The following is a 57,671-nucleotide window of genomic DNA, read 5'->3' on the forward strand; positions in this document are numbered from 1 at the left end:
TCATAGGTGTTGCCGGAGTGACGGGAGTAACCGGAAGCACCGGAAGTACGGGTGTCACAGGTGTTACAGGAGCGACCGGAGTAACAGGAAGCACCGGAGATACGGGTGTCACTGGTGTTACGGGAGCGACGGGAGTAACCGGAAGTACGGGTATCACAGGTGTTACAGGAGCGACGGGAGTAACAGGAAGTACCGGAGATACGGGTGTCACTGGTGTCACAGGAGTAACGGGAGCCACAGGCTTAAATGGAGTTACTGGTGCTACGGGAGCAACCGGAATCGGAGTTACCGGAGCTACAGGTATCACTGGTGCTACCGGGTTAACAGGTATAACTGGCGTCACTGGAGCAACGGGTACAGGTGCCATCATTCCTTTTGCATCGGGATTACCAATGGCATTAACCACGATCGTCGGAGGACTCGCTGGTACGGTAGGACTCGCTGGATTTGGCAATTCATCTACAACAGTTCTAGTCGGAGGCACAACGATTGATCTAACTGGAGCGGCAGGTACACTTCTAAATTTTGCATTCTCTGCTCCTCGTGCAGGTACTATTAATTCAGTTGCGGCATACTTCAGTACTACTGCGGCATTGAGCCTCGTGGGAACTACAGTCACGGTTACAGCACAATTGTATAGCTCAACTACTCCAAATAATATTTTTACAGCGATTCCAGGGACTGCAGTTACATTGGCACCTCCCCTAACAGGAGTCATTTCTCTTGGATCGGTTTCGAATGGAATCATTACTGGATTAAACATTCCGATTACTGCTCAGACCCGAATTTTACTCGTATTTACTGCAACGGCTACAGGCTTAACGCTTGTAAATACAGTTGCAGGGTACGGTAGTGGGGGCATATCCATTTCGTAATTGAGAAGAACAGTTTAAAAATGATGTTCAGGGAATGGCTTGTCAAACGACAAGCTGTTCTTTTTTTGTTCTCAATGACAACTTTTTACTGTATTCTTACGTCAGATAGATAAGAGGAAAATTTTTCTTCATTAGGTAAAATAAGAGGAGGACAGTAACGTGCGCAAATTAGGGTTAATGCTAGTAGCTATCGTATTTTTCATTTCATTATCAATACAAACTCAGGTTCAGGCTGCTGCAAAACCAATCAGTATTTACATTGACGGGGAGAAATTGTATCCGTCTCAGGCTCCAATTTTGGTAAAGGGTAGTACGATGCTGCCCTTACGAGCTATATTTGAAGCCCTAGATGCCGAGGTTCTGTGGAATCAAAAGACAAAAACTGTGACCGCAACCCGAGACAACACCACAGTCATTCTTAAAATCGGTGCTAAAACAGCAACTGTAAACAATAAAATTGTTAGTTTACAAGTCCCTGCTCAGGTTTTAAAAGGATCCACCATGGTTCCAGTTCGATTCGTTAGCGAGGCATTGGGCGAAACGGTGAAATGGAATCAAGTGACTCAAACCGTTAACATTATTACGGTAGCAGCTTCGACTCCAGTAACTCCAGTTTCATATGTAACAGCGCGTGTCACTGGTAAAAATGGCGATGGTCGAGATGTAGAAATCAGTTTCCAGAAATCGCAACAAGAATCGGCTGTAAAAGAATACCGCGTACTTATGGTGAAATCAGCAAATTCCAACAGCTTTAATTTGTCACATGCACTTTCTACAGGTAATTACACTTCGATTCCGCCTAGTGGAGAGGATGCATCTATTACGTTGTCCTCACAAACGATGGATGTAAATGGCGAACTGCTTCGTTCAAATCAATCGTATGTTGCTTATATATTGATGGTTGGCAAAAGCGGTGTAAATGTACTTTCAGGCGCTTCATCCACAATTACATTAACCGTTACGAGTTCTGTTGGCAGCGTTACTAGCGTAACAGCTTCGGATGTGAGCGACTATGGTGACGGTCGTGATTTGTCGGTTAACTTCGTCCGACCACAAAATGATACCAATACTTCCAGCTACCGTATTATGGTGGTTAAGACTAAAGATATCTCCAATTTTAATTTAAGTGCTGCTAATGCACTTTCAAGTTCCAACTATACATTGGTTAACAAAGGCACAAGTACCTCGGTAATTACAGTATTATCCTCTTCAAGTAGGGATACATCAGGTGAATTAATTAAAAATGGTGTTCCATATACGATTTATGTATTAGCTGTGAGTAATAACAGTACCATATCATCACAGTTATCTTTAGGCTCCTCTTCTATTACATTGAATACGAATGCAGCGACAACGCCAGTCATTACTAGAGTTGACGATGTAAGTAATTATGGAGATGGCCGAGACTTGTTAGTTAACTTTAATAAGATAACGAATGAATCCTCCATTGGTTCATATCGTATTTTTGTAGTGAAGGCTAGCAATGCTAACAACTTTACATTGTCATCAGCTAATGCAGTTTCCAGTTCATACTATACATCCGTTAGCAAAACAGGCTATAACATTAGCCAAGTATTGTCTTCAGGAGCACGTGATGTAGACGGTTCACTTATTGCTAACGGAATCAGCTACCGCGTATTCGTAATGGCAGTGAGTAATAATAGTTCGAGCAACACGCTCTCTGCAGCATCTTCAACGGTTGTCTTATCGGGTAACGGCAAAGTAACTGCTGCGACAAATGTGAGTGTTAATGACGTGGCGGATAACAACGATGGACGTGATCTTCAAGTTTCCTTTACACGCGCAAGTGACGAAAGCAATCTGAACCAATACCGCATCATGGTAGTTAAAGCCTCTAACGCTAGCTATTTTACACTTTCAACTGCTAATGCGGTTTCTAGCTATAACTACACTTCAGTGTATCGAACAGGCTACAATATTAATCAGGTGTTATCCAGTTCTGCAAGGGATGTGGATGGCGATCTAATTCGAAACGGTACTAGTTACCGAGTGTTCATCCTATCTGTAGCGAATGGAAACACAAGTGATAATGTATTATCTTCATATTCTTCATCTATCACGTTATCGAATAATTCCACTGTTGGTAAAGCAACTAATGTTCAAGTAAGTGATGTAAGTGATAAAGGTAATGGTAGTGACCTTAGAGTTTCATTTACGCGAGCGAGCGATGAAACCAATATTAATCACTATCGAATTTTTGTAGTCAAGAGTGGCAATGCAGATTACTTTACATTATCTAATGCCAATTCAACAAGCTATTACACAACAGTAACTAAATCAGGAATAAGTTCATACATTAATTTACTACCGTATGATGCACGAGACGTAAATGGAGAATTGATTAGAAACGATGTTAGTTACAAAGTTTTTGTTCTATCTGTATCTAATTCAAGTTCCAGTAATAATGTACTTTCCACATATTCTTCCGCAATTGTGCTCAGTAATAATACTACGACTGAGGTAGTTACAGGAGTTAAGGCTGAAGATATTGCGGATAATGGCAACGGTAGTGATCTTAAAGTGAGTTTTAACAAGCCAAGTAATGAGACGATTATAAAAGAATACCGTATATTAGTTTCGCTTCCTAGTGTCAAATTAGACGAGAAAGCCGCAAGCAAAATTGAGAATTATACTTTCGTAGCTAAGGGGTCTAGTTCAAAGGTATTGCCTGAAACTGCTACGGATATATATGGGTCACCAATCAAAAACGGCAATTATAATGTGTATGTACTGTCGGTTGGTACAAATGAATCAAATGCACTTTCAACAGGTAGCTTAGTTACACTTGCAAATAATAGTAAAGTGAATGCAGTTACGAATATCGCAGCAAAAGATGTTGCTGATTCTCATAATGCTGGTGATATTGAAGTTTCATTCAAAGTACCATCAGATGAGAAAAATATTATTGGGTACCGTATCTTTGTTGTAAAATACACCAGTGTACCGAATTTTGATCTTGCAAAAGCAAGTTCTAGTCAGTCTGGAAGGTTCTACCCCGTTGGAAAGGGAGACTTTAATTCCACATTAGATCCAACGCTCCTTGATTCTGATGGTGAAAAAATAATTGAAAAGTTTGATTACTATATTAAAGTTCTCTCGGTATCCAACGAAGCATCGGGGAATAACTTATCAGCTGGAGCATATCTAATTAATTTAGAGGATAAATCGGTTACAACGCCCGTTGAAATGGTAACTAATGTAATAGCTATGCTCAATACAGATGGAGACAAACCATCAGTTAATGTTAGTTTTTCAGCAAATGATAATAGTGTGACCATGTGGTCTTTGTACTTTCAGGCAAGAATGCTTTATTAAATTTATCTGAAGCAAATAATCTTATTAGTAATGGAAAAGGAAAGCGTGAATCTCATGGAGTTGATTTTTCTAGGGTCAGCCAAGATATTGATGGGGCCTCTGTGGTGATTACAAAGGATTATACGGTGTATATTCTATCCGTAGCTTCTAAATCTCAGTACACTAATTCCCTATCTCAACCTGCAATAGCTGCAATCAACAATTCCAATGCGTCTGCTGAAGATTCCAACGGATTGGGTACTAATCTTTAGCCAAAAAATAATTAACAGGCATCATTCAACCAGCCACGGCATATACGATGGCTGGTTTTTTCATTCCCATGTGGTATAAGATGCTATTCTACGGCTCATCCTTAGAATAAAGTCTAAGGAGTGTGACGACATGATTAATTTGGAATCAAGACTTGAGAACATCGAAGATCAGTTCATTAACATTGACGAATATTTGTGCAAGCACAATTTCACATTGGCTGGAAACTGGGATTATAAGCATGGTTATATGGATAAACGTTTGGATGAGGAGAGAATGGTCTGGTTACGAATTCCATTCCATGTCACTAAAGGGAGTTTAGATGGGGAATGCGGAGGATGTAAAGCTACGGTAAAATTAGGACGTCCTTTCGTATTTAAATACATTTATAATACGGGAACTGACAAGCATGCAGCTCCGCATTTACTTGGGGCATTGTTTGATCAATTCCAGCCTCCATTGGATGATGATGCTCCATTGGATGATATGTGGGTACAGCATGCACGTGGTGTATTGCGCGAAGTTGAAATGGGCTATATGGATTAGATGTAATGAAACATACACTCACCCAAGAGCATTCCGTTATGACGGAATGCTCTTTTTTGTTGCCCGCCCTGCGACTATTTTAGCTACAATGGAAGAACGAGTAGCAAAGAGAACGCAAAGAAGGGAGGCTTGCTCACATGGAGCAACCAGAAATTTCGGAACAGCTCTTTAAGCTATTGAACGGCGAGCAGCTTGAGAATAAGCAGCATGAAGCGATGATGTTACTTAGCGTTACAGAGGATCACTGGCCCCATACGGCGATGATTAGTGTGGGTGAGATTATAGCCCTAAGTAGAACAAAGCTGCGTCTGGCGATGTGGCCGAATACAACGACGACAGGTAATCTGATTCGTACGGAAAAGGCTACACTTGTACTTTTTTATGAAGGAATAGCTCATTATGTGCGTTTGTCTTTACGAAGATTACCTTTACTTGCAGATTCCTTGCATACAAGGGAACGTTTTGAGGCAGAGGTAGTGTCTGCTAGGGAAGACGTGGCTAAGTACGCCGATATCACATCGGGTGTGCAGGTACAGTTGAAGGACAACGAGGCGGTCATACAGCGATGGAATGAGACACTTGCGGAACTAAAGATGTAAGAAGTATATGATTCGCAGTCTAGCGAGGGAATGGTTAACGCGCATTCATCCAGTATTTTTTGATGGCCTTGGAGCAAATAGATGTGTTAATGTTTTTTTAGAGAGAGATAAGAGACATGGTGTATTTAGGTTACGTGGAGGGGAAGGTCTGTAACAACAATGAATAGAAAAAAACAAGAGAATCAACAACTGCAAGCTTCGCAGTCTACGATTGGCGATAAGCCAAGCACAAGCCGCTTATGGATGATTATTATTTTAGGAGCGCTGTCCGCGTTTGGGCCATTGTCGCTCGATATGTATTTGCCAGCACTACCGGATATGACGACAACGTTCCTTACGACAACGTCGCTCACCCAGCTCAGCTTGACGTCCTGCTTAATTGGTCTTGCTGTGGGTCAGTTATTTGCAGGTCCTCTTAGTGATGTAAAAGGGCGGCGGATACCACTCTTAATCGGGATGCTATTGTATGGTGTAGCTCAATGATATGTGCATTCAGTCCATCCATTGAAATGCTAATCGTGATGCGTTTCATCCAAGGGCTTGCCGGATCGGCAGGCATTGTTATTTCCAGAGCGATTGTTCGGGATATGTATTCAGGCACGCAGCTAACTCAATTTTTCTCCATGCTCATGCTGGTGAATGGAGCAGCTCCTATTCTGTCGCCACTTTTTGGAGGGCAGCTCCTACGATTTACATCGTGGCGCGGGGTATTTGTTGTTCTTACGGTTATTGGAGTGCTGATGCTTCTAGCTGTTTTGTATGGTTTAAAAGAAACACTTCCAGTGAACCGCCGCTCCAAAGGCGGCATTGTAAACACACTCTCCACCTTTGGTGAATTGCTGCGTGATCGTAAATTTATGGGAATCGCCTTATGCCAAGGCTTCGTGTCAGCAGGTATGTTCGCATATATATCCGGTTCACCCTTTGTGTTGCAGGATATCTTCAAAGTTTCACCACAGGCATTTAGTTTAATTTTTGCAGTGAATGGTATCGGGATCATTATCGCAGGCCAGGTCACAGGGCAATTAGCGCCGCGGCTAGGTGAGAGAAAGCTATTTATTTCAGGTATTCTGCTTGCTACCCTGGGAGGTCTGTCATTGCTAGCTATGATTATGACTGGAGCAGGGCTATATGCAACGCTGATTCCTTTATTCTTTGTTGTGTCTAGTGTAGGTATCGTGGGTGCGAGCGGATCATCGCTTGCGTTGCAAGATTATGGCCACTCGGCTGGTAGTGCCTCAGCACTTCTAGGCTTGATGTCTTACATCTTTGGAGGCATTGTAAGCCCGTTAGTAGGGCTTCAAGGTAGTGGTACGGCTCTCCCAATGGGTATTATTATTGCGGGTGCAGAAGTATGTGCAGTACTGTGCTACATGTTACTCGTTCGAGGAACAAAGAGTACACTGAAAACGCGCGTTTCAGTAAAGCTGTAGGATGTAACGAAAGAAGATTGGTAAATGACGTTGGTCATCTCCTATAAAGCCTTATTTAAAAGTCTGCAAAGAACCCCTAACCATTAATTTGGTTAGGGGTTCTTTGCATCATTATAATATAAGATTAGTTCACTTCGTTAGCAGGTGATTTTTCGAAAAATTGCGGTAAGTATTCTTTATTTGCTTCCAGCATATCGTCCAGCATTTGGATGGCTACTTCCACAGAAGGAACGAGCGGGTGATGTGCCATAGCTTGGATAGCAAGACCGCGGTCGCCCGTTACAGCAGCGTCGATAGCAAGTTGCTCGTAAGTCTTCACAGCATGCATAAGTCCTACAGCTGAGCGTGGAATTTTAGTCAAAGGGAGCGGCAATGGGCCGTTCTTAGTAACCACGCAGTTTACTTCAATACTGGCGTCATCTGGTAAGAAATCAATCGTCCCCTTGTTTGCGACATTCAACGTTTGGATATCGTTCGTGCCGTTATGAAGGGAGCGCATGAGATTAATAGCAGCTTCTGAATAAAAAGCTCCACCGCGTTGCTCTAATTGTTTTGGTTTGTCTTTCAATTCTGGGTCATTATAGAGTTCGAATAACTCCGCTTCTACACGTTTTACGACTTCGGCACGATTGCCCCCTGTTTTAACAGAATCAAGCTGCTCTTCCAGCATGGCATCTGTCATATAGAAGTACTTCAAGTAATAAGAAGGGATTGCACCAAGGGATTTCAAGAATTCCGGATCCCATTCACGGGCAGGTACATTTGTGGCACTATAGCCTGTTGTATCTGCGAGCATTTCATCCAGTTTATCTTCGCCTTCAACATCAACGCGTGTAATCCAGTGCAGATGGTTCAAACCAACGAATTCTGCATAAATACGGTCCGGTTCTACGTTATATTTAGCAGATGTTTGTTTAATCAAGCCGATAGGTGCGTTGCACAGCCCAATGCTGCGAACATTGGAATATTTCAATATAGCTTCTGTCACCATGCCGGCAGGGTTGGTGAAGTTTAGCAGCCAAGCATTCGGAGCAAGCTCTTCAATGTCACGGCACACGTCGAGAAGCACAGGAATGGTACGTAATGCCTTCATCATGCCGCCAGGTCCAGTTGTTTCTTGACCAATAACGCCATATTTCAGTGGAATAGATTCATCACGGCCACGAGCATCTAGCATACCTACGCGCATCTGTGTGCTAACAAAATCGGCCCCGGCAATCGCTTTGCGGCGATCCGTCGTTAAATGTACTTCAATCGGAAGGCCAGACTTTTCAACCATACGTTTAGCAAGGTTACCCACAATATTCAGCTTGTGCAGACCAGCATCAATATCAACTAGCCAAAGCTCGCGAACGGGAAGCTCATTATAGTAACGAATAAATCCTTCAACCAATTCAGGAGTATAAGAAGATCCTCCACCAATTACAGCAATTTTCAATCCTTGTGCGTTTGCCATGGTTTCCACATCCTATCGTGTAGTTTGTTTAATTTGGTCGTATTCTTGATACGACCGCATTCTTTCATATGTTTCTGTCGATATGGTTAAGCCGTCTTCTTCCATTGCGGACCAGACTGCACCAACAACCGGTTCAGTTGAGAGAGTCACAATAGAGGCGAGCGGAGCCGCTACCTTAACAGCTTGCTCAATCGGGCCGCGAATCCAGCCACGGTCTCCTCGGGTTAGTAGACTTCCTGCGAGTACAACGTCAAACGTATCGTTCTCCATACCAACCTATGCACGACGGCAGAAGCTGATTTACCTAGTTCTTCGCCTTGGTGACGTAAAATTTCCAATGCTACAGCATCATTTAACGCTGCAGCTTCAAATAATAGCTTAGCAGCATGAACGGGCACACTGCGGCCATGATCCTGGAAATCGTTAAACAGAGTCTCCACATCCTTATAACCAAGCATATCGAGCAGTAGACCCGTTAGAAGGGTTGGCTGTTCTCGTCCGTCCCAAGCACGGATCACCGAGCGGAATACTTCAATGTTCAGTGCACCGCCACCCCCAAAGTCGCCATACATATAATCAAAGCCACCGCATTGATAATGTACACCTTGAGGGTTACGTCCTGCAGAATTGGTACCTGTACCACAGATAAGGGCAACCCCGTAAGAATGATTAGTTCCTGCTCGCAGACCAATGATGGTATCGCAATTAATGCTGTAATGATTAAATCCAAGTGCACGAATCATGGGATGCAAAATTTGATAATCTGCTTCCCGGTCAGCCCCAGCAAGTCCGAAGTAAGCATGGTTTACGTCTTCCTGCCGCAAACCAGCCTGGGCAAGTGCGTCCGCTGCTGCACTGCGGATGTTATTGGCGGCTTGCGCGGCGTTAATCTGATGATTGCCATTGCCGCTTTTGCCTTTACCAAGCACGTGACCGGACTCATTAGTCAACAGCGCATATGTCTTGCTTCCTCCTCCATCAATTCCCAAGTAATAAGCCAATGGTCGTCACTCCTATAATCGTCAGATATCTGTCTATCATTACTTAATGATGGCTTGGTTGTTCTTTAACTGTAGACTCCCGAATAATGAGCTCTGGATCAAGCCGGAGGCTAGAACCTCGCTTCATTGTTCCATCAATGCGTTTTAGGAGCATATCTACAGCCGCCAAGCCGATTCGATCCGCGGGTTGGCGAATCGTTGTTAAATAGGGATGAAGCTGAGAAGAAATATCCTGACCGTCATAACCAACAACAGCTACCTGTTCTGGAACACGAATCCCTTCTTCAAGCAGTGCATTTACGACACCTAATGCGATGTAGTCGTCACCAGCAAAAACAGCTGTTGGAAGTGAGCCAGAGCTTAACCATTTTCGGCAGGATTCATAGCCAAAACTGATCTCGAACTCACCTTGTATCGTTTCAAAAGGGATAAGACCATGTTCATTTAATGCTTGCTCGAATCCACTTCGGCGCTCACGAGTACTGCGGAACATTTCATTACCGCTTAGGTGAGCAATGGAGCTATGACCCAATGCGATTAAATGCTTTGCAGCGGAGTAGCCGCCTCTATAATTATCTACAGTAACTGAAAAGGCATCATTCTCAGGTTTCTGGTTGTCAATGAGTACATAAGGAATGTTGCGCCGTTTCAACTCTACGATGTAGTTATCCTCTTCCATAGGAGAGAGTAGAATGAGCCCATCCACACGGTCCTCTTGAATTAGATAATGACTTTCATCCGAAGCGATACCGGTTGAAACGGAAACGGCCAAAAAGTACCCATGTAGTGCCAGAACATCATTGACCTCTTTCACAACGGCATCAAAGAAAGAATCTTGCAGTGTAGTTACAATTAAACCGATAATACCTGTTTTTCCCCGGGCTAGACTGCGAGCTGCTGCGTTGGGACGATAATCGAGCTCTTTTATAGCATTGAGTACCTTTTGTCTATTTTTCTCACGTACGGACTCAGCTCCGTTCAAGACGCGGGAGACCGTTACTACGGACAATCCTGATTTTTTGGCTACATCAAATATACTTACTTTCATCTTCCAATCCCCTCGCTTTCCATTTTCCGTACATGCTTCTAACCTTAGTATACATGTAGGATGGAAAAGCTGCTAAAGCGTATTTCATGCAAGGTACCGCCCCTCGCGGGGCGGTATTTTGGAGGGCTAGCGTTTGATGATCTCCGTGACTTTCTTTTGTATTGTTGGCATGACTTCTTCGACTGTTTTGGTGCCATTCTCGATCGGCTGCATTTCATTTATAAACATGTCATTGATTTGCGAGTAGTTTGTAATCAGATGGTTGTAAGATTCAAATCCATACTTTACGCCGCCTTCATACACTTTACGTATATCTTCAGGATCAATGCCTTGAAAATGTTTATAGTAAGCTTCAGCAGCAACAGAGTTTACTGGTGGATTACCACCACTTAGCTCAATAGATTTCTCTTGGACATCTGTCGTTACAAGATATTTAATCCATTCAAAAGCTTCTTTAGGATGCTTAGAGTCTTTTAGAATGAGCAGTGGATCAACAAACAGTGTACTGCGTACTTTATCATTACCGCCTGATGGTACAGCGGCTACACCAATTTTGAATGGGAAATCATTTGAGCCAGCAAGGCCCCATGATCCGCCGACATACATACCAATTTTGCCTGATACAAACGGATCTCCATTCTGACCAGCTACGCTTTTACTCCATTCTGTAGTTGGGGCAACTTTATCCTTCAGAATCAGTCCGAATTGCTTGTTGTAAGCAGCCATCACTTCTGGTGAGTCAAAGTGTGTTGCGGATGGAACGCCGCCGTTCGTCCAAGTATCTTCGGAATAAGGCTCAGCGCCGAAGTATAGAGGTCGCATGTCGCGCTCAGACCAAGTGAAGTCTACACCGTACTGAGTTTTAGCGATATCGTCAGAAACGATCGTCATTTTCTTAGCATCTGCAACCATTTTGTCAAAAGTCCAGCTCTTATCTTCGTAATCACTTGGTGGATAAGGAATCTTCGCCTCATCAAACATATCTTTGTTGTACAGCATGAGCGTGACGTACATGTTTACTGGAATACCATACGTGCGGTCTTTTACTTTATAAATATTCATTAAATTATCAGGAATGTTATAATCCGCTGCTTTGAAGCCAGCTTCTTTAATGAGATCCGTCATGTCTAGGAGCATGCCTTTATTATAGTATTCTGCAAACCCGCCGTAGCCGTAGTGGCTCGTGATATCGGGAGACTTATTACCAGCGATCAGCGTTTGCAGTTTACTGTCAAACTGTTCATAAGGTGCTGTTTCAACTTTTACCTTGATATTAGGATGCTTGGCTTCAAAATCAGGAATGAGCTTCGTAATAAAGGTTTTATCTTCAGAATCGATAGTGTAGTGAGTGATGGTAACTTTGTCACCTTTGGTAGAATCATTATCATTACCTGGGGCTGACGTCTGCCGCTGACTTACCTCCGCTACAGCCTGATAACGTGAGTACGATAAACATTGCAGTGGCTAATAATAACGAACCCGTTTGCCTGTTTCTGTTCTTCATGTGTTTTCATTCCTCCATATCATCTCAAGTGATTGTAATACGGAATTACTTAATGCCTGTTAGGACTATACCTTCTACGAAACGCCGCTGGGCTACGGCGAACAGGGTGACTATAGGTACCATGGCCAGTACGGAAGCGACCATAAGCAAGTGCCAAGGTGGAATTCTAAACCTCGAAGAGGTTAGGGATGACATTCCGACTGGTAGTGTAAACTTATCTGCTGAACTTAAGTAAAGTACTGGTGTCAGAAGGTCATTCCAGCTGTAAATAAAAGCGAAAATGGCGACCGTTGAAAGAGCGGGCCCAGATAATGGTAGGGCGATTTGGCGCCACATCCTAAACTCTGTACATCCATCAATACGACCAGCATCGAACAATTCATCTGGCAGAGTAGAGAAGAACTGACGCAGAAGGAAGATGTTATACGCTGATCCAAAGAATGCAGGTACAATCAGTGGAAGGAATGTATCAATCCAGTTCATTTTAGAGAATAAAATAAACTGAGGAATCATAATTGCCGGATAAGGCAGCATCATCGTACTTAGTAGAAGCATGAACCATAGGTTACTCCCTTTACCGCGGTATCTTGCGAATCCATATGCAGCAAGAGCAGATGAGAGCAATGTACCGATGACGGTAAGCACACCAATAATTAAGCTGTTCATATACATGGTGCCGAAGTTCAGTGTTTTGAAAATATCTACGTAGTTGCTCCACTGCCATGTCTCAGGTAAAAAGGTTGGTGGAAACTTCAGCAGTTCGCGTTTCGACTTTAACGACGTGGACACCATGAAGAATAAAGGTAGCAGCATCAGGGCTGTCGATACAATTAAAGCGATGAAGCTTGCTATACGTACCGGATCAATATTACGTTTACGATGTGAAGGTGAAGAAGAAGATTCTGGCTATTTATGGCCGGAAATGTACTCATCGGCGTCCGCCCCCTTCATAATGAACATAACGGTTAGAGAATTTCATAATGAGCGCAGTGAACAGCATAACGACAACGAGTAGTACCCAAGCGAGTGCGGATGAGTAACCTGCACGGTATTCTTTAAATGCGCTGGTATACAAGTTGTATACGTAGAACCAAGTGGAGTAGTTCGGTCCACCTTGTGTCATTACAAATGCTTGTGTGAACACTTGGAAGGAATCGATTACACCCATGATGAATTGGAATAATAATATTGGTGATATCATTGGGAGCGTTACGTTTAAGAAAATTCTGAAACGACCGGCTCCATCCAGTTTGGCAGCTTCGACCAAGCTTGAGGGCACACCTTGCAACCCGGCAAGGAATAGAATCATACCTGTGCCTGCAGTCCATAGGGACATGATGATTAGTGCATAAAGAGCTGAACCTGGATTCATGAGCCATGCTGGACCGGCGATGCCGAACCAAGATAGCATGTAATTGAACAATCCGATTTGTGGATTGAAGATCCAGTACCATAGCAGGGACATCGCTACGCCTGAAACCATACTTGGGAAGTACATGGCTGTACGGAAGAAACCGCGAAAGGGTATTTTTTGATTAAGCAGCATCGCGAATCCTAATGAAAGTAACAGCATAATAGGTACGCTAATGAAGGTATATCTGAGCGTTACCGTTACCGATTTCCAAAACAGCTCACTGTGGAACATTTCTTGATAATTCGCCAGCCCCACGTATTTAGGCGGATGAATGATGTCGTAGTCTGTGAAGCTGTAATAAAGCGATGATAGAATAGGGTATAAAGCAAAGATAATGAAGCCGATTAACCATGGTGAAATGAATAGATACATATAAAGCGTTTGTCGCCGGCTTTCGCTAAGTTTCACTGAAACACCAACCTTTCAACGTGTAGTATAAGTTAAAGCGCTTAAACTTTTGGGTGCAAGACTGCTTGAAAATATAATCTTTAGGGTGGGTATTAAATTGAAAGTTAAAGTGCTTTAATTTCGCCTTTGACCTAATGACAATATCATAGTGGATGCTTTATAAATAATCAACCCTTTTTTTATTTATGCAAACGCTTACTGTAAGGTAATATAACATTATTATTTTTAGTGGGAAAGTTGTTGTACTGATATGCTATATATAATCCACCTAATAAATAAAATTATGTTCTTAGGTAATTATTTGTGTAAATTTATATTACATAAAAACATCTCTGAACGGTTATTTTAAATAAATACATTACATATACTTCACATTTAATTGGGGATTATTTTAAGATAGAAGCCAAATAATAACGGTTAGATACGCATGTAATGGTTATCGAATATTTGCACTTCAAGCAACTGAATAGTATAATGTAAATAATATAGTTACAGTTTCAATGTGTTCCATATAGTTTGATGTTTTAAGACTTTTTACTGTATACCTTAAGTTGAGTTCACGTGAGGAGGATTTTACGTATGATGAATATAGAGATTTGGTCCGATTTTGCTTGTCCGTTCTGTTATATTGGGAAGCGGCGTTTTGAAGAGGGTCTTCAGCAGTTTGCACACCGAGATCAGGTAGAGATTACATTCCGTAGCTTCGAGCTAGCTCCTGACGCACCTGTAGACAATGACCAAAATATGCACAGCATCCTAGCATCGAAATATGGCATGAGTCTAGAGCAAGCGAAAGCGGCGAACGATAATCTGACAGAACAAGCAAAGGCTGTTGGACTTACCTACCATTTTGACACCATGATACCAACGAATACTTTTGATGCTCACCGCATGACACATTGGGCGGCAGAGGCGGGTAAGCGTTATGATATGACCGAACGACTCTTCAAAGCTTACTTCACAGATTCGGCTCATATTGGTGATCGAGAGACTTTGATTCGTTTAGCTGGAGAAATAGGGCTTGATGCGCAGGCAGCAGCTACGATGTTAGAAAGTGATGCTTACAAGGATGATGTACGCAGAGATGAGCAGGAAGGTAGTCAACTTGGAGTTACAGGTGTTCCTTTCTTCGTTATCAATCGCAAATATGGCATTTCCGGAGCTCAGCCTCCAGAGGCATTCGTAGAAACGCTCAATAAAGTGTGGCAGGAGGATCATCCGCTAACACTTTTAAATGAGGAAGGAACGGAATCTGACGCGGCTTGTAGTGATGGTGCATGTCATGTACCTGGTGCGCAAAAGACGACAGAGTAATTCATTAGAATAGCTTAAAGGCAGTCCTTAGAGATTCATATCTCAGGGACTGTCTTTTTTATTAAGGTACTTTTTCTCTATTAAATAAATTTCTTAATATGACAATTTTCTTCACATATTAGTAGGAGTTTTCTACTAAATTTACGTAAAAAATGCCGAAAAACCTAACATTATATACCCATCTGTCCGATATGTGAGATATGATGTTTATATTCAAATATAGGAATTGGAGGGAAATTACATTGTATATGAGATTCAAAAAGGCTTTGGTTATGTCACTGGTATTGGTGTTGTGCGTGGCCTACTCAGGAACAAGTTGGGCTGCAACGGCGGATTTGACGAAGCTGGTTCTGTCCAAGAACCAAGCGACTCTTGAAATCGGGGATACCGCTGATATCACGGCGACGGGTGTATATTCCGACAGTACGACAGCAAATGTAACCATTAAAACGAGCTGGAGTAGCGGAGACACTTCAGTGGCGACAGTATATAACGGTACCATTACGGCAAAAAGTGAAGGAACTACAACCATCACGGCATCTTATAGTACGGCTGCTCCACAATCTGTGGTCGTAAACGTGACCAAGAAGGTAAAAGCGCTGACGAAGGATGTTCAGAGTCTAGATCTGAAAATGAATTCAGAAGCAGACATTCAATTGACTGCTACTTATACTGATAATACAACAGAGAATGTGTCTACTAAAGCAGAATGGTCAACGGACAACAGTAATGTTGTAACGGTTGTTAACGGTAAGGCGAAGACGTTTCGTTCTGGTACGGCGACAATTACAGCCACTTACGGTAAACAAACGGTGACAATACCTGTTAGCGTTGAACTAGTAAAGCGGCTTGAGGCAAAGGAAACCCAAATCAGTATGCTTTTGAAGGAAAAGAAAACGGTCTTATTGACTGCAACTTATCCAGATGGCACGCCTAAGGATGTTACAAAGGATGCTGAATGGTCATCTAGTAATGAGGCAGTAGCCGACGTTATCAATGGTGAGATTAATGCATATATGTCGGGTTCAGCTGTAATTACAGCTAAATACGGTTCCAAAAGTGTAAATATTCAAGTGGATGTCGATAAGACACGCAAGCTTGTAGCAAATAAAACAGATATTTTTATGCGAGTTGGTGGCACGCCAGAGAAAATTGCTCTAACCGCAGTATATCCAGATAAGACGCCAGCGAATGTAGATGTAACAAAAGATGCTGTCTGGACATCCAGTAACGAGAAGATTGCTTATGTGAATAAGGGTGTCATTACAGCGGAATCAGCGGGTGCTGCGATTATCTCGGCTAAATACGGGGATAAAACAGTTACGATTAATGTTGATGTCGAAATTCCACGCCACTTAGAGCTGGTAGAAGAAGTATCTATGAGTGTGAATGAGAGCAAGACTTTAACGCTGAAAGCTAAATATGCTGGCGTTACGGGTGATGGCGAAGATGTAGCAGCTAAAGCTGAGTGGAAGTCAAATAAAGAAGATATAATCTATGTAACTGGCGGCAAAATTACAGCTTATAAAAAGGGTCAAGCCCAAATTAGCGCTACGTATGGCGGAGTTACGGTAACAACGAATGTATCAGTCGACATGCCTTCCAAAATCGATATTTCTGCCAAGAAAGTATCACTTAAAGTTGGTGGGGTATACCCGGCAAGTGTCGTATTGAACTACGGTAAGGATAAAGTAGAGAACGTAACAAGCAAGGCTGAATGGAGCTCTAGTAAAAGTGATGTCGCTACCGTTGATGAGAATGGTGTTGTAACGGGTGTGGCTATGGGATCTTCGACGATTACTGCCAAATATGATAATAAATCCTATACCATGAGCGTAGAGGTTGGATTGGTGACGAAGTTGAATGCCGATGTGCAAATCATTGTGCTGTCATCTGGGGAGAAGAAGCAAGTCACCCTAAGCGCTACAGATTCATCAGGGAAAAATGTTGAATTACCTGAAGTCATTTGGAAATCTAGCAACGCTTCCATCGCAGCGGTTAGTAACAGTGGTATTGTTACAGGTAACAAGTACGGTAAGGCGAATATCACAGCAGAGTCTGGTGGCCAAAAAGTAACCATTCCCGTTGAGATCGATGTGGTGCAGAAGATTGATGCTACCGTAGGTAAAGATAGCAATAAGGTCTCGATTGATTTCCTTAGCTTGCAATCTCAATCCAAGGATAATAAAGTCGCGCAAGTGAATGTAACCATTACGCTTAGTGATGGATCGACAAGAGATATAACTAAACAAGCAGACTGGACTACGTCTAGTTATAAGGTTGCTAGTGTTGACGCGGGTAAAGTCACGGCTATGGCATACGGTAAAACAAGTATAACAGCTAAATATGCGGGTAAATCCCTACGTATTCCTGTTGACGTCGATACTCTTAAATATTTAGAAACAGATAAGGTCGCAATTAAAATGAGCGTAGGCCAGGATGTAAACATTGTTGCTACTGCAACGTATGCAGACGGAACTGAAGGTAATGTGTCCAAGCCTGCACTATGGACTACATCCAAGCTGTTAACTGCGAGTGTTAAGGATGGAAGAATTTTAGCCACAGGTAAAGGTAAAGCGACGATTACGGTAAGCTTTGGTGGTAAGAGAGCTAAGGTTATCGTGACGGTTGAATAGTCTAAATTGTAGCCATATAATCATCTGAATGTTTAGCAAGCACCAAGATGGACAGTTTGGCGGTTAACTTGTAAAAGTTTAACCTTAGTTCGACCTTAGTTTGAGCGAGAGTTGTAGTTAAATTTAGTTAGAGAAAGCTAGACGAAAAGAGCCTCCTACGATACCCATTGGGTACAGTAGGAGGCTCTTTTTATAGAATGGAATGTTCTTATCAAACGAACTCATACTTATTCGAGTTTCTCTACTTCAAATACAGGTACGCTTACGGGCTCTGTGGTTTGATCCCCGTTTAAATAGATTTCCTCAAAGGTAGTGAATATACCTGTGACCGTATTCATACCCTCGGTGAATACAACATTCCCTCTCAATAACACGTACGAATCGCCCATCTCTGCTAATGCAGTTCCTTCTGACATGCCTACCACTGTTGCATAGCAGCTGAATCTTACTTTCTCATTGGCATGTCCCAAGAGGTCTTTGACTAATATCTCTGTATAGTCTTTTGGATATCCTGTGAATTCATAATGATCTGCTGTACGCGTATATATGGCCTGCTGCTGGGTGTTCACGTCTCCTTCGGGATTCGTGACAAGCAGTGTCTTGTCCGGCTGAACCTGATAGCTATCAGCAGCAAACTGGAAGATCTGTACCATACGGTCCTGTTGTACCTCATAGGCTGTAAACAGGCTCTTACGTACCGTAGATGCTGCTTTAATGAGAATGACGGGTGTAAGATTAGTACTTAGTGATTTCTCAAGCGATATCTGCTGGATGGCAATATCCTTCGGATAGTCCTGACTGGACATTATTTGTGTTTGGTCGTCATTGTTCATTTTTGCAAAATAAATAATATTCTGCTCATCCGCACCCAAGGCATAGGCTTTGCCGCCGAAATCCCCACTTCCGCCACTTACTTGGCTGTAGGTACGCGAGCTGTCACTGCTTTGCAGCAGCCTGATTGGATCATGGATCGTCCAAGCTAAATTAGCAGCCTTGATATCCTCTGTCGTGTCTCGGTAGCTTGCTAACGCTTCGTAGATTTGGATAGCGGCTGGAAAGTCAGCTTTTTTAATCTTACGTTTTGCTGTTTTCATCCAGGTGCTGATTTGACGTTCAATCCAAGGCTGTACTTTCGATGTATAACCAGCTGCAGCTACGAATGTGGAATAGGCTCTCGCATGAGCTGCAAAGTTTGCTGGACTTTCTCCGTCGATGTCTTTCTCAAGCAAGGTACGAGTGAGTTTCTCATCTTGAGCGGCTACCCAATTAGCCTTTATATTCTGTGACTTATAGCTGTTCAGCATGACAGCGGACTGCTCAAGCATTGCCGAGAATTTCCCCTCAGCTGCAAGACGAGCTAGAACGGCCTCATCATACGACTGAAACTTGGCCTCCAGTTGCTTAGACTTCTGCTCCGCACTTCCATAGAATACATCCGGAATGCGAAGTAGATTCCACTTGAATGTATCGTCTGTGTACGTTCCTTTGCTCAGAGCATCTTGCATTTGATTATAGTAAAAGGCCTTGAATTGCTGAAAATATTGAGTGATATCTTTGGATAAGTCATATGCAGCCGATATCTTTGGATAGTAGGTAGCATATAATCCTCCTGAACTCATATAGCGGAGCTGAACCGCCTGTAAGTCGGAATAGACCTCCATAAAAGAAGTGAAGTTGCTTTGTCTACCCGCTCGTTCAATACGCTTATCCAGCTCCCCTAGTGATTGCTTCATGAGCGTAATAGGCTGCAGTTCCCGAAGTTTTGCTGCAATAGCAGCCTCATGATAACGAATCGCTTTATTACTTTTCGCTTGCTGATACAGTTCCTCCGCACGGAGGAGGTCTTTCTTAGCGTACATACGCTCGGCTTCATCTAAAGTATGAATCTTACGATTAATCTCATATCCCTTCACACCAATAAGGATAAATACCGCCGCACACAATAAAATTAATAAATTACGCAGGGTTAGTGCTCTAATTATCGTCATATCTCTATAGCCTCTTCAATCCCAGTTTTGAAAATCGGGGTCCCAGCGATATTTTTCATGATATATCGAGGATACTTCGTCTCTAAGTCCGTTCCAGTTGCTACTGGGATTACGGCGCACCAACTGATACAGGCGTAAGAAGCGATCTTTTGGCAATAAAATTGCATATCGATGGATGAAATCAGGATAGGTATCTACATATTTCTTTAATCGAACACATGCGCCGACAACGGAGGCTAAGATTTGCTTGCCCTGAGGCATCATGAGAATATGAGATTCATAGTTCAGTACATACTGGATGGTTTTGGTTTTGATCATGTCCCGTTTAATTTTAGCGATTTCACCAATATAAGCTGCAAGCTCTTGGTCAAAATCTTTGAGTAAAAGTGGCTCCAGCTCTAGATCCATATCTTTGCGTAGAACAAAGGTCTGCAAGAGAACAACTTGCTGTAGGCGAATCCGGTCATTATGTACAACCGTTGCCATTTCACGCAATATTTCATATGTGAGCTTCTCGTCTTCTTTGAGTGCAGCTGAGGCCGTGCCACGGTTCAGTTCGATGCCAGCTCGTATGTTCTGCGCCGTTGAGTTCATCAATTGGTTAAGCTTACGGAATGTCTCTGATGGCAACATCTTCTGTTGTACTTTCCATAGCAAACCAGTCAGAACGATCCCAACGACCAAGCTAATAATCATTTGCATCACAGTCGGACTGAGCAATATGGCAATGAGCGTCATTAACAGCGATATCAATTTTACATTTAGCATCGAACGACGGGTGCGGGCCTGAGCATAATCCATGATTGGAACCAAGGAGTGCTTTCCGCAGGAAGCACATGTATCCTCCCAAAGAATCGTATATTGGTGGCAGTTTTTACAAACCCTTAACTTTTCATAGGCATATCGCGTCTTAGTATACGGTTTTAGCTGTACGGGTCTTTTTTTAACCATGATGTTCCCCCGTTTGGTTGATGATAGAAATCAATGTTTGGTCTAAATCTTCAGAAGACGGCGTATTTTTTCTGTGACTGAAATAAGCTATACATTTGATTCCAATAAAAAGAAACAAAACGCCAAGACATCCGTATGCAATCATATCAAATGTTCCTTTCGGTAAAAATGTTTAGTCCATTTATGATATAAGGCTTTATACCCAAGTATGCAATGCGGGCTTGAAACATTGAATTATGCTGGGTTTAATTATATCATAATGGCATAGTAATGGCAGATTTTACATCGTTCTGGAAGCTGGTAGCGAAAGATGGAAAAGATTCGCACACTTTTTTTGTTATTTTTAAAATAATCTTAAGTATTTCTTAAGACTTTTTGCCTAGAGTTAATAAAGTTATACATTACATTAAGGTACAAGTGAAGGAGCTACAATATGCCTCGAATAAATAGATTCGCACTCTCTCTTCTCATTGCTGTATTACTTATGGTGCCACTAGTAGGCCAATTGCCACAAGCGGACGCTGCTGCGCAGTCATCTCAAATTGATGCGGTGCTCGTGGTGGATGCCAGTAATTCCATGAAAGCGAGTGACCCCAATCAAGTCGGCAATGAAGCGATGAAAATGTTTATCGATATGCTATCGACCAAGGGGGACAAGGTTGGCATTGTCTCCTATACGGATAAAATTCAAAGGGAAAAAGCGCTGCTTGAAATACAATCCGATGCGGACAAAACGGATTTGAAGCAGTTTATTGATCAGATTGATCGTGGAGCTTATACCGATATCGCAGTTGGCGTGAAGGAAGCAGTGAAGGTACTCAAACAAGGTACTGATCCTAGCCACGAACCGATGATTGTGGTGCTAGCAGATGGTAACAATGCGCTGAACCCTAAATCAAGTAAGACTCAGGCAGAGTCTGATCAAGAGCTCAGTCAGGCTGTGAAGGATGCGAAACAAGATGGAATTCCAGTCTATACGATTGGCCTCAATGCCGATGGTAAGCTGAACAAAGCTGCACTTGCAGACTTATCCAATCAAACAGGCGGTAAATCTTTTTCGACCAGTTCGGCGGATGATCTGCCTCAAATTTTGAGTGAGATATTTGCTAGCCACTTGAAGCTGAAAATTGTACCGATTCAGTCGATTACAGCTAACGGTAACTATCAAGAAGTCATCGTTAATGTACCTAACGCAAGTGTGCTGGAAGCCAATATTTCCATTATGTCCGCAAGTCCGGTCGATGTAAAATTAACGGATCCATCCGGAAATTCACAGAAAATCCCGTCATCAAATGTGCTGCTCTCGAAATCAAAAAGCTATTCATTGATTAAGATGTTAAAGCCCATCCAAGGGGATTGGAAGCTGCAAGTGAAGGGTGTACCTAGAGACAAAATCGATATCAATCTCGTATTTAACTATGATTTGGAACTAAACCTAGACTTAAAGCCAGGGGCAACTTATAAAAAGGGTGATAAAATAGATATCAACTCGTATCTGGTTAGCAATAACCAGAAGCTTTCGAATAACGCGCTCTATCAGAATATGAATGCTAAATTGAAGGTTAAAGATTTGGATTCCGGAGATACGCAGGAAGTGAAGCTGAATAATGCCGGAGATCATTTCGAAGGTGTGTTCCAAGTGCCGGATAAACATCGCTATGAATTAACAGTACGGGCGGAAGAAAAGAGCTTTTATCGCGAAACAAAGCCTGTGATCATTAATGCAGCAGGTGTATCAGGGAAAGCTCCCGTGACAACGCCTGATGATAAGGATACCGAGAAGCCTTTTCCGATCTGGTTAGTCGTGGGCGGGATTGTGGCTCTATTAGTTCTTGCGGCAGCGGCCTATTATATTCTAGGTGCAGTGAAGAAGGCTAATCGTGGATTCGTCGGACAAATGGTTATCGAGATTCGCGATGAGAATACAGGCGAGAAGACATATCCGCAGTATAAGAAGCTAGGCGCCTTCAGAGGGAAATTCAATCTTCACCAACTGCTCCAGCTAGCGCCAGAGCTTAAAGATACCGAGAAGGTTATTTTCAACCCAGGTAAGAATGACCGAATTGTCTTGAAAAACACTTCCGCATGCACCATCGAGAAGTCAGGCCGTGTGATCGAGCATCAGGCGGCATTGAACTGAAAAGCGGAGATCGCCTAAGCGTATCTCTACAACAGACAGATAAGACGATACTCCTTGAATATCTCGTATAGATGAAGTAATTAACGCATACAAAAGTAATTATGCTTGTTAGATAGCTAGGAAAGAATGAATTTGCTTACAAAGTGAGTTTTGCATACGCAAAACTTTAGCCACGCTTACGATGTTAAGTTTTACCTTCGGTAAAACTCTTAGCCCATGCTTACGATGTTAAGTTTTGCATACGCACTTTTAGGAGGAGAAAAAATGAAACCAATTGTCAGAGAACATATCCAACAACTCGATGTATCGCTAGGCGGAGGGATTGTCAGCGATAAAATTCGTGTAGATACCATTGATAATCCAATTCTTATTATCGGTCTAGGGGGTACAGGTATCGATGCGCTATTGCGCCTCAAATACCAAATTAACCGCCGCTTTAAGCTGCCTGAAGATCCGCTATCCAAGAAGAAGATGGATAAGCCCGATAATGTAGAGTTTTTGGCTTTTGAAACGAATGAACAGGATAAGAACAAGAAATATAAAGGGGTTGGACTTGACCCTATAAACGAATTTGTATTGCTGTCAAATGCCGAAATCGGCGGTCTATTGCAAAACCGCAGCGTGCTTGAGCCATACATCACAGACTGGCTTTCGCCAGAAATGAGTATTACTGACGGTATGAATGGCGCCGCAGGTGTGCGTCAAGCGGGACGCTTGCTCTTGTTCACGAAGATTAACCAAGTTGTGCAAGCGATCGACAAGAAGATCAAAACCTTGTCCGTAGGCACCAACAAGAAACTGATGGTGTTCTTACTTACAGGTCTGTCTGGTGGTACAGGAAGTGGATGCTTCCTCGATATCGCTTATATCGTGCGGGGAATTATTGAGCGCGACCACGGTTCAGCGGGTATTGACCGCGTGAATACACTGGGGTACCTGTTTACACCAGATATCAATTTGGCAAACAAGAGCCTTAGCGAGCATACACGCGAGTACATCAAGAAGAATGGTTATGCGGCGCTGAAAGAGCTGGACTACTGGATGAACGTGGACAGTCGTGGAGAGCGGTTCAAGCAGCAATACGGTAATATTTTGACTGTAAATTCGCCGTTACCTCCATTTAATCTGTGTCACTTAATCTCGGCAACGAATACAGAAGGTAAGCTGCTGGAGAATGCGTATGATTACTGCATGAACGTAACCGCAGAGAATATTACGAACTTCATGGCTAGTGAAGAGAAGCAATCCGGCGAAGAATTCGCCATTCATGACTATATTAGTAACATTCGTACGAACATTGCTCAGATGAATAAGACCTATCCTGCTAACTATGAATACAACATTATTGGTGCTTCGTCTGCGGTTCTTCCGATTGAGGAGATGACGACGTATCTGGCGTACCGTTTGTTCGGCAAGATGGAGAAGATGTTTGAGAAAGCTCCGTCACAGGATGATGTGGAGAAGTTTGCGCGCAAGCTAGGCATTGATATGGAAACGATGATGAAGACATTTGAATCTCGGGTTCCTGAACCTCTTCCAGGCTATCAACATAGCGAACGTCTTAGCTACAGCAATGTGGTGAAGACGCAGGTCATCAACATGGATACTGAGCTAGAGCAGAATTTTCTTGCGCGTGCGCGTGAGGAGTACATCAAGGCGAAGAAACAATTGCCTGGTGAAGTCGTGGAGCAGTTCAGCGAGCAGATTCGCCGGATCTTCCTGCATCCTGAACAAGGTCCATTCTATGTATCGCGTATGATTTATACAGAGAAAGGCTTTAGCCTTTTGAAAATGATTCAGTCATACATCGAGGCGCTGCGCGAGAATCTACACCGCATTCCGCGTGATATTGAGGCCGCTAGTGAGCAGGCGACGGATCGTCTGGGCGACGCGAAGAGTGCCTTTGTATCGAAGGATAAGAAGAAGAACGTATACATTGAAGCCAAAATCAATGAGTTCTGGCTGATGGCTGACGTGGAGCGTACAGAGCAGATGATTGAGTTCTACGAGGATCTCTATGAGCTCTTGAATAATGAAAACAACCGCATTTATAACGTGTATACCGAAATATTGAATGCACTGAACTCTATTTTCTCCAAAAACGGAGATATTCTTATTAATGGTGAAGAGCAGGCAGATCATAAAGGCAACAAAACGTACTACTGGAACATTGTCAGCGTACCTGACATTTCTAAAGTGATTGGCCGCATGATGGAGCAAAAAGATGTAGATGATCTGATTCGTGACTTCTCACTTGAGCTTCTCAATCATTCTAATAAGTGGGTACGTGAGTCAGAAATTGATATTATCAGTTCGATCTCTGACTTCCTATCAGATAAATTTGGAGACTTAATCACGAAATCTATGGAAGATTTCTTGGTCATGAAATTTGGTCAAGATGAAGCCATTGATAAATTCGTAGAGCGCAATATCGCTAGTAAATTGGATGAAGAGGCCGTGCCTGTATTCCATTTGAGCAATAGTGCAGGTAATTTGTACTTCCCATCTTGGGGATTTGTATCGGTACCCGTGCAGGCGCCTAGCATTTTGAAGGGAATTCGTAATTATCAGAATAACTCGGTAGGAAAATCTCACTTTACGGTGAAAGAAAGCCAAGTGAAGAACCGGATCTTCTGGTTGAATACGAAGAACGGGGTGCCACTCTTTGTATATACGCCGCTTAAAGTGTATGAAGAAAGCTATGAACGGACGATTCTGGATAAAGAGGGCGTTGGTCGCCACCTCGTGCAAACTGATCGTGCAAACTGGACGTATCTACCTTCGCCAATTCCAGAAAAATCATGGGGCGATACGTACGTCAATCCGCGTGTTCAGGGCTACAACGCTCGTGTGCGTGCTGAATTTGAACAGGCAGTTGCTCACAAAGTGATTCTTGCTAAGGATATCGATCAGAATACGAGCACTCGATATGCTGTGGTCTTTACTAAGCCTTTTGAATTAAGTGATGTGCTTGGAGCGTATGATATGCAGCTTAACGCTACTAAACCAAATCTAGGTGAAGTGAAGCGTGCGGTTATTGAACTGAAACGTCTCCTTAGCGAGGGACTTGCTCAAGAGAAGGTCAAAGATATTTTCGGTAGCATCAACGAGGATCTAGCGAAGGAGAATCTAATCCGTTCACCAGAACTGATTACTCGCGTGCGTCAAGAACTAGCCAAGTATAATGCGATTGCTGCTAGAGCATCTGAGCTAGAGCTCTTAATCGGCCAGTATCAGGATGATGAGAAGTGGTTAGATCAATTTATCGAGGCTCTGTATACAGGTACAATTACGAAAAAAGGCGCGCTATATGTCTATGACCGGGATGCGGAAGAGGAGGCATGGGAGCCTTTCGCTAACGTGATGAAGAGTGTTCATTACGTGGAATATGAAGTGTTCAAGCATTTCCGTCAACTGGATGAGAAGAGCCGTAGTACGCTTCTTCGTAAGGCTTCAAGACGCGACAACGAACTGACAGCCTCAGAAGATATTGTTCCGCTGCTCTCGAAGCTGGAAGAGCTATCTCAGAACTTCCTTGAAGCACGTGATCGTCTCGAATATGAGAAGGTTGAGTTAGCGGATGGTGAGGAGACTCACCAATTCTATAAAGCGATGTCTTCTAAATTTAACGATATTCGTAGAAAGTTGAAATAAACCATGAACGAACAATTGGAACGATTTGCCGCGAGCTATGCTGCTGCCGAAGAGAAGCTGACAGGTGAAGGGGATGATCAGAGCAGTATCCACTACCCAGCGGTGTTTATATTCATTGGCGACAAGGCTGCGGATGCAATCGAGCCTATGATGCAAATCAATGAACGTAAATGGGAAAACAGTGCGGGTGTAATGTATTTCCATGTGGGAAGCGATACTGGTAAAAGCAGGGGTGGTTACAGAAGCAATACTGCTTCTGTAACGGATAATTCTGCTCCTACTTATGCAGCGAAGGATTATCCCCAGTCGCGTGTGAATCAGGTTATTCTCAATATGGAGCCTCAGTCCTCTCAAGGTGATCAAAAGGCTGCTAAAAGCGCTCGTAAGGATCTATACCGATCCTTCAATCAAGACGGGCGCCACTTAGCAGAGCTGAATAGATCACTACGTCAGCTGAGTCACAGCATTGCTGATTACGGTAGAATGTATTCTTCATTCGATCGCATCTATATTTCTGTCATTACGCGGGTCGATGACCCGCTTAATGTGTTCATACCGGAAATTTCTCTACTGGCCGAGTCCATCCTCAGCCAGTCTTTTAAATCAGTGCAGATGGATTTGTATGTACTCATCAGTGAAAAAGAGCAGGCGGATTCGTATGGATACAGCAGCTCCGCTGGGGTAGCTTTTTTACGTGAGTTAGATCAGATGCAAAGCGCAGACTACAGCTTCTCAGCACCTCTGCATGTGACTGAGGATGGTATTTCTATCCCTGTAACGCATACGGCTTCGCCACTGTTTGATCTGGTTTATGTGCTGTCTGATAAGAATGAACGGGGGATCTCTGTAACAGGCGGAATGCAGGAAAATTATGAGGCCATATGTCATCTTACGCTACTTAAGAATCGCAAACAGAAAGAGCTGCATTATGACGCTAATGTTGGCAGCTACAACAATACATCGTTCAAGAACAACATGATGACAGAATCGGGTCGTCAGGGCTATGTATCTGCAGGATTTTCTCGAGTGAAGAGACCTAATGAATCGATCGCGCTAACCGTGCTGTACCACTTCTACAAACAACTTGTGATGCGCATGAAGAGCGGTGGGGAAGAGTGGGATTTAAAAGAAAAACTATTGTTTTTCGGTATGGATCCGTCATCAACATCCTTACGGCTGGAACAACTTGTTCCAAGTGCTGACAAAATTACAGATATGACGGGCATGATGACCCATCCCGTAAGTTATAGTCACCTGAGAAGGATGTCGATTCGTGAAGCGGAGAATGCCTTATTTGGGGATGGTTGTGACCTCTATTTCCGCGAACATTATGTTCGTGAAGCTCGAAGCCGCATGGAGCAAATGGATATCACGGAGGAACTACATGCAAGCGTGCGTAAACATTTGGAGTCGCATTCGGAAATCGGATTTTTCCAAGTAAATGAATGGACAGACGAGAAGGCCGGCCCGGGTCATGTGTTAGAACCGTTGCGTGCACACTTACGTGATCTGGCAGGGCAATTGGACATCGCTCGGGGTGAATTAGATCGTATCTATGAAGGGTTGGTTGACGACCAAACCTTTAAACGCCTGCCTATGATGGATAAGCATAATGTACGTCAATTTGTGCATTATTTCTTTAATACGGTGTATCAGCACAAACTGGATGTGCTTGCACTTGAAATGGAGCTTGGCCTCCATCGTCGTTACGAGGCAGAGCTTGAGCATCTACATTCCTTTTATAAGGCACAGTCTGGAAAGCTTGAGAGCTTGCTGAAGGAGCTGCACGAAGCAGCATTAGCTAGTATACGCGATGCCGATGATTATATCGGCCAGAACATCATGGATTATTACGGACGTGTCACAGAAGATGTGATGCTTGAATTGGAAGCGAAGCGGGGCGTAAATGTATTTTTCGAGGAGCGGTATATGGGCAGTATCAGTGGTTTACTGGATGCTGGCATGGAAGCTTTGAAACAGCGCTTAATCGATGTTTGCCGTAGGGAAGTGCTGACGGCAGAGCCGTTCGTACAAACCTTTGAAGAAGAACTCATGCGACGGGCCAATGTAACAATTGAGTTCAGTAATAAGCAGGTGCTATCGAAGGAAGAATTATTCAAGAAGCTGTATCGTACTTTGGAAGAACATGCGGTCATCAATGTGAGGCTGTTTGATTATACGCAGGAACATCGCTATGAGGAGAAATACTTTTTTGGCGATGGAGAGAGTGAATTTATCCGTTACGCCTTAGGCGCGGATGAAACGTCTCGGATTTATAGACTGGGTGTCGTGCATGAGAAACGAACGAGTGGCGTTGAGAAGCTGAATGTGATGGGAGGCTTCCACTTGGAGGATCTGATGTATTACCGCAATGGTAAGGTCTACTATGAAACGTACTTGCAGAACGGATATGAATTTCATGGGGTTGATACAGAACAGCTTCCGATGCTCAGGTAGAGCTTAATCCCCATTTGGAAAGGATGCAATATGTGATGATGCAGCGAAAAGTTAATTTGCTCCTGCTCTTGTTCAGTTTAATCGGAGGCGCATTTGGATTTGCTATTGGTGAGATTGTACTCGGCAGGGGCTTGGGAGAACTTCCGGGATTTGTTGTGATCGGAATTTATTTTGGAGTTGTGGCTTTATTTATTGGGCTCGCCTGTTTGATCGCGGAAATGATTGCTCCGCAATTAAATGGACCTTCTTGGAGGCAGCGGTACATCGGTACTTCGTTGAAGCTTCTAGTTCCCTCATCACTGGTGCTATTGTTTCTAGTGGGAATGCTGATGGAGTTTGTGTATGAGCTCAACCCGGGTAGCGTTAAGCAGGTCAAGGATGTGGCATTGGTCATTGATAATTCAGGCAGCATGCAGCAAACCGATCCCGATGATGCCAGATATACGGCAGCTAAAAATATGATTGATAAGATGGATAGCGGCAAACGGGTGGCCGTGATGGTTTTTAATGAAAGAACAGACTTATTGCAGCCATTCATTCGTGTCAAAGATCAGTCGATTAAAGATCAAGTAGCAGCTGAGATCGATGGACTACAGCCAACCGATGGTGGAACAGACATTAATTTGGCCTTATCCGATACAATGGATCACATTAAGCAAAATAATTCGAAGAGCGGTACGATGGTTATTTTGCTGTCGGACGGATTTAGTGATGTGGATTTGAATCAGGCGCTTGCCGAATACAAAGCGAAAAAGATTGTAGTGAATACAGTGGGTCTAAACTTGGTGCAGTCCGATGGTTCAAGCTTACTTCAGAATATTGCCCATGAGACGGGTGGGGAGTATTACGGAGTTGCCAATGCGGGAGATCTTTCATTTGTTTTTCAAAAGATCTACGATAATGTTAACGATCGAACACTCGTCACGGAACGCACAGGCTCCCAGCAAGGTCAGAGTTATTACATGATTCTGCGCATTGTGGCGCTTGCTATCCTAGGAACTGCGATCGGACTTGGACTGGGGCTTATCTTCGATAACCGTTATCTAGCTCGAAGCTTTGGAGTTGGAGGAGCAGTATCGGGTATTGCCGCAGGACTGATTCTGGAATTTGGATTATCTGGAAGCGATTATGGAGACACCATCATCCGGCTACTTGCATGTTTGATTCTCGCCGGTATTCTAGCGCTATTCACGGGTATTATTCCTGTGAAAGAGAATGGCAAGCTACAGTCTGGACCACAGCGTCCTGGTCAGTCTGGGAGAGCTCGGGGCGGTTTTGGTGGTCATACGAAGGATAATCGAAGTAGCGGATTTTAAAGGATTTAAGCCCTTAGGAGGCGAACACCATATGCAGTTTACTGATGCGGATGCAGAGACCCCTGTGATACGTGACCTAACTCATCAATTGGATGAGGATCGCTGTACGCTTCGCTGGAGATGGCCTGATGGCATACAAGCCGTCTACATCCATCGGACAGCTGTCGATACGGCGGGGGAAGAAATAGGGGCGAGGGGCGTAGCGGCGGAAGAACTGCCTTCTGCTCGTAATCTACGTCTCTATACACGTAATGAATATAAAGCGAACAATGGTTATCATGATCGGATCGAGAGTGTGGGCCGGATCGCATATACGATATATGTTAACTTAACTGAAGACGGCGAGCCGATACTGATCCGTCAGCCCGATTTAATGAATCGGAAAGAGTTCAGTACTGGCAAAGCGCGGATTACATATGAAATCCGGCATAAAGGCGGACTGCTCAGTAAATATAAGACGGTTCAGATGAAAGTGAAAGCTGAAATACCAGTGCCCAAAGAAGTGCTTTGCTATGTTAAGAAGCAGGGAGGCTACCCAGCCAATAAAGATGACGGTACGATGTATCCGTTTTTAAGCGATTTTGTTGCAGGTCAAAACGTACTTCCATCCATTGAAGTCGGGAAGCAGGATTACGTAAGACTTTTTTTCACGGATGGCAAAAGGTACGGTTCATTATACGAACTGGTCCAAATGAAGTAGGGTAGTATTTATGTTGTATATGTTCAAGCGTAATGTTCTGACGCAAGACTTCAGCGGAGAGGCTGGAATCGTTCTGAAGAAGCGAAGCGTTCGCCTTTGCCCCCGAATTTTCACCATAGGTGAATAGGATTAAAAAAATTTGGGGGCAACAGCATCGTAAGAATGATCCGGCAGCGAAGCGGGTTTTACACAAACCTATTCATGAAAAGTGCTAATGCTTACGAAGTCAGTTTTGTCTACGGCAAAACTTTGCTAATGCTTACGAAGTGAGTTTTACCTTCGGTAAAACTCAGCTAATGCTTACGAAGTCAGTTTTACCTTCGGTAAAACTTTGCTAATGCTTACGAAGTCAGTTTTACCTTCGGTAAAACTTTGCTAATGCTTACGAAGTCAGTTTTGCCTACGGCAAAACTTTTAGGAGGAATCCAATTGGGTATTTTTGATATGTTCAAAAAGAAACCAGAACCCGAGGCACGTCCGTTGTTCTACGACATCGTGTGCCCATACTGTTTTAGTAAATTCACACCGGAAGAAGTGGTGTTCCGCGCCGCGCATCACCGCGAGGATGATGAGGACTACGCGCTTGGTGAGGACGACCTGCTGAACCGTTACCGTGAGCGTTTTGGTCTGGATACCGTACATGACATGGAGGCGATTCTCCATCCGCAAGATGTTCCTGAAGAATATCGGATGTACTCGGATCATGTATTGGTCGGACTGAACGACCGCTACGGTGTGCTGACACGCAGAAGACTCTGTCCGAAATGCCACAATGAGCTTCCGGTTACATCTGGTAAGGTACCAAGCAATATCATTTCGATTATCGGTGCTTCTCAGGTCGGTAAATCCGTTTATATGACCTCCCTTATTCATACGTTGCAGAATACGACGGCAGACCATTTTAATGCAGCGTGTATGCCTTTGAATGCTGAAATTAGTCGTAAATTCCGTACGGGGTATGAAGAGCCGCTTTTCGAGCGCGGGGATCTCCTTGCGTCGACACAAAAGGAGAAAATGCAAGAACCTTTCATTTTCCAATTTGTATTCAAAGATGAATCGAAACCGCCGCTAACGCTCGTATTCTTCGATGTCGCTGGCGAGGGTATGGTTGATGAGGACTATCTCGGCCTTCACGGTCAGCATATTAAGAATTCAGCCGGTATTCTCTTCATGGTTGACCCACTGCAGATTCGCTCGATTCGTGACAAAATCCGAATTCAATTCGGCGATAAGCAAGGACAATGGGTGTCGCAATATGATGAGCCGCGCGATGTGGTGCTGACGATGTTTGGCGATTTCATCGCATATGAGGAGAAGGGTAAAACTGATATTCCGACGGCTATCGTGTTGACCAAAAGTGACATGCTACATTCGCTGAAGGATGAAGAAGGCGAGTATGTGAAGCCGAACAGTAATATCTTCAACAACATGGTGCATCGTAAATATCTGAATCTGACCGAATTTGAGAATATTGATGGCGAAATTCGCCGTTTTATTGAAAAGGTCGATCGTCCCTTCAAGGGAACGATGGATGTATATTTTTCCGATACAGCCTACTTTGCGGTATCTGCGCTGGGCAGTAATCCAGTCGATCAAAAGCTACAGGGTGTGGTCAGTCCCATTCGGGTTGATGAGCCTTTGTATGGCTACTTTATAAGCTGAAGTATATTGAGGGGAGAGAGGAATAGTGAACGATTCAACTCAACCCAAGATTCAGCAGCAGATGTATACGCGTGAGCGACACGGTATTTTTCGTTCAACCGAAGGCTTCGATACGATAGCGAAATCGGCAGGACTAGACCATTCTTTTGTCAAAAAGGTGCTCCATCCGTTCTGCCAATATGATGCTCCGGCCGAGCTTACCGCACGAGGGGAGAAAGAGGCCAGTCTTTATCCAGAAGCGCTGCTTCTGTTTCATGCCGAGAATGGCGAGACGATCCTTGGACGAAGTACCTATCAGCCGGCAGATTTTACGGGCCTACGCAGTGCTTTTTTTACTCATAATTATGTTGTGCCAGCACAGTATGCGGATGAGCCTGCAACCGACTATAAGCACTGGCTGAATGCTGTGTTTGAAGATCATTATGATATCGAGCATGGGACGGAGATTCCGGAGATTACAGCTATTCCTGTTCGGGAAAATGCCGCTACACCCGTTCATGCTCAGGCATTGCTTGCCGAATTACATATTTCCGAGCAAATATTCAAGCAGCTCTTGTACGCAGCGATGACGTCAGTTGCTGGCAAGAAAAAGGTTTATATTGTGCTTGATGTGCTAGTAGAGCAGTCTGCAGAGAAGGCAAAACAATTGCTAGAGGTATTATTCGCTAGCCTACCTTATGAATTACGTCGCCAGCTAGGGTTTCTAACCTATGCCAAAGAGCCGCACAGTAAGAAGGGCGTTCATCTCATGTTTGTGGAGAAGGGAAGCTACGTTTAAATGATCGAAGTATTGAGAAGGACTATTTATTTGAGTTAGCGGCGCAGCGCGTCATTAACGTCGATTTGGACTGGTCTAAGCAGCCATATCTTGATTTTGCATGGAATAATCTTAGCAACCCTCAGCGTGCAGGGCGTTTTTTCGAATTTGCAGATCAACTGCTGTATGACATGGAGCCTCTCCGTAAAATGTCGATTACCTCCTACCATGAGCTATGCGTTCTTTTTCAGATTGAGGAGGGAAATGAACAGCTTTATGAGGCACATGCAAGCGCAGTATTGCGAGCAATGCTCGAATATCTATCAACTCCGGGTGCAATTGCTTCCAAAGTACGCTTAAATGAACTGTTCCTCGCCCATTTCGATCGTGAATTCGATAAGGTCAAGCAGGGGGAACTACCTGAAGCTGACATTGTGGAATGCATGAAAGATTATTACACCATTGATGGTCGTAATCATGGACGTAAAATTGTGGAATATCTAATTCGTGTATTGAATAATGCCTATTCTCATAAGAACAAATCGTTAGTACCCGCCGTATACGGCATGATAGAGAGTAGTGCTGCACTGAGTCGTACCTTCTTCGCAACTGTCCTCAGTAGTCCAGGACTTCCAGCGATGTTATTTGATCCTTATTTCGAACTTCAGCTCAAAAAAGCTGCAAAAGCACGTGACGTCATTGATATCGTAAGTGTGTGGGCACGCAATCATCCGATTGTGCTTGAGAGTGACCTGTTTAGTAAGCTTGCCGAAAGTCAGATGGTGGAGAAGCTTCGTAAAGAATCTGATCCGGTGCGCTCAGTCAATGTCATATTGGATCAGTTAGATCATATCGAACAGAATCCGCAAAGCGGTATCAGCTCAACTCCTGGCGGGACGAAGCTTATGGACAGGTTGATCTATGCGGCTAACTTATTTTTACTTATGGAAATCAATCTAGACAGATTGACGAAAGAGCAATTGCTACAAATTGACTTTCTGCGGGTACCGAAGGAATTCATGTCATGGGTAACTCGTTTTGATAAGCGAATTCAGTCGAAAGCCGCCGTAATGTTGGCAGCCTATCAGTGGATGAATAGTGATACAGACGGGAAGATTTTTAATGGACTTGATTCGGCGGAGCGAGAACAAGTGCAGCAGTTAGGCCGTAGATGGCTTCAAAATGAGGTTGAGCCCTCACGCTTTGGCGCAATTACGCTCGCATTCTGCGCAGATATTGATACAGGAGCGGTAGATTACACGGGGCTCCTGGAGTTTTTGCATCATTATGGTCCGAAACCGGATATGGTCTATAAATATATTCAATGGTCTGTCAAAGAACCTTTATTCGTGCGGCCTAGAGGGCTTGTTCCTGCTTATGCGAATGCGATCGTGAATTATATGAAGAGACATGATTCAACAGCATTCAAGAATAAAGAGTATGTTAAAGCGTATTTTGACAGAGCTCCAGCAGTGCTGAAACCGGTATATGCAAAAGCGAAAACAGAACTTGCGTCACCTATGGTGAAGTTATTTAGGCGTAACCGTAAGCCGATCATGTTAAGTTCGATCGTATTACTTATTATCCTTGTAGCAGGTAGCACATATCTAATTTTACAGGCAAATGGTGTGTTTGAAGATCGTAAGACAGCCTCTGACGAAATAACGCCGCCACCGGTAATCACGCCGATAACACCGAAGCCAGATGTTGCAGAGGTGCCACTTATTACAGCGGCGCAAGAAAAGGTAGGAACGAACAAGAGTAAGACAACACAGTTATCATTTCATTTTAGAGAATCGGAAACTTGTAGTTCTTACAAGATAAAACAAGTTAAGCTGTTGGCTGCAGATGGTACGGCATTGGTTGAAGTGCTATATCCTAAGCTTGACCATAAGTGCGCCATTTCAGCGGATTTAGGTACAGAGCCTGGGTCAGGGACAGAGGCAGATATGGATGGCACCACAAACGGGGATGGCACGGGTTCTGAAAATCCAGATACCGAAACTGCAGGCCAGACAGGACAAGCGAGCCAAGCCGTAACGAATGGTACAGAAATCGGAGTTGGATCTAGCACAACTGATGATGAGAAGGATAAGGCTGAAGCAGGAACAACTAAGGATTTGAATGCAGTAGATCCTGCGAAGAAAGATGAAGTAGGAAACGATGTGAAGCCGCCTACAGAAACGAATGATCCTACCAATGATTCAATTGCTCCAAGTCAGCAACCTTACAGCAGTTTGGTTAAGATAGACCTCGGAAAACGGATAGACATGACTAAAATTAGCAAAGTCGTTGTAGATAATAAAGAGTTCCCATTAACGACAGATCAGAAGACGCTCGATATGCTAAAGAAAAATGATACTAGCGCAAAATAATACGAATGAATACAAGGACGGCTATCCTAATGGATAGCCGTTCATTCTATATACAGACATTACTGAATTATAAATGGGAAGGTTTAAGCACTGTGAGTTTCATTTTCAACTAGTGGTTTTTCTTGTTCTTTCTGCGACCTGAACCTCCAAGGTGTACCTAATTTAGAGATGACCCAAAAGTCAAGCCCATAGAATCCAGCTACCTTCCAAGCAAGGACAAGCCATGTGGCTAATATGAATAAGAGTGGGTTGGAACTCAAAGATCCAGCAAATAGATAACTGACATTCATAAGTCCACCAAAGAAAGCGGCGAGACCAGTTAGTAGACCGAGAATTAATCCTAATCCAACAAGAAATTCTCCATATGCAACAATCCATGAAAATACTTTTGCATTCGGGAGAATCGTATTCTCAAGAAAAGAGGCGTACCAGCCGGTAACATCCGGATGCTCCCCACCTGTTTTAGCTAGTGCACCTTTGATGAATCCCTGTAAAGCCGCTCCAGAATGTTCTCCAGTCCATGCATCTGCTCCAATTTTACCCCACCCGGCCGTTAACCATTCGTATCCGACATAAAGTCGTATAATAAGCCAAATCCATGCAGAACGGGTACTAACAAAAAGAAATCGGGATACAGCATTCTCTGGGACAATAATTTCACTGCGATGTGGTTGACGTTGATTAACATCCATTTTGAATCGCTCCTTTAAAATTATAAATTCAATACATTTATGCGATTCGTTGGAGTCATTAGCTCAGCACGGCCAGCGTCGTCTTTGCCCAGCATGGGCTCAACATCAATCCCGATTCCTTTAAGTTTGTTAATTCCATTCCTCCCTTTAAATCAAATAAATGAATGCGCTTTCTAGTTGGTGACGATTTTCATTTTAAACAATAAATGTTAAATTTTCAATAAGAATTACATATTAATATATTAAATTTTAATTATTTTTAAATAATCCATAAAAAAATCCCAATAAAAATAATGTTCGGATTCTATTTGGGATAACTATAAATGGACATTTATATTAATTATTATTTCTAATAAATAAGAACAATAATATAATAATAATTCTAAATGTTCGCTTATTTTTATTAACAATAAAACTCCTTGTTCATTGAATTTGTGGATTATTCGTAGGTTTTACTTTAATAGATTTTGAGGTGTTTATACATGAGTGCGATAAATATTTGGCCATGAATAGGGTGCTTTCCGCATCCCTATTTGAGTGTTCATAGACCCACTCCGCCTATTTTCCAATAGGAATCATGATGGGGCTTTCAGCAGTAAACCGTCCTTGAATTCATGCTTTATATTTACAAATCTATAAATATAGATATAATGATTCCTATGGAACCTTTATTGATTTATAAGGCATTGTCTAATGAGACAAGGCGTCAAATTGTAGAATGGCTAAAAAATCCAGCAGATCATTTTGATGATACTAAGCATCTGGAAGAAGGTCTTACGCTGCAAATCGGGGTATGCGTTGCCGATATCCAAACTAAATCAGGGCTCGCCCAGTCTGTTATTTCTAGTTATTTATCCACATTGGAAAAATCAGGGTTACTTGAATCCGAGCGTGTGGGGAAATGGACATTCTATCGTCGGAACGAGGAGACCATTCAAGAATTCTCCGAGTATATTCAGAAGCAACTATAAAACAGGAAGGGAGGTCTTTTTTTTAATTATATAAATCTACATATATAGATATATAGAATTATGTGAACAAATTTATAATTGGGAATGGGAAGTGAATGAGCGTGAAGAAAATGAATCCGCTACTTATTATTATTTTAGCTATTGGTGTGTTTGGTATTATCACCACTGAAATGGGGATCGTGGGGGTACTGCCTCAAGTAACCGAGAAATTTGAAATATCTGCTACGCAAGCAGGTTTGCTTGTCAGTATTTTCGCTCTAGTCGTCGCTATATCGGGCCCATTTTTGACCTTGCTTGCATCAGGTATGAATCGTAAATTCATTCTACTAACGGCGGTAGTAATGTTCGCGATATCTAATTTCGTATACGCGTATACAGCACGATTCGATGTGATGCTTATTTTCCGAATGGTACCTGCAATTTTTCATCCTGTCTTTTTCTCCGTAGCCTTAGTTACAGCAGCTAAGCTTGTTCCGCCAGAGAAGAGCGGTAAAGCGATAACTCAAGTGTTTGCTGGAGTAACCGTCGGATTTGCTTTAGGCGTACCCGTAACTTCTTATCTTGCTGATACTTTCTCACTAGAAGCCGCCTTTTTATTTGGAGCTGTCATCAGTTTGATTGCTTTCCTAGGTATATTAATGTGGCTTCCTTCCATGCCTGTTAAGGATAAAATGTCTTATGGTAATCAGTTGCGTATTCTGCGTAAGCCGCAGTTGTGGTTGAATGTAGCAGCTGTTGTCTGTATCTTTGCCGCAATGTTCTCGGTGTACAGCTACTTTGCCGAGTATCTTGGTAAACAAACACAAATGAGTAGTTCTTGGGTGAGTATTATGCTTATGGTATTCGGTCTTATTATGATTGTGGGAAATTTCTTGTTTGGGAGTTTATTACACAAAAACATGACAAAAACCGTCATTTTGTTCCCTCTGCTATACATCATAAGCTACTTATTCGTTTATTTTCTTGGCTCTTCATTCATTCCGATGTTGATCATCACATTGATATGGGGTCTAGTACATTCTGGAGGGCTTATTGTCAGTCAGACGTGGCTTACGACTGAATCGAAGGAGGCTCCTGAGTTTGGCAATAGTTTATTCGTGTCATTTTCGAATCTAGGTATTACCATTGGGGCTTCCGTGGGGGGCTGGTTTATCACCCAGTGGGGGGTACATGAGCTCATTTGGAGTGGGATTGGGTTTGCTCTGTTAGCGTTCATACTCATTATGATTAAGATTAAGGTGTTTAGCTCGGCTACAATATAAAATATAAATGTGGTTCCAAAAAAGCACAGGTCCCTTGCGGGATCTGTGCTTTGCTATTTATTCAGAGAGGAGTTCAACCATTTACCTGTATATCGATATTGGTCGTCACGTTTAATTTCAATGATATCTTGTTGAATAGATTGATCATGGTTATGGGTCGTCACTTCAATGCGTGCATGTTCCGAAATTTCAGATTTAGCTTTACCTATAAGAGGAGTCCAGTAAAGTGTTTTGCCAGGTTCAATCTGAATGTTCTGTCCTTTATAGATCACTTTAGGAGCGGTGGGTGACCATAAAATGAATTCGCCATCACTTGTATGTAGCGAGATCTGATCGGCACCTTGCGCAGAAATCCGGATCGGAAAACCCGGCACACTACTCATCACCAATTGGTATGTTCCCAAGGGGAACTCGACATTTGCTTCAACGTCTATGGCCGTTCCATTGGATGCATATGCAGTTATGGCTAAACGTCCAAACGGAGAGCTCCCACCAGAGATCACATGTTTTTGTACAGATACATCAGGCACGGCAAGCAGGATCAAAGTGAGCGCACAAACTAGAGAAATCACGGCAATTCCTAATTTGAATAGAGGATGGGGGCGGCTATGTTGCGCGTGACGACTACGCAGCGAATGTTGGATAATCGCATTTTTAAGTGAAGAGTCCGCTTTGATTTCACGCATGCCATGGATATAGTTATCCTTCAATTTGAGCACCTCCATGTGCTTGGTTTCGGAGTATTTCTCTAGCTCGCTGAAGCTGATACGTACCGTATTTTCCTTCCGATGTAGAAGAGTGGCAATTTCAGATGTGCTGTAATCTTCAAATTAATACAAATACATCACGATGCGATATTTCTTGGGAAGCTCCAGAACCATAGATACAATTTCATGATCCTGCGGATCGGTAATGGGCTGAATAACTTGCTCGACAGGCGTGAACCTCTTTTTCCAAAAGCTTCTCAGTATGTCTTTGCATGTATTGATAGTGATCCGGATGATCCAAGCTTTCTCATGTTCAGCATCTTCGAAGATTTTGGCATGTTTGAAAAATTTCACGAAAACGTCCTGACATACATCCTGCGCGTCCGAATGCTGCTTGAGATATGTAAAAGCGATACGCATGATCATATCTGAATATTTCTCCACGATTGTCGTTACATATACTTCATAATCGTTGTCTGCTTTCAATCAGATATGACCCCCTTTTAGAATAGATACATGCTGCATCTAACAATCTTAACACGATTCAAATCAGCGAAATGATTCACTTGTCAGAAAAGAATTTTTATTAGAAATAATTGTAGTATTTTAGTACATATATGGAACATTAAAATATCAAATATTGTTGATTTTGCAGGTTTTTCACAATAAACCGAGAAATAAGGTAGAGGAAGAGATGAGGTGTAGTGCAATGAAAAAGCAGCAACCAATTTATGTTCAAACCGACATCCATACCTCAATAGAGGAATTATGGGAACACACTCAAAACCCTGACTTACATACAGCATGGGATGTCAGATTTACTGAAATATCGTATTTGGAACGAGAGGATGAAGAGCCCCAGCGCTTTCTATATACAACGAAAATTGGAATGGGTCTTGAAATTAGCGGAGAAGGGGAAAGTATCGGTCAAATCGAGAAAGAATCGGGCGACCGGATATCTTCACTCAAATTTTGGACCCATCATCCATTATCTTTAATACGCAGCGGACGAGGTTATTGGAAATACACGCCTGAAGGCGATCATATAGGGTTTGAAACGTTGTATCATTACGAAACAAGCTTTGGCAAACTTGGTGAATGGATGGACACGTATCTATTTCGACCTATGTTGGGCTGGGCAACGGCATGGAGTTTTGATGCTTTGAAAATATGGCTGGAGAAAGGGTATCATCCCAGGCTGCTTCTACAGCGAACAATGACCTACTGGATCATCTGTTGTCTGATCGCTTTCGTATGGATCTATCAAGGGTTGGTTCCTAAATTGATTACAGCGCATCCGGAGGAAATAAGTATGCTGTCTTCAATGGCACCTGTTCCTGGAGACGGAAAGCTCATGATTCGAATCGTCGGTATTCTGGAAATGGTATTTGGTGTGATTTGGCTGTTACCTTTTTCTAAGCGAAAATGGTTTCTGTTTCATATGATCATCGTAATCGGACTAACGATTTCAGCAGGAATGGCTAATCTATCAAGCTTCGTTTCGCCATTTAATCCCGTTACTCTAAATGTCATGTTGATCATTGTCTCTTGGGTAGGTTATATCAATAGCAAGCATCTACCTAGGGCACGTAACTGCCGCAGACGTAAAGAGGTGTAGAAGGATGTCATCCATATATGAGCGGTTGCTTGGCGACGAATTTAATCGCCTGCATCCGAAGCTGCAGACGCGTTATCAACTTGATAGAACCCGAGAATTTAGAGCTGAGGGCATGATGGAGGAAGTGTCTGGAGGATCAAAGCCTGTCCGTTGGCTGCTCAAATTAGGAGTGAAATTTAGGATATTCTTTTCAGAAAGAGGGAGGGATATCCCGTTTACCATTCGTAACCGAGTCACGTTGGATCGTACAGGCAGAGAGGTTGTGCATTGGGATCGTACATTTCATTTTGGAGTCAAACAACGTTTCTTTGATGCAATCATGATGCTGGATGATCATGAACAGGAAATTATCGATTTGTTTGGACGGCCGTCCCTACTAGGATCGACTCTTTCCTTCCATGTAGATGACGAGGGAGCGATGCATATTGCATCTAAGAAACAGTGGCTTCCGCTGATGGGACTGCGTGTTCCACTCCCAACATTTTTGCATGGCAAAGCGTATATTATTGAATCGTATGATGACCAGACAGATGAATTTCGCATTCGAGTACATGTTTATAACTCCTTAGTGGGGACGCTGTTTGAGTACAAGGGTTCGTTTAGAGAAATTGAAGGTGATCAAGTATGAAACGTAATATCGTTATAGGCATCTTGTTATTTGTAGCATTTATTAGTTTGGAAAATACAAAATTACAAGTGTTAGAGGCATTGATTTTGCTATCTATTCTTATATTCACGCCGATGCTAATGCTCCTCGTGGATAAAAGAAAAAGAGATGGTTCTAAGCTGAGGCTCGCAAAATGCATCGATGTGCTGTATCCAATCGCTGCATTTTGTGCAGCCTTGACTTTTATTACGGATGTCTACGTGTTTGCTGTGGTTTGGCTTCTCTTTACAGGTCTTGTGGCCGTGTACGGAAGTAGTAGATTGATCGAAAGAGGATGGAAACCGCTCGCAGAGTCCGCAATTGATAGTAGTTTCATATATTTGTTTTTAGGTGGTTTTTGGTTCTTTGCTGCGGCAGCGCATATTCCAATCATGAATTTCTCCTATCAATTAATCTTACTAACCGCTATTCACTTTCACTACTCTGCGCTAATTATTCCCGCAATTACAGGATTTCTAGGCAGAAAAGCTCTGAGGTATCGCAAGCTATATTCTTTCGTTGCGCTATCCATTATGTTATCGCCTTTACTCATAGCGTTAGGAATCGCGTATTCAACCGTTATTGAGTTTATAGCTGTGCTTGCTTATTTATTAGCTTTCTTCGTGTATGGGTTCTTAGTACTGACCGTTCCCTTTACGAGAAAGATAGCAAAAATGCTTGTTTCCTTCTCAGCCATTGTGCTGCTCTGTACGCTTACATTTTCTCTAATCTATGCGTATGGAAGAGTGTCCTCAACGCTCACGCTTTCCATTAATCAAATGATTTGGATTCATGGGGTAGTGAATGCATTAGGGGTTGTGTTGCCTGCTTTGGTAGGTTGGTTGATCGAATCAACCGCGCCTGTCACTATTTCTTATGGTTTACCTATGAGTCGAATCGTCGGTGATGCCGTCGTAGGGAGTGCTTTTTACAGAGTAAGAACTTAGTGGAGGAACGAAGGTATGATGGCCTTATAGATGATATGGCTGAGCTCGATTCACCTACGTTTGAGGCAGAGCAGTTGTCCAAAATTATCCGAGATTTTTATGAGCATACAGATCAGTACAGTATGAAGGCCAACATTCGGTGGGCGGGATGGTTCAAGCCGTTCGCAGGTATATACGACAAAATAAGCGGCCATATGCAGCAGCTTCATTTAGGCATAACTCCAGGTTGGCAAACGATGAGAGGCAGCATTATTGCTGTGAAATCGGATGATGACGGAAGGAAGCGAGTGAGGGCATGGATAAGATTAAATGAGCAAGATGAGGCCATTTTTGTGGCGCTATATTCTACGCATCAATACGCAGGAGAAACGTACATGAATATTGCGCTTCCGCTTCCCCATGCGAATATGACGGGTATACTTAAGCCTAGTAATGCTGGTTCAGATCTTGTCCTGTCAAGTGTCACACGGCACACACGAAGAGGGGACGAAGGTATATACCTCCATACGAGGTGGATGACAAGCCGTTTACCTCTTACGGAGATGTTTCTAATTCAAGAGTCGGGGGATGGCAACATCACAGCCAATCATACGATGCGAATCTTCGGAATCAGGTTCCTCGCTATTAGCTACCAGATAGAGAAACATTAGTCCAAAGGTAATCGGATCTGAAAGACCGTACCTTCACTAGGTTGACTAATAACGTCAATATGCCCACCATGCATCGTAATAATTTTATGCGTAATGGCTAATCCCAGTCCGCTTCCCGTCTCGCCTTCTTTACGGCTGCGTGCCTTGTCTGCCTTATAGAAGCGATTGAAGATACGCGGTAAATCTTCAGCAGATATACCTGCTCCCGTATCCCTAATGTCCACGTGGCATTCTTGCTCATTCTGCTTAAGCTTGATGGATATGGTGCCGCCGATGGGAGTGAATTTAATACTATTGGTGATCAAATTCGTCCACACCTGATGGATCAGCTTCTGATCGGCGTGAATATACACCTGTGGTAGATTCATCTCAATCACAAGATCCTTTTCACGCCAGCTCCACTCGGTCATGGATAACACCTGTTTTAACTGATCTGCAACATCAAATGTACTTTTCTCTAGTACATTCTCCTCTTTATCGAGGGAGGCCATCATTAACAGCTGCTTACTCATTTGGGACATGCGGCGGGCTTCTCCTTCAATTACCGATAAATAATGCATGCGCTGTGCTTCAGGTACATTCTGCGTTTGTAGTGTCTGAGAGAACCCTTGAATGGAAGCTAGCGGCGACTGGATCTCATGAGATACATTAGATACGAACTCCTGCCGCATTTCCTCCAATTGCTCAATACTTTTAGCCATGCGAGAGAAGTGATCAGCCAACCTGCCAATCTCATCACGCCGCTTGACGTTTAATTGAAGATGGTAGGTTCCCTGCGTAATTAACTGCGTCGCTTCGGTCAGCTTCGTGATCGGATTAACAATATAACGGGTGCTTATGATGACAAATAAAATACTGATCACAATGATGAGAACGACAAGAACTGCCAGGAACATATGTAATTCTCCAAGCTGTACATCGACATTAGGTCGCACAAACATTGCATAAGTACTTCCATCCGACTGAATAGCCACACCAATGGTATTCACGAGTGAATTGTCGAAGAATCCGGTTATAAAAGCTGTGGATGCGAAATTGGCGATGCCATGATAGGTGTTCCCCTGCAAGACATCCTGCACAACCTTCCGCGAGATATCCTTTTGACGAAATTCGCCTCCATAGTATTTCCCCGGTGTGTCTTGTCCAACCACATAAATTTGATAACCTAGCTCACCAATATTGTTCAAATAATCTTCCATCTCGGCTTTGGGGTACGTTTCATAAAAGTGTTTAATGTTCTCTGCCATGCGGGTGATTTTCTGGTCATTAACCGGTTTTAACTTATGCTGGTAATACACATTGGATAAAATAAATGCCAGAAAACTGCTGAATATCATCACGGCGACCGTGGTCACACAGATACGTAAATAAAGGGATTTCACTTTTTGGTGACCTCCAATTTATAGCCAACTCCGCGAACCGTTTTAATGCTAAAATCGGCTTCGGAATGCGTAAAATGTTCCCGCAGTCGCTTAATATGAACATCCACCGTTCTGTCATCACCGCTAAAGTCCGCGCCCCAGACATTCTGAATTAATTCTTCACGGGTGTAGACCCGGTCTGGAAAGCTGGCAAGCTGTGCGAGCAGTTCGAATTCTCTTGTGGGCAGCATAAGCATCTGATCACCGCTGTGGACGACATAGCTCTTAACGTCAATGATGGTATTGTTCAGCTTAATCGTCTGTGCATTCACCATCTGATACCGTCTGAGCAGTGCTTTAATCCGAAACAAGAGCTCCTTAGGCTCGAAAGGCTTGGTCACATAATCATCGGTACCGACAGAATACCCTTTCTCCTTATCTACTAATTGATCCTTAGCTGTCAAAAGAATGACGGGGAAGTCATAATATGTCCTGATTTCCTGACATAGTTGTATCCCATCTTTATTAGGCATCATGACATCGACGACAGCCAAATGAATCTGTTCTTGGATAAGGCAAGCGGAGGCTTCTACTCCGTCAGCAGCTTCAAATACTTCATATCCTTCACTTTGAAGGTAATGTCTTAATAACTCACGAATATTCGGATCATCATCTGCAATTAAGATACGGATCATAAGAAATCATCCAACTCCTTGTGTCTTCAAAAGGTTACTCTAATTATACAAGTAAATGATTCCCTTTCCCATGACCAATCAAACCGATATGTCTGGAAGGAGAGATGCTTATTCATGTAGTTGCTACCCTTAAAATCGACCTTTTCGCAGTTTGATTTTCACAGTCTGTACGATGTGAAGATGAGACGTTTAAGTTTTGATTATTTGTTGTTATATGATGTAAACCGCGCTGCATCAACCTTTTCGCTATGAGGGTACAAGGTATTGAAATAATACAGGGTCTTTTTTTACCCACTGGCTTGCATATTGAGAAACCATATGTTAAGATAAGGGCAGTTGATAAATTTGGAACCAATTCACATATTGAAAAGGGGTTCATGTTTACTACGATGAAACTTTTTTCAATGTGTGAATTTTTTTTAGATTTATGTAAAAAATGATCATATTAAACTAATTTTGTGGAGGTACATCAAATGCAAACAGGTACAGTTAAATGGTTTAACGCAGACAAAGGTTTCGGTTTTATTGAAGTAGAAGGCGGAAGTGACGTATTCGTACATTTCAGCGCTATCACTGGCGACGGCTTCAAAACTTTGGATGAAGGCCAACGCGTTCAATTCAACGTTGTTGAAGGAAACCGTGGACCACAAGCTGAGAACGTTGTAAAACTGTAATACCAACAAGCACTACCCTTAACATGTTTGTTAAGGGTAGTTTTTTCATATGGAGCTATCATATTAGTATGATTTTATTTCAGCGGACGCCCGATACAGTAAGTATGTGGGGTATCCGTCTATATTAGTTTTAGCTAGCTTTATACTTCAATATTAGGGGGACTGAGCGTGAACTATCGCAAAAAGTCGTTAGAGGAAATTCCAGAGGAGAATACTCCGATCTGGTCCTGCACGAAAGAGGACTGCAAGGGATGGATGCGTGATAATTTTGCGTTTGAGCATGAGCCAACCTGTCGGTTGTGTAACTCCCCAATGGTTAGAGATATGAAGATGCTTCCCATACTAAACAATTCTAACGGTGATCTTAAGGCAATTAAGAAAGGCGTTCAAATTGATTAAGATGTATAGAACTAATTTGACTTCATTTGAATAAAGCGCGATAAGAAACGGCCAATCCTTAAGGATTGGCCGTTTTGTGTATGATGGTGATATATCGTTCAGCTATTTATTTTCTTCTACGCAGGCTGAGGGCAAGGGTAATTACAGATAAGAGTAACGCGACAATAGATACAACTAGTGTCGTAGTCTGAAGTCCGTTAGATGTGCTAGAGGCTGCGTCTGAGCTGCCTTGTTCAGTAGTTCCTGTATTTGTAGGTGCATTTCCTTGTGTATGTCCTTGATCCGAAGCGGGTTGATCCGTAGCTGGTGCAGCACTAATTTTGGTAATGGCATGCGGAGAGTCTGAACCCTCGTCACCTGTCCACTCTACGATACTACCGTCTTCGTAGTACTGATATGCATCCCAAGCCGCGTCAGTGTCTTTGTCGGGGTTCTGTGCTACAAAGTTAAACTGCTGGAACTCACCGGCGTTTATTCCTGATCCTGTAGCACTCCAAGTTACGGATTTAACGGAGCCATCTGCATTCTTATCCGTAGTAACCTTCCATTCTGGAACGGGCTGATACTGTTTAAAGTTAACCCCAGCAGGAACTTTTAGCGTTACCTTTGTCGTAGGAGTTTCTTTCTCAGATGGAATTTTAATCGTGTATGTTTCCCATGCACCGGTAGCTGAAGTTGTCGGTTTAACGCTGACATGGGCGCTGGCTATGCCTGAGAAGATGAGAACACCTGCGGTGAGTGTAGCAAGACTGGTAAACAGTCTAGAGGTGAACAATTTCGAGCTTTTGTTATTCATTCGTAAATCCCCTTTCAAATCATGTTTATTATTTTGAATTATGGACTACCGACAGTAATGATAAAGTTGGTGTCTAGTGCTTCTAACGAAGAAGTGAGTACATGAACACTGACATTCCAGCGTCCAGCCATACTTATTAAATCCTTAGCTTGGTAAGATGTGGCCGAGCTGCTTCCGGGAATCGTAATGTCATAGTTGCCCATATCCATATCTAATGAGCTTAAGGTTAACTTGATCTGTTCGATATCTTTAACGCTGTTCCCAGCAGAGTCTTTCACTTGTATCTCAAACATATTATCACCGGTTTGGTTAGGACTGATATGGAGTGAGATAACGCTCTTGTTGCTTAGAGTATGCTCCATGTTAATTGGACCCGGTGAAGTGGCTGCGGGTGGCAGATTCGTTAGAACTGCTGCAAGCACGAGCGTAATCACTCCAGCTGAAAGCTCAATCCAGATAGAGGCGCCAAGCGTGCCCGTGCCCCGTTTACCGCGGAGCATGTTGAAGGCTGCGAAGCCAATCATGATAAGCAGGAGTAAGCCTTTCAGTAGCAGTACTACACCATATGAAGTATGCGTCAGTGAATACCAAGTTGGAATGTATTTCAAACTTCCATATATACCACTGATTAGAATGAAGGATACCAATGCTGTTCCCCAATAGGAAAAGCGTTGAATCACTTTGAAATATACCTGTTTACGTGCGTTAGGTTCAGTTGGCAGCGAAGCCTCCCCTGGTAAGAGGGCGGCTATGGACAGTAATGCGCCAATCCAGATGGACGCAGCGGCTAAATGAATAAAGTCCATCGGAATAGAGATAGCTTTGGGTTCTGTAACGGCTGGGTGTCCAATTAAGGCTTTGCAGAACAACATGCCAAGTGATAAAGCCAGCGCTAGTGTAAAGACAAGCTTTACATCCTTTTTACGAGTCATATTTGCCGCAGCATAGAGCATGGTACCTAGCAGTAGCATAAGAATGATTTGCACGAGCCAGATATGTCCGAAGCTCGTTACACGGAGCATTTTGCTAAATAGTTCAGCGTTCCATACTTCGGTCCAACGAACACCTGCATCGATCGTTATTTGTTGTGGCAGGCTGAGTAATAGACTAAGTACAACCCCGCCATAGGCAGACCATAATAGGAAGCGACTTCGTGAAGGTAATTGAAGTAGGGGCTCTTTTTCCGTACTAGAAGGAAGCATATACAGATAAAAGCATAAAATTCCTGCTACCATGGCAAGGCTCATGTATAGTAGCCAACGGATGATAATGAGATCGACACCAGGCATATCATTAGTTGTATTTGAAGTTGGAGTCGTTTCAGCTGAACCTCCATTTCCAGCTTGCGTGCCCAACTGAAAGGCAAATGTTCCTTCGATTGGATGTCCATCACCGGATACAGCTTTCCACTGAATGGTGTAGATGCCCTGCGGTAAATTAGGCTCTAATTTGACCTCAAGTTCAGAGTCTTTGCCTGGAACCGTATAACTCTCACCTTGATTAATTTGTTCTCCAGAAGAATTTTTCACCTTTATGGAGTGGAAAGCTGGCTGAATGGACTCATTAAATTTCAAAGAAATTTTAGTGGGCGGTTCATTTAGTACGGCGTTCTCTGCTGGTGTAGACTGAATAAGCGATGCGTGTGCTGAAGTAACTGCTGGTTGCGTCAGCAAACCTAGACACACAAAAAGCATGATGATGCATAGCATTTTCGTATATCGAACCATTAGTACATATCCACCTCAATGTGATGATGCTGTATTTTAGTTCACTCCTTATACATACTTCGATTTGGAATGAGTATTAAAAAAGTACTACAATAATCTTAAGGTTATTATGCCCATAAGAAAATGACCCGTATGGCTATATCGAATCAATGATGTGACGAAAACTAAAACAAGGTGGGTGGAAGCATGCGATTATGGCATGAAGCACTTATCCCTAAGATTCCTCGTCCTCAGCTACTGGGTCAGCACCGGGAATGCTGCGCGCTGCGAGGAAATGGCTGGGGGAAAAGACATGCAACGGTTAATTATGTGTTTGAATATAGCCCGATGATGCTGTTCAGGTATCATAATCTTATTATGATAGAGATGAAACAACGAAATTATAACGTGGACGAACTGTGGGGAAATCCTTTGTACCGAGGAAAATTATGCGCTGCATGGCCTGAGGAAATTTTAGCTGAACTGCTGGATGTAGATGTATATCCTGAGCATCAAGAGCAATATTTACAAGAATGTCTGGATAATTTAAGTGCAAAAGGTATTATTATTGAAAATATTTAGCGTGAGACGTTCAAGTATATGGTGGGTTTGAGCTGAGTTGGGTGGTATTTTGGAGGATATGTGAGGATATTTCCAAACTTCATAGGTCAGCTCAGCTGAAGCGATGTGAGCGCGTTCAGAGCGAGTAACGGCTTTTTCAGCACGTTTTCAATCATTTTCATAAAGGCTTATAATAATAGAGAACTTCCCGGCAAGATAAAAACTAACCAGGAGTGATTAATTTTATGAGTCAGGCAATATTGGAACGTCGTAGTGAATTGTTAAAACGAAACATTCAACAAATGCTTATTCAAGACAATCAGTATGGAATCAGCCGTCAAGAAAATTTGTTTCTGAATCAAATGATTAAAGAGCTTCACCAAACTTCACACGAAATTAACGCTGGCGAGTAATATGCCTAGCTTTGTGAAATGACATGGACATGTTGGCCAGCCCATATATTTGTTATTTATAATTGATGAATATGAAAATGAGGATACCCATTCAGGGTATCCTCTTTAGTTATGGGGTTATATTCCCTAGAGTTCCTTAAGCATATGTGAAACCTAAGGCTGAATAAATTTGAATTTTTTTATTATAAAAACCCATTGAATACCCACCGGGGGTATAGTATAATTGATTTATAAAGACTTAAAGTTCATGAAGGGGGTATGGAAATGTCCGCTGCGAATCCAGATAAAGATGCATTCAATGAGACAACTGATTTACTTCCTGAACAAGATGAGACCTGTGGTCCGGGCTGCAGTGAAAGACATAGCCATCATTCGGCACAAACCAAGAATAACTTGATCACTAGGTTGAACCGTATAGAAGGTCAGATCCGTGGAGTGAAGGGTCTTATTGAGAAAGATACGTATTGTGATGATGTATTAAACCAGATTGCAGCTGTACAGTCTGCTTTGAATAGCGTGGGTAAGCTACTACTTGAAGGGCATATGAAGAGCTGTGTGGTGGAGCGAATTGAGTCAGGAGATCACGCTGTGATTGACGAGCTTCTGGTTACGGTTAAGAAATTAATGAAATAATAGGCTGCATAGCAGGATTGTACAATAAAAGGAGGAATATTAGATGAAGAACGTAAAACTAAATGTGAATGGAATGTCTTGCGGACATTGTGTAAACGCTGTAGAGGGCGCTGTTAAAGAAGCGGGTGCAAACGGTAAGGTAGATCTGCCAACCAAAACGGTTACTGTGGATTATGATGAAAATAAAGTCAGCCTGGATGCTATCAAAGCCGCTATCGAGGATCAAGGGTACGACGTAGCCTAAAATTCTTCAACTGCCATGGGCAGAGGTGGCCATCATTTCATCTACTAAAGACCGCGTAGAGATACGCGGTTCAATATACCTTGCAGCGCGAACATGGGTAAGAAGGTCGCTGCCTTTTTTTATCACTTATTTTATACTAAGGGGGTATATGAAAGGAGAGTTTATAGAATGGCACAAACAGAGCCGTCTCCAAATCAAGAACAGCAAACAACGATGCAGATCACGGGTATGACCTGTGCAGCCTGTGCTACGCGGATTGAAAAGGGTCTTAGCCGGATGGAAGGCGTCAGCCGTGCCAACGTGAATTTAGCGTTGGAGCAGGCTACAGTTTCATTCGATCCGAAGCAAGCGGATCTGAAGAAGATGGAAGAAAAGATCGAATCCTTGGGATATGGAACCATGAAGGAAAATATGGATTTTGAAATTACAGGCATGACCTGTGCTGCATGCGCAACACGTATCGAAAAAGGACTCTCAAGAATGCCTGGAGTAACGGAAGCGAATGTAAACTTGGCGCTGGAGACAGCGCATGTGGTATATGCGCCTGGAAGTGTCGATGTTCAGGCTATGATTCAGAAGGTGGAACAGCTGGGCTACAAAGCTATTCCGAAGCAGGAAGCAAAGGATACAGCGGAATTGCGTCTGCAAGAAATCAATCGGAAGCGATGGAAATGGATGATGTCGGCGATTCTATCGCTACCGCTGTTATGGGCAATGGTAGGGCATTTTTCCTTCACCAGCTGGATTCCAGTGCCTAGCTTGTTCATGAATCCATGGTTCCAGCTCGTGCTGGCTACTCCCGTGCAGTTCATCATCGGGGGGCAATTCTATGTAGGCGCTTATAAAGCGCTCCGTAATAAAAGCGCAAATATGGATGTGCTGGTGGCGCTCGGAACGTCAGCCGCATATTTTTATAGCTTATATTTAACAATCCAATCGATCGGCATGAATATGAATCATACCGTTGAAATGTATTATGAGACGAGTAGCATTCTGATTACGCTTATCCTTGTTGGTAAATGGTTCGAGGCGCTGGCTAAGGGGCGTTCCTCTGAAGCCATTAAGAGCTTAATGGGGCTACAAGCGAAGACGGCACTGGTCATCCGTGATGGACAAGAGCTGAGTATTCCTGTAGCTGAGGTGGCCGTAGGAGACACGGTAATCGTCAAGCCGGGCGAAAAAATTCCGGTGGATGGTCGCGTTCTTGACGGCAACTCCTCTGTTGATGAATCGATGCTTACAGGGGAAAGCTTACCTGTTGAGAAGCAGCAGGGGGCAGATGTAGTCGGAGCGACGTTGAACAAGAACGGCGTGCTACGGATTCAGGCCACCAAGGTTGGTAGTGAAACGGCGCTTGCGCAAATTATTAAAGTAGTTGAAGAGGCACAAGGATCGAAGGCACCTATTCAGCGGATTGCCGATGTCATTTCAGGCATTTTCGTACCCGTAGTTGTAGGGATTGCAATCGTTACGTTCTTGATATGGTACTTTGGTGTGGAGCAGGGTCAGTTTGCGCAGGCACTTGAAAAAGCAATAGCCGTGCTCGTTATCGCATGTCCGTGTGCGCTGGGACTTGCGACACCAACTTCAATTATGGCTGGCTCAGGCCGCGCCGCTGAATTCGGTATTCTGTTCAAAGGCGGCGAGCATTTGGAAGCCGCGCAGGGTGTGCAGGTGGTTGTTCTTGATAAAACGGGTACGGTCACGAGTGGTAAGCCTACGCTTACGGATGTGATCCCGGCACCCGTTATGACGGAGCAATCGTTGCTGCGTATGACGGCTGCGGTAGAACGTCAGTCAGAGCATCCACTGGCGGATGCTATTGTTGCAGGTGCCTTGGAGCGGAGCAAGGGATTGCCGCTACCAGAGGCGAAGCAGTTTGAGAATATCCCTGGATACGGAGTATCCGCATGTGGATGGTCGACCTGTGCTAGTGGGAACGCGGAAGCTAATGACGGAACGCGGTATTGAAATGAAGGGTGCACTTTCCGCGATGAATCAGCTAGAGGAAGCGGGGAAGACCGCGATGCTCGTTGCTGTGGATGGCAAATATGCGGGCATGGTTGCGGTAGCGGATACGATCAAAGAGACTTCTCGTGAAGCGGTGTCACGTCTCACAGACATGGGCATTGAGGTTGTTATGATTACAGGTGACAATGTTCGGACAGCGAATGCGATAGCTGAGCAAGCTGGGATTACCCGCGTTCTGGCAGAAGTTCTTCCTGAAGGCAAGGCTGAGGAAGTGAGGAAGCTGCAGCAATCGGGTAAACGGATTGCTATGGTCGGTGACGGGATTAATGATGCCCCGGCACTAGCAACGGCGGACATCGGGATGGCGATTGGAACAGGCACGGATGTGGCGATGGAAGCTGCGGATGTAACGCTGATGCGCGGCGATTTGAATGCCATTGCTGATGCGATTTTGATGAGCCGCAAGACGATGGGCAATATCAAGCAGAACCTATTCTGGGCACTAGCTATAATGCGGTGGGTATTCCTATCGCGGCGGCAGGGTTTCTCGCTCCATGGCTCGCGGGAGCGGCTATGGCATTCAGTTCGGTATCAGTCGTGCTGAATGCGCTGCGTTTGCAGCGGGTGAAGCTGTAAGTCTTTTTGGATCACTTTAATCAATTGTTAAGTTAATACTTCCCACCTTTAAAATCAAACAGCGGCAGTCTAAGGTATGTTTTATACGTACCCTAGACTGCCGCTGTTTTTGTGTAGTTCAGTATGATGCCAATAAATCGCGTATCCATTAAATGTTCAGCGTAAGAATAACGGGGCAATGATCGCTGCCCATAATATAAGTGTCAATAAGAGCATCCTCTATGGAGGAGCTTAGTTGGTTAGAAACTAGGAAATAGTCAATGCGCCAGCCAACATTTCGTTCTCTTACTTTGGGCATGTACGACCACCAGCTATACGCATCAGTCTGCGTGGGATGTAGATAACGAAATGAATCGACGAATCCGGAATCGAGCAGTTGACTCATTTTGCCACGTTCTTCAGGCGTGAAGCCGGAGTTGTTGCGGTTGGATTTAGGGTTCTTCAGGTCAATTTCTTGATGTGCAACGTTAAGATCACCGCAAATAATCACAGGCTTAAGCTTGTCCAGTCCAAGGACATATTCGCGGAATCGATCCTCCCATTCAAGTCTTAGCTCGAGTCTGGACAAGTCACGTCTTGCATTCGGTGTATACACATTCACCATATAAAAGGATTCAAATTCAAGTGTGATCATCCGTCCTTCAGATTCTCGATCTTCCTCGATGCCATATCGCACGGACAGCGGTGGGATTTTGGTGAAAATCGCAGTGCCAGAGTACCCCTTTTTCTCAGCATAATTCCAGTACTGTTGATACTGATCCCCATGATCGAGCTGGATTTGACCTTCTTGCAGCTTGGTCTCCTGAACACAAAAAATATCGGCGTCCATTTCCTTAAAATATTCATTAAAACCTTTGGTAACACAGGCTCTTAGCCCGTTAACATTCCATGAAATCAACTTCAATATGATCAATCTCCCTATACGTAGCAATCTGATTTTGTACATGCAGTAATGAAGTCATCTATGTTAAACTTGCTAGACTGTCTACTCTTAAAACTAAATAATTTGTGAGGTATAGTCAAACTTATGAAAGTATCTACGCCACTTCGAACGTTTAATTTCTTGTATTTTGCTCTACTTGCGATGTTCATTCCCTTTCTACCTGTATATTTCGATGATCAGGGGCTGAATCCAGCTCAAATTGGTGTCATCATTGGAACGGGTGGTTTCATTACGATTATTGCACAGCCCGTATGGGGTATGATTAGTGACCGGATGAGAACGATTCGAAAGGTGCTACTCATTTTGCTTGTGTTCTCTGCTGTGACAGGTTATTTGTTGTATAACACAGGCAGTTATCCACTGCTGGTTGCTTTTGCGATGGTTACTTATTTCTTTCTAATGCCGATTGATCCTTTGACGGAGAGTTTGAATTTCCGCATAGCGGAGTCTTCGGGCATCAACTATGGATCAATTCGAACATTTGGAGCGCTCGGTTATGCAGTCATGTCGCTGCTTACAGGCGTGATGATGACACATTACGGTGCGCATAGCTTAGCCATTCTGTTCGCGGTGATTTCGGTTCTTGGATTTATCACGATGCTGTTTATACCAGACGCACCCGTATCGTCGACGCCCGTGAAATTAGGAACACTTAAGGAGTTTATACGCAATAAAGAGACGCTTTGGTTTCTGTTGCTGGTCTTTATTAGTTCGGTTCCAGCACGGATGAATGATACCTTTCTGGGTGTTTACATTCGTGAGCTAGGGGGGAGTGCAACACTCGTAGGGGTAACATGGTTCCTTGCTGCTGGTAGCGAAATTGTTGTATTTGCATTCAGTTACTGGTGGCTTCGGCAAGGCAAAGAACTCATTATGATTTCAGTTGCTGGTGCATTCTATTTTCTAAGATTTTTCTTGTCGGCATTTATTACGGATCCCCAGGTGCTAGCTTATTTGCAAATCTTACAGCTACTCACGTTCCCTGTGTTCTACACCGCTGCGATTCAATATTTATATCGTATCGTACCTGTCGAGTGGAGGGCTACGGGCCAGACATTGTTAGCTTTGTTGTTCTTTGGGGTGTCAGGTATTATAGCGTCTTATATCGGTGGTGCATTATATGCTAACTTAGGGGGACAAACGCTGTTTTTTATCATTTCAGCGATGTCGTTCCTAGGTATGCTGCTAGGACTAAGCTTGTACTTCAAATACGGACGTACACGTAAGTCAGAAAAAGAAATGGAACAGGCTTAAGTATACTTAGGCGAAATTTAATTCATGATAAGGTCGTCACTTTAGTAGTTTGACTACTGGAGAGGCGGCTTTTTTTGTATGTGTTCTAATTATTTCCAATGTACGTTATTACGATAGGATTTTTGGAATCTGGGGTAATGAATGTTACAATTTCGGAATAACATAGTTTCCAGATTGTAAAAGGGAGGAATTATTCAATGAATGACATCATCACACAATTAATGAGTCATCGTTCGATACGTAAATTTACAAATGATCCGATAACAAAGGAGCAACTTCATAGTATCATCGCTGCGGGTCAGATGGCCTCAAGCTCCAGTAATGTTCAGGCGTTTAGCGTCATTGCGGCTACAGACCCTGAGCTTAAGAAGAAGCTAGCCGTTCTAGCTGGAAATCAGGCCTATGTGGAGCAATGTTCCGTATTTCTGGTATGGTGCGCTGATCTATATCGATTGCAGGAAGTGACGAGCGACCATTTAAAGGAAGCAAATCAGTCTTCTCATGTGGATACGACAGAGAACTTCATCGTGGCTACCGTTGATGCAGCACTTGCAGCACAAAATGCTGCTGTCGCTGCGGAATCGATGGGTCTGGGGATTGTATATATTGGCGGGGTACGAAATCGCATTGCGGAGTTATCGGAGCTGTTGGGGCTACCAGAGTTAGTGTATCCGGTCTTTGGCATGTGTGTAGGTGTTCCTGATCAAGAACCAGGTTTACGCCCACGCCTGCCGGTAGAAGCTGTACTCCATGAGAATGGCTATAACAAGGAACAGACGGTGGAGCAAGTGAAGGTATATGACGGCACCATGAAACGTTATTTGGAAGAACGTACGAACGGCGCGAAGGACACGCCGTGGTCGCAAGTGATGGCAGATCGTCTTGCCGAGCCGATTCGGCTGCATATGAGAGAGTTTCTAGATGAAAAGGGATTTATGAAGCGATAGTATTGCTAATTCATTGTGCACATGCGAGATGTACGTTTGATTGAGCATAATTTCTAAATCCTAAAGTGATTAGATTCCGTAAAAGTGCTTTGTATTTGTATGAATGATTTGACGCGCCTCCGGCAGCGGTATGTTGTGAATACGACTCCAAGTCTCGACGATAGCTGCCGTCATGCGCGGATGTGTCATTTGCCCTGCGAAAGGTCCTTCGAACGGCCATGGTCCATCGGTTTCAGCCATGACTTGGGAAACAGGGTATAGGCGAGCGAGCTCCTGAATTTCGACTTCGTACGTAATATCAGGGGTGAATGAAATAGAATAGCCGCGTTTTGCCATGAGCTCTATCGTTGCTTTGGAACCCTTAAACCAGTGGAAGTGTGCACGGGTGACACTATGTTTCTGAAGCAGCTCACAGGCAATGTCGGCATCTTCATATACAGCATGTAGGACAATAGGTTTATGATGCTTGGCAGCAAATGCTATAAATCGCTCTAATAAGCGGATGTAGGGAGCATCGTCGAAGGTTTGTCCAGCTTCGGTCGCTTCCAGCCGAGAATAGTAGGGCAGGCCGACTTCTCCGACAGCGATCATGTCGGAGAGATGCGCCTCCATCCACTCGAAGAGCTGATCTATCTCAGCTTCCGATGGCAGAGGTTGTTCGGGATGGAAACCGAAAGCAGGATAAACGAGCGTGGGATAATGACTTGCAAGTTGTAAATTGGCACGGCTGGAGGCGAGATGCATCGATACCGCGATGACACACTCGACCTCGGTTTGTGGCAATTCTTTTAGCATGGCTTCTAACGGCTCGTTCTCATAGCTGTCTAAATGAATATGCGCATCAATTAACGGTGCAAGTTGAGAGTGTGTTCCATCTGTTTTGGACGGTGATACGATCGAAATTTCATTGTAGGTTGTAGGATGGTACATTGGGCAGGCCTCCATTGCAAATTCAAATCATGGGTTGATTGGCTCCAATTGCTTCACTTATAAAGCGAAGTATACTGTTCCTTGGGGGTAAGAGATGTCCCTGACGTCCAGCGTCGGACTAGGCATCTCTTCTTAGGTTATCTCGATCCTGCCAGCGGAACCTGCATCTTTCGCTGTTCTTCGCGCATCCAATCCG

44 protein-coding genes and 5 pseudogenes (1 of these 49 running past the window's edge) are annotated in these 57,671 nt (G+C 43.4%); 30 read left to right on the top strand and 19 right to left on the bottom strand.

The genetic code is table 11. From position 1 onward, the window contains the following. From JCM16418_RS17700 to JCM16418_RS17725, 6 genes and pseudogenes are all read left to right on the top strand, one after another. Positions 1–875: exosporium glycoprotein BclB-related protein (locus JCM16418_RS17700; protein ID WP_036651668.1), on the top strand; the 875-nt coding region annotated here is incomplete at its 5' end. Positions 876–1,034: 159 nt separating this feature from the next. Then, a complete protein-coding gene (locus JCM16418_RS17705; RefSeq protein WP_052020482.1) occupies positions 1,035–4,211 on the top strand; it encodes a copper amine oxidase N-terminal domain-containing protein in 3,177 nt (1,058 codons plus the stop codon). A gap of 104 nt (positions 4,212–4,315) precedes the next feature. Further along, on the top strand, positions 4,316–4,462 hold the full coding sequence (locus JCM16418_RS25055) for a hypothetical protein (RefSeq protein WP_156327232.1): 147 nt from the start codon (positions 4,316–4,318) through the stop codon (positions 4,460–4,462). A 130-nt stretch (positions 4,463–4,592) separates the two neighbouring features. Further along, on the top strand, positions 4,593–5,006 hold the full coding sequence (locus tag JCM16418_RS17715; protein WP_036651675.1) for a YugN family protein: 414 nt from the start codon (positions 4,593–4,595) through the stop codon (positions 5,004–5,006). A gap of 137 nt (positions 5,007–5,143) precedes the next feature. Then, positions 5,144–5,605: a hypothetical protein gene (locus JCM16418_RS17720; RefSeq protein ID WP_036651677.1), complete on the top strand. Its 462-nt coding sequence runs from the start codon at positions 5,144–5,146 to the stop codon at positions 5,603–5,605. Between the two features lie 243 nt (positions 5,606–5,848). Continuing rightward, positions 5,849–7,038, top strand: a pseudogene (locus JCM16418_RS17725) (multidrug effflux MFS transporter). Positions 7,039–7,162: 124 nt separating this feature from the next. On the opposite strand, the gene JCM16418_RS17730 reads toward JCM16418_RS17725, so the two are convergent. The 7 genes from JCM16418_RS17730 to JCM16418_RS17755 all read right to left on the bottom strand — a co-directional run bounded on the left by JCM16418_RS17730 (position 7,163) and on the right by JCM16418_RS17755 (position 13,833). Continuing rightward, positions 7,163–8,494, bottom strand: coding sequence for a 6-phospho-beta-glucosidase (locus JCM16418_RS17730; protein ID WP_036651680.1), 1,332 nt, complete (start codon positions 8,492–8,494; stop codon positions 7,163–7,165). 12 nt (positions 8,495–8,506) lie between these two features. After that, entirely contained in the window at positions 8,507–8,764 is a 258-nt protein-coding gene (locus JCM16418_RS26735; RefSeq protein ID WP_306304802.1) for a hypothetical protein, read from the bottom strand. Next, complete coding sequence (locus JCM16418_RS17735) at positions 8,719–9,495, bottom strand: N-acetylglucosamine kinase (RefSeq protein WP_306304803.1); 777 nt, start codon at positions 9,493–9,495, stop codon at positions 8,719–8,721. Before JCM16418_RS17735 ends, JCM16418_RS26735 begins: the two co-directional genes overlap by 46 nt. A gap of 43 nt (positions 9,496–9,538) precedes the next feature. Continuing rightward, a complete protein-coding gene (locus tag JCM16418_RS17740) occupies positions 9,539–10,543 on the bottom strand; it encodes a LacI family DNA-binding transcriptional regulator (RefSeq protein WP_036651683.1) in 1,005 nt (334 codons plus the stop codon). Positions 10,544–10,669: 126 nt separating this feature from the next. Beyond that, a complete protein-coding gene (locus tag JCM16418_RS17745; protein ID WP_306304804.1) occupies positions 10,670–11,896 on the bottom strand; it encodes an ABC transporter substrate-binding protein in 1,227 nt (408 codons plus the stop codon). A gap of 196 nt (positions 11,897–12,092) precedes the next feature. Further along, positions 12,093–12,839 carry a carbohydrate ABC transporter permease gene (locus JCM16418_RS17750; RefSeq protein WP_242403894.1) on the bottom strand — a complete coding sequence of 249 codons (747 nt, stop codon included), beginning with the start codon at positions 12,837–12,839 and terminating at the stop codon, positions 12,093–12,095. 136 nt (positions 12,840–12,975) lie between these two features. Then, a complete protein-coding gene (locus JCM16418_RS17755) occupies positions 12,976–13,833 on the bottom strand; it encodes a carbohydrate ABC transporter permease (RefSeq protein WP_172679248.1) in 858 nt (285 codons plus the stop codon). Between the two features lie 618 nt (positions 13,834–14,451). Between JCM16418_RS17755 and JCM16418_RS17760 the strand changes: the two genes are divergently transcribed. Next, positions 14,452–15,183 (top strand): DsbA family oxidoreductase, encoded by a 732-nt coding sequence (locus tag JCM16418_RS17760; protein ID WP_036651802.1) that lies wholly within the window; start codon positions 14,452–14,454, stop codon positions 15,181–15,183. Positions 15,184–15,431: 248 nt separating this feature from the next. Then, a complete protein-coding gene (locus JCM16418_RS17765) occupies positions 15,432–17,819 on the top strand; it encodes an Ig-like domain-containing protein (RefSeq protein ID WP_036651805.1) in 2,388 nt (795 codons plus the stop codon). Between the two features lie 227 nt (positions 17,820–18,046). Here JCM16418_RS17765 and JCM16418_RS17770 read toward each other — a convergent pair whose 3' ends face one another. Both JCM16418_RS17770 and JCM16418_RS17775 read right to left on the bottom strand, forming a co-directional pair. Continuing rightward, positions 18,047–19,807 carry a hypothetical protein gene (locus JCM16418_RS17770; RefSeq protein ID WP_052020484.1) on the bottom strand — a complete coding sequence of 587 codons (1,761 nt, stop codon included), beginning with the start codon at positions 19,805–19,807 and terminating at the stop codon, positions 18,047–18,049. Positions 19,808–19,822: 15 nt separating this feature from the next. Continuing rightward, on the bottom strand, positions 19,823–20,608 hold the full coding sequence (locus tag JCM16418_RS17775) for a hypothetical protein (RefSeq protein ID WP_242403895.1): 786 nt from the start codon (positions 20,606–20,608) through the stop codon (positions 19,823–19,825). A 583-nt stretch (positions 20,609–21,191) separates the two neighbouring features. Between JCM16418_RS17775 and JCM16418_RS17780 the strand changes: the two are divergent. The 8 genes and pseudogenes from JCM16418_RS17780 to JCM16418_RS17810 all read left to right on the top strand — a co-directional run bounded on the left by JCM16418_RS17780 (position 21,192) and on the right by JCM16418_RS17810 (position 35,819). Further along, positions 21,192–22,969 (top strand): annotated as a pseudogene (locus JCM16418_RS17780) (vWA domain-containing protein). Positions 22,970–23,162: 193 nt separating this feature from the next. Beyond that, the gene (locus JCM16418_RS17785; RefSeq protein ID WP_036651690.1) at positions 23,163–26,552 is read left to right on the top strand and encodes a tubulin-like doman-containing protein; all 3,390 of its coding nucleotides are present in this window, start codon (positions 23,163–23,165) and stop codon (positions 26,550–26,552) included. A gap of 3 nt (positions 26,553–26,555) precedes the next feature. Continuing rightward, positions 26,556–29,009 carry a transcription initiation factor TFIID gene (locus JCM16418_RS17790; protein WP_036651692.1) on the top strand — a complete coding sequence of 818 codons (2,454 nt, stop codon included), beginning with the start codon at positions 26,556–26,558 and terminating at the stop codon, positions 29,007–29,009. Between the two features lie 38 nt (positions 29,010–29,047). Continuing rightward, positions 29,048–30,325, top strand: coding sequence for a vWA domain-containing protein (locus tag JCM16418_RS17795; protein WP_036651810.1), 1,278 nt, complete (start codon positions 29,048–29,050; stop codon positions 30,323–30,325). A 31-nt stretch (positions 30,326–30,356) separates the two neighbouring features. Beyond that, positions 30,357–31,025, top strand: coding sequence for a hypothetical protein (locus JCM16418_RS17800; RefSeq protein WP_036651695.1), 669 nt, complete (start codon positions 30,357–30,359; stop codon positions 31,023–31,025). 444 nt (positions 31,026–31,469) lie between these two features. After that, positions 31,470–32,713, top strand: a pseudogene (locus tag JCM16418_RS17805) (hypothetical protein). Further along, a complete protein-coding gene (locus JCM16418_RS23930; RefSeq protein ID WP_052020486.1) occupies positions 32,713–33,465 on the top strand; it encodes a GAP1-N2 domain-containing protein in 753 nt (250 codons plus the stop codon). Before JCM16418_RS17805 ends, JCM16418_RS23930 begins: the two are co-directional and overlap by 1 nt. A 65-nt stretch (positions 33,466–33,530) precedes the next feature. Then, on the top strand, positions 33,531–35,819 hold the full coding sequence (locus JCM16418_RS17810) for a hypothetical protein (RefSeq protein WP_052020488.1): 2,289 nt from the start codon (positions 33,531–33,533) through the stop codon (positions 35,817–35,819). 83 nt (positions 35,820–35,902) lie between these two features. Here the strand turns inward: JCM16418_RS17810 and JCM16418_RS17815 are convergent, their stop codons facing one another. Beyond that, positions 35,903–36,511 carry a DoxX family membrane protein gene (locus JCM16418_RS17815; protein WP_036651697.1) on the bottom strand — a complete coding sequence of 203 codons (609 nt, stop codon included), beginning with the start codon at positions 36,509–36,511 and terminating at the stop codon, positions 35,903–35,905. Between the two features lie 659 nt (positions 36,512–37,170). On the opposite strand from JCM16418_RS17815, the gene JCM16418_RS17820 reads away from it, so the two are divergent. Further along, positions 37,171–37,482, top strand: a complete 312-nt coding sequence (locus tag JCM16418_RS17820; RefSeq protein WP_036651811.1) for an ArsR/SmtB family transcription factor — start codon at positions 37,171–37,173, stop codon at positions 37,480–37,482. 101 nt (positions 37,483–37,583) lie between these two features. Continuing rightward, positions 37,584–38,744 carry an MFS transporter gene (locus tag JCM16418_RS17825; protein WP_036651700.1) on the top strand — a complete coding sequence of 387 codons (1,161 nt, stop codon included), beginning with the start codon at positions 37,584–37,586 and terminating at the stop codon, positions 38,742–38,744. Positions 38,745–38,797: 53 nt separating this feature from the next. Here the strand turns inward: JCM16418_RS17825 and JCM16418_RS24760 are convergent, their stop codons facing one another. Next, positions 38,798–39,454: a hypothetical protein gene (locus JCM16418_RS24760; RefSeq protein WP_052020490.1), complete on the bottom strand. Its 657-nt coding sequence runs from the start codon at positions 39,452–39,454 to the stop codon at positions 38,798–38,800. Positions 39,455–39,574: 120 nt separating this feature from the next. Beyond that, complete coding sequence (locus tag JCM16418_RS24765) at positions 39,575–39,937, bottom strand: sigma factor (protein ID WP_052020492.1); 363 nt, start codon at positions 39,935–39,937, stop codon at positions 39,575–39,577. Positions 39,938–40,160: 223 nt separating this feature from the next. Here JCM16418_RS24765 and JCM16418_RS17835 point away from each other — a divergent pair, with 223 nt between their 5' ends. The 3 genes and pseudogenes from JCM16418_RS17835 (at position 40,161) to JCM16418_RS17845 (ending at position 43,312) form a co-directional block, all read left to right on the top strand. Beyond that, positions 40,161–41,069: a DoxX-like family protein gene (locus JCM16418_RS17835; protein WP_036651703.1), complete on the top strand. Its 909-nt coding sequence runs from the start codon at positions 40,161–40,163 to the stop codon at positions 41,067–41,069. Positions 41,070–41,073: 4 nt separating this feature from the next. Then, positions 41,074–41,697, top strand: coding sequence for a DUF4166 domain-containing protein (locus tag JCM16418_RS17840; RefSeq protein WP_036651705.1), 624 nt, complete (start codon positions 41,074–41,076; stop codon positions 41,695–41,697). Further along, positions 41,694–43,312: pseudogene (locus JCM16418_RS17845) on the top strand (YndJ family protein). Before JCM16418_RS17840 ends, JCM16418_RS17845 begins: the two are co-directional and overlap by 4 nt. On the opposite strand, the gene JCM16418_RS17850 reads toward JCM16418_RS17845, so the two are convergent. Next, a complete protein-coding gene (locus JCM16418_RS17850; protein ID WP_036651708.1) occupies positions 43,309–44,694 on the bottom strand; it encodes an ATP-binding protein in 1,386 nt (461 codons plus the stop codon). The pseudogene JCM16418_RS17845 and the gene JCM16418_RS17850 overlap by 4 nt on opposite strands. After that, the gene (locus JCM16418_RS17855; protein ID WP_036651709.1) at positions 44,691–45,368 is read right to left on the bottom strand and encodes a response regulator transcription factor; all 678 of its coding nucleotides are present in this window, start codon (positions 45,366–45,368) and stop codon (positions 44,691–44,693) included. Before JCM16418_RS17855 ends, JCM16418_RS17850 begins: the two co-directional genes overlap by 4 nt. Positions 45,369–45,841: 473 nt before the next feature. On the opposite strand from JCM16418_RS17855, the gene JCM16418_RS17860 reads away from it, so the two are divergent. Together JCM16418_RS17860 and JCM16418_RS17865 are read left to right on the top strand one after the other, a co-directional pair. After that, the gene (locus JCM16418_RS17860; protein ID WP_036651712.1) at positions 45,842–46,042 is read left to right on the top strand and encodes a cold-shock protein; all 201 of its coding nucleotides are present in this window, start codon (positions 45,842–45,844) and stop codon (positions 46,040–46,042) included. 168 nt (positions 46,043–46,210) lie between these two features. Next, positions 46,211–46,441, top strand: a complete 231-nt coding sequence (locus tag JCM16418_RS17865) for a cold-shock protein (RefSeq protein WP_036651715.1) — start codon at positions 46,211–46,213, stop codon at positions 46,439–46,441. Between the two features lie 106 nt (positions 46,442–46,547). Here the strand turns inward: JCM16418_RS17865 and JCM16418_RS17870 are convergent, their stop codons facing one another. Further along, positions 46,548–47,237, bottom strand: coding sequence for a YcnI family copper-binding membrane protein (locus JCM16418_RS17870; RefSeq protein WP_036651717.1), 690 nt, complete (start codon positions 47,235–47,237; stop codon positions 46,548–46,550). A gap of 38 nt (positions 47,238–47,275) precedes the next feature. Beyond that, complete coding sequence (locus JCM16418_RS17875; protein ID WP_036651720.1) at positions 47,276–48,964, bottom strand: copper resistance CopC/CopD family protein; 1,689 nt, start codon at positions 48,962–48,964, stop codon at positions 47,276–47,278. 186 nt (positions 48,965–49,150) lie between these two features. Here JCM16418_RS17875 and JCM16418_RS17880 point away from each other — a divergent pair, with 186 nt between their 5' ends. From JCM16418_RS17880 to JCM16418_RS17895, 5 genes and pseudogenes are all read left to right on the top strand, one after another. After that, positions 49,151–49,525, top strand: coding sequence for a TIGR02328 family protein (locus JCM16418_RS17880; RefSeq protein WP_036651723.1), 375 nt, complete (start codon positions 49,151–49,153; stop codon positions 49,523–49,525). Between the two features lie 224 nt (positions 49,526–49,749). Further along, the gene (locus tag JCM16418_RS25335) at positions 49,750–49,917 is read left to right on the top strand and encodes a hypothetical protein (protein ID WP_162832482.1); all 168 of its coding nucleotides are present in this window, start codon (positions 49,750–49,752) and stop codon (positions 49,915–49,917) included. Positions 49,918–50,181: 264 nt separating this feature from the next. After that, complete coding sequence (locus JCM16418_RS17885) at positions 50,182–50,550, top strand: metal-sensitive transcriptional regulator (protein ID WP_052020493.1); 369 nt, start codon at positions 50,182–50,184, stop codon at positions 50,548–50,550. Between the two features lie 43 nt (positions 50,551–50,593). Further along, a complete protein-coding gene (locus JCM16418_RS17890) occupies positions 50,594–50,794 on the top strand; it encodes a copper ion binding protein (protein WP_036651726.1) in 201 nt (66 codons plus the stop codon). 168 nt (positions 50,795–50,962) lie between these two features. After that, a pseudogene (locus JCM16418_RS17895) lies at positions 50,963–53,401 on the top strand (heavy metal translocating P-type ATPase). Between the two features lie 148 nt (positions 53,402–53,549). Here JCM16418_RS17895 and JCM16418_RS17900 read toward each other — a convergent pair. Continuing rightward, entirely contained in the window at positions 53,550–54,305 is a 756-nt protein-coding gene (locus tag JCM16418_RS17900) for an exodeoxyribonuclease III (protein WP_036651728.1), read from the bottom strand. A gap of 123 nt (positions 54,306–54,428) precedes the next feature. Between JCM16418_RS17900 and JCM16418_RS17905 the strand changes: the two genes are divergently transcribed. Together JCM16418_RS17905 and nfsA are read left to right on the top strand one after the other, a co-directional pair. Next, a complete protein-coding gene (locus tag JCM16418_RS17905) occupies positions 54,429–55,598 on the top strand; it encodes an MFS transporter (protein ID WP_081765496.1) in 1,170 nt (389 codons plus the stop codon). Positions 55,599–55,795: 197 nt separating this feature from the next. After that, on the top strand, positions 55,796–56,545 hold the full coding sequence (gene nfsA, locus JCM16418_RS17910; RefSeq protein ID WP_036651732.1) for an oxygen-insensitive NADPH nitroreductase: 750 nt from the start codon (positions 55,796–55,798) through the stop codon (positions 56,543–56,545). A gap of 69 nt (positions 56,546–56,614) precedes the next feature. Here the strand turns inward: nfsA and JCM16418_RS17915 are convergent, their stop codons facing one another. Both JCM16418_RS17915 and JCM16418_RS17920 read right to left on the bottom strand, forming a co-directional pair. Next, a complete protein-coding gene (locus JCM16418_RS17915) occupies positions 56,615–57,475 on the bottom strand; it encodes a TatD family hydrolase (RefSeq protein ID WP_036651734.1) in 861 nt (286 codons plus the stop codon). 137 nt (positions 57,476–57,612) lie between these two features. Continuing rightward, positions 57,613–57,671 carry the 3' end of an ABC transporter ATP-binding protein gene (locus JCM16418_RS17920; RefSeq protein WP_036651736.1) on the bottom strand. 763 nt of this gene lie beyond the right edge of the window, so only the last 59 of its 822 coding nucleotides appear in the window; its start codon lies off the right edge, out of view; its stop codon occupies positions 57,613–57,615.

It is taken from the genome of Paenibacillus pini JCM 16418, from assembly GCF_000576305.1.
GTDB lineage: Bacteria > Bacillota > Bacilli > Paenibacillales > Paenibacillaceae > Paenibacillus_AQ > Paenibacillus_AQ pini.

Bases quoted from the DNA above. Each gene is read 5' to 3' on its own strand.
- JCM16418_RS17715 (WP_036651675.1), top strand. From the start codon at position 4,593: ATGATTAATTTGGAATCAAGACTTGAGAACATCGAAGATCAGTTCATT.
- JCM16418_RS17720 (WP_036651677.1), top strand. From the start codon at position 5,144: ATGGAGCAACCAGAAATTTCGGAACAGCTCTTTAAGCTATTGAACGGC.
- JCM16418_RS17730 (WP_036651680.1), bottom strand. From the start codon at position 8,494: ATGGCAAACGCACAAGGATTGAAAATTGCTGTAATTGGTGGAGGATCT.
- JCM16418_RS26735 (WP_306304802.1), bottom strand. From the start codon at position 8,764: ATGGAGAACGATACGTTTGACGTTGTACTCGCAGGAAGTCTACTAACC.
- JCM16418_RS17740 (WP_036651683.1), bottom strand. From the start codon at position 10,543: ATGAAAGTAAGTATATTTGATGTAGCCAAAAAATCAGGATTGTCCGTA.
- JCM16418_RS17750 (WP_242403894.1), bottom strand. From the start codon at position 12,839: ATGGTGTCCACGTCGTTAAAGTCGAAACGCGAACTGCTGAAGTTTCCA.
- JCM16418_RS17755 (WP_172679248.1), bottom strand. From the start codon at position 13,833: ATGTATCTATTCATTTCACCATGGTTAATCGGCTTCATTATCTTTGCT.
- JCM16418_RS17760 (WP_036651802.1), top strand. From the start codon at position 14,452: ATGAATATAGAGATTTGGTCCGATTTTGCTTGTCCGTTCTGTTATATT.
- JCM16418_RS17765 (WP_036651805.1), top strand. From the start codon at position 15,432: ATGAGATTCAAAAAGGCTTTGGTTATGTCACTGGTATTGGTGTTGTGC.
- JCM16418_RS17770 (WP_052020484.1), bottom strand. From the start codon at position 19,807: ATGACGATAATTAGAGCACTAACCCTGCGTAATTTATTAATTTTATTG.
- JCM16418_RS17775 (WP_242403895.1), bottom strand. From the start codon at position 20,608: ATGGATTATGCTCAGGCCCGCACCCGTCGTTCGATGCTAAATGTAAAA.
- JCM16418_RS17785 (WP_036651690.1), top strand. From the start codon at position 23,163: ATGAAACCAATTGTCAGAGAACATATCCAACAACTCGATGTATCGCTA.
- JCM16418_RS17790 (WP_036651692.1), top strand. From the start codon at position 26,556: ATGAACGAACAATTGGAACGATTTGCCGCGAGCTATGCTGCTGCCGAA.
- JCM16418_RS17795 (WP_036651810.1), top strand. From the start codon at position 29,048: ATGCAGCGAAAAGTTAATTTGCTCCTGCTCTTGTTCAGTTTAATCGGA.
- JCM16418_RS17800 (WP_036651695.1), top strand. From the start codon at position 30,357: ATGCAGTTTACTGATGCGGATGCAGAGACCCCTGTGATACGTGACCTA.
- JCM16418_RS17815 (WP_036651697.1), bottom strand. From the start codon at position 36,511: ATGGATGTTAATCAACGTCAACCACATCGCAGTGAAATTATTGTCCCA.
- JCM16418_RS17820 (WP_036651811.1), top strand. From the start codon at position 37,171: ATGGAACCTTTATTGATTTATAAGGCATTGTCTAATGAGACAAGGCGT.
- JCM16418_RS17835 (WP_036651703.1), top strand. From the start codon at position 40,161: ATGAAAAAGCAGCAACCAATTTATGTTCAAACCGACATCCATACCTCA.
- JCM16418_RS17840 (WP_036651705.1), top strand. From the start codon at position 41,074: ATGTCATCCATATATGAGCGGTTGCTTGGCGACGAATTTAATCGCCTG.
- JCM16418_RS17855 (WP_036651709.1), bottom strand. From the start codon at position 45,368: ATGATCCGTATCTTAATTGCAGATGATGATCCGAATATTCGTGAGTTA.
- JCM16418_RS17860 (WP_036651712.1), top strand. From the start codon at position 45,842: ATGCAAACAGGTACAGTTAAATGGTTTAACGCAGACAAAGGTTTCGGT.
- JCM16418_RS17870 (WP_036651717.1), bottom strand. From the start codon at position 47,237: ATGAATAACAAAAGCTCGAAATTGTTCACCTCTAGACTGTTTACCAGT.
- JCM16418_RS17875 (WP_036651720.1), bottom strand. From the start codon at position 48,964: ATGGTTCGATATACGAAAATGCTATGCATCATCATGCTTTTTGTGTGT.
- JCM16418_RS17880 (WP_036651723.1), top strand. From the start codon at position 49,151: ATGCGATTATGGCATGAAGCACTTATCCCTAAGATTCCTCGTCCTCAG.
- JCM16418_RS25335 (WP_162832482.1), top strand. From the start codon at position 49,750: ATGAGTCAGGCAATATTGGAACGTCGTAGTGAATTGTTAAAACGAAAC.
- JCM16418_RS17885 (WP_052020493.1), top strand. From the start codon at position 50,182: ATGTCCGCTGCGAATCCAGATAAAGATGCATTCAATGAGACAACTGAT.
- JCM16418_RS17890 (WP_036651726.1), top strand. From the start codon at position 50,594: ATGAAGAACGTAAAACTAAATGTGAATGGAATGTCTTGCGGACATTGT.
- JCM16418_RS17905 (WP_081765496.1), top strand. From the start codon at position 54,429: ATGAAAGTATCTACGCCACTTCGAACGTTTAATTTCTTGTATTTTGCT.
- nfsA (WP_036651732.1), top strand. From the start codon at position 55,796: ATGAATGACATCATCACACAATTAATGAGTCATCGTTCGATACGTAAA.
- JCM16418_RS17915 (WP_036651734.1), bottom strand. From the start codon at position 57,475: ATGTACCATCCTACAACCTACAATGAAATTTCGATCGTATCACCGTCC.